General features: G+C 55.7%; 56 protein-coding genes and 1 tRNA gene (2 of these 57 cut by a window edge). 15 read left to right on the top strand and 42 right to left on the bottom strand.

Annotation, left to right across the window (positions count from 1 at the left end; all coding sequences use genetic code 11):
- From R3F50_14230 to R3F50_14170, 13 genes are all read right to left on the bottom strand, one after another.
- Positions 1-209 carry the start of a hypothetical protein gene (locus R3F50_14230; protein MEZ5491460.1) on the bottom strand. 526 nt of this gene lie to the left of the window's left edge, so the window shows 209 of its 735 coding nt (coding positions 1-209); its start codon is at positions 207-209; its stop codon lies beyond the left edge, outside the window.
- Positions 210-573: 364 nt separating this feature from the next.
- Positions 574-1314: a hypothetical protein gene (locus tag R3F50_14225; GenBank protein MEZ5491459.1), complete on the bottom strand. Its 741-nt coding sequence runs from the start codon at positions 1312-1314 to the stop codon at positions 574-576.
- Entirely contained in the window at positions 1315-2286 is a 972-nt protein-coding gene (gene lipA, locus R3F50_14220) for a lipoyl synthase (GenBank protein ID MEZ5491458.1), read from the bottom strand. It lies immediately after the preceding gene.
- The gene (gene lipB / locus R3F50_14215; protein ID MEZ5491457.1) at positions 2286-2936 is read right to left on the bottom strand and encodes a lipoyl(octanoyl) transferase LipB; all 651 of its coding nucleotides are present in this window, start codon (positions 2934-2936) and stop codon (positions 2286-2288) included. The genes lipA and lipB overlap by 1 nt, the downstream gene beginning before the upstream one ends.
- Before the next feature lie 95 nt (positions 2937-3031).
- Positions 3032-3313: a DUF493 domain-containing protein gene (locus R3F50_14210; protein MEZ5491456.1), complete on the bottom strand. Its 282-nt coding sequence runs from the start codon at positions 3311-3313 to the stop codon at positions 3032-3034.
- A 5-nt stretch (positions 3314-3318) separates the two neighbouring features.
- Positions 3319-4509 carry a D-alanyl-D-alanine carboxypeptidase family protein gene (locus tag R3F50_14205; protein ID MEZ5491455.1) on the bottom strand — a complete coding sequence of 397 codons (1191 nt, stop codon included), beginning with the start codon at positions 4507-4509 and terminating at the stop codon, positions 3319-3321.
- Between the two features lie 80 nt (positions 4510-4589).
- On the bottom strand, positions 4590-5492 hold the full coding sequence (locus tag R3F50_14200; GenBank protein MEZ5491454.1) for a septal ring lytic transglycosylase RlpA family protein: 903 nt from the start codon (positions 5490-5492) through the stop codon (positions 4590-4592).
- A 274-nt stretch (positions 5493-5766) separates the two neighbouring features.
- On the bottom strand, positions 5767-6915 hold the full coding sequence (gene rodA / locus R3F50_14195; protein ID MEZ5491453.1) for a rod shape-determining protein RodA: 1149 nt from the start codon (positions 6913-6915) through the stop codon (positions 5767-5769).
- A complete protein-coding gene (gene mrdA, locus R3F50_14190) occupies positions 6908-8908 on the bottom strand; it encodes a penicillin-binding protein 2 (GenBank protein MEZ5491452.1) in 2001 nt (666 codons plus the stop codon). Before mrdA ends, rodA begins: the two co-directional genes overlap by 8 nt.
- Before the next feature lie 283 nt (positions 8909-9191).
- The gene (gene rlmH / locus R3F50_14185) at positions 9192-9665 is read right to left on the bottom strand and encodes a 23S rRNA (pseudouridine(1915)-N(3))-methyltransferase RlmH (protein ID MEZ5491451.1); all 474 of its coding nucleotides are present in this window, start codon (positions 9663-9665) and stop codon (positions 9192-9194) included.
- A complete protein-coding gene (gene rsfS, locus R3F50_14180) occupies positions 9662-10054 on the bottom strand; it encodes a ribosome silencing factor (protein MEZ5491450.1) in 393 nt (130 codons plus the stop codon). Before rsfS ends, rlmH begins: the two co-directional genes overlap by 4 nt.
- Positions 10054-10704 (bottom strand): nicotinate-nucleotide adenylyltransferase, encoded by a 651-nt coding sequence (gene nadD, locus R3F50_14175; protein MEZ5491449.1) that lies wholly within the window; start codon positions 10702-10704, stop codon positions 10054-10056. Before nadD ends, rsfS begins: the two co-directional genes overlap by 1 nt.
- Positions 10701-11957, bottom strand: a complete 1257-nt coding sequence (locus R3F50_14170; protein MEZ5491448.1) for a glutamate-5-semialdehyde dehydrogenase — start codon at positions 11955-11957, stop codon at positions 10701-10703. Before R3F50_14170 ends, nadD begins: the two co-directional genes overlap by 4 nt.
- A gap of 339 nt (positions 11958-12296) precedes the next feature.
- Between R3F50_14170 and nhaC the strand changes: the two genes are divergently transcribed.
- Positions 12297-13799 (top strand): Na+/H+ antiporter NhaC, encoded by a 1503-nt coding sequence (gene nhaC, locus R3F50_14165; GenBank protein MEZ5491447.1) that lies wholly within the window; start codon positions 12297-12299, stop codon positions 13797-13799.
- A 36-nt stretch (positions 13800-13835) separates the two neighbouring features.
- Here the strand turns inward: nhaC and R3F50_14160 are convergent, their stop codons facing one another.
- The 6 genes from R3F50_14160 to R3F50_14135 are packed head-to-tail and all read right to left on the bottom strand — an operon-like array spanning position 13836 to position 17171.
- Complete coding sequence (locus R3F50_14160) at positions 13836-14240, bottom strand: VOC family protein (GenBank protein ID MEZ5491446.1); 405 nt, start codon at positions 14238-14240, stop codon at positions 13836-13838.
- 33 nt (positions 14241-14273) lie between these two features.
- Positions 14274-15227: a DUF523 and DUF1722 domain-containing protein gene (locus tag R3F50_14155; GenBank protein ID MEZ5491445.1), complete on the bottom strand. Its 954-nt coding sequence runs from the start codon at positions 15225-15227 to the stop codon at positions 14274-14276.
- A 17-nt stretch (positions 15228-15244) separates the two neighbouring features.
- The gene (locus tag R3F50_14150; GenBank protein ID MEZ5491444.1) at positions 15245-15742 is read right to left on the bottom strand and encodes a hypothetical protein; all 498 of its coding nucleotides are present in this window, start codon (positions 15740-15742) and stop codon (positions 15245-15247) included.
- A 36-nt stretch (positions 15743-15778) separates the two neighbouring features.
- Positions 15779-16006 carry a hypothetical protein gene (locus R3F50_14145; GenBank protein ID MEZ5491443.1) on the bottom strand — a complete coding sequence of 76 codons (228 nt, stop codon included), beginning with the start codon at positions 16004-16006 and terminating at the stop codon, positions 15779-15781.
- The gene (locus R3F50_14140) at positions 16003-16329 is read right to left on the bottom strand and encodes a GIY-YIG nuclease family protein (protein MEZ5491442.1); all 327 of its coding nucleotides are present in this window, start codon (positions 16327-16329) and stop codon (positions 16003-16005) included. The genes R3F50_14145 and R3F50_14140 overlap by 4 nt, the downstream gene beginning before the upstream one ends.
- Positions 16326-17171, bottom strand: coding sequence for an MBL fold metallo-hydrolase (locus tag R3F50_14135; GenBank protein MEZ5491441.1), 846 nt, complete (start codon positions 17169-17171; stop codon positions 16326-16328). The genes R3F50_14140 and R3F50_14135 overlap by 4 nt, the downstream gene beginning before the upstream one ends.
- Positions 17172-17343: 172 nt before the next feature.
- Between R3F50_14135 and R3F50_14130 the strand changes: the two genes are divergently transcribed.
- Entirely contained in the window at positions 17344-18525 is a 1182-nt protein-coding gene (locus tag R3F50_14130) for a phosphoglycerate dehydrogenase (protein ID MEZ5491440.1), read from the top strand.
- A 49-nt stretch (positions 18526-18574) separates the two neighbouring features.
- Complete coding sequence (gene serC / locus R3F50_14125; protein MEZ5491439.1) at positions 18575-19663, top strand: 3-phosphoserine/phosphohydroxythreonine transaminase; 1089 nt, start codon at positions 18575-18577, stop codon at positions 19661-19663.
- A 253-nt stretch (positions 19664-19916) separates the two neighbouring features.
- Here the strand turns inward: serC and R3F50_14120 are convergent, their stop codons facing one another.
- Positions 19917-22130: an MtrB/PioB family decaheme-associated outer membrane protein gene (locus R3F50_14120; protein MEZ5491438.1), complete on the bottom strand. Its 2214-nt coding sequence runs from the start codon at positions 22128-22130 to the stop codon at positions 19917-19919.
- A gap of 12 nt (positions 22131-22142) precedes the next feature.
- On the bottom strand, positions 22143-23099 hold the full coding sequence (locus R3F50_14115) for a DmsE family decaheme c-type cytochrome (protein ID MEZ5491437.1): 957 nt from the start codon (positions 23097-23099) through the stop codon (positions 22143-22145).
- Between the two features lie 220 nt (positions 23100-23319).
- Between R3F50_14115 and dinB the strand changes: the two genes are divergently transcribed.
- From dinB to R3F50_14100, 3 genes are read left to right on the top strand one after another with little or no spacing between them, the layout of a single operon-like run.
- Positions 23320-24447: a DNA polymerase IV gene (gene dinB, locus R3F50_14110; protein MEZ5491436.1), complete on the top strand. Its 1128-nt coding sequence runs from the start codon at positions 23320-23322 to the stop codon at positions 24445-24447.
- Between the two features lies 1 nt (position 24448).
- Positions 24449-24946, top strand: coding sequence for a transcription elongation factor GreB (greB, locus tag R3F50_14105; protein MEZ5491435.1), 498 nt, complete (start codon positions 24449-24451; stop codon positions 24944-24946).
- Positions 24947-24948: 2 nt separating this feature from the next.
- Positions 24949-25932: a helix-turn-helix domain-containing protein gene (locus R3F50_14100; protein ID MEZ5491434.1), complete on the top strand. Its 984-nt coding sequence runs from the start codon at positions 24949-24951 to the stop codon at positions 25930-25932.
- Between the two features lie 35 nt (positions 25933-25967).
- Here R3F50_14100 and R3F50_14095 read toward each other — a convergent pair whose 3' ends face one another.
- The 4 genes from R3F50_14095 to R3F50_14080 all read right to left on the bottom strand — a co-directional run bounded on the left by R3F50_14095 (position 25968) and on the right by R3F50_14080 (position 28327).
- Positions 25968-26258 (bottom strand): DUF1244 domain-containing protein, encoded by a 291-nt coding sequence (locus R3F50_14095; protein MEZ5491433.1) that lies wholly within the window; start codon positions 26256-26258, stop codon positions 25968-25970.
- A gap of 21 nt (positions 26259-26279) precedes the next feature.
- Entirely contained in the window at positions 26280-26681 is a 402-nt protein-coding gene (raiA, locus tag R3F50_14090; protein ID MEZ5491432.1) for a ribosome-associated translation inhibitor RaiA, read from the bottom strand.
- Between the two features lie 204 nt (positions 26682-26885).
- Positions 26886-27434 carry a M15 family metallopeptidase gene (locus R3F50_14085; GenBank protein MEZ5491431.1) on the bottom strand — a complete coding sequence of 183 codons (549 nt, stop codon included), beginning with the start codon at positions 27432-27434 and terminating at the stop codon, positions 26886-26888.
- Positions 27435-27454: 20 nt separating this feature from the next.
- Entirely contained in the window at positions 27455-28327 is an 873-nt protein-coding gene (locus tag R3F50_14080) for an MBL fold metallo-hydrolase (protein MEZ5491430.1), read from the bottom strand.
- A 246-nt stretch (positions 28328-28573) separates the two neighbouring features.
- Here R3F50_14080 and R3F50_14075 point away from each other — a divergent pair, with 246 nt between their 5' ends.
- Positions 28574-30505 (top strand): beta-ketoacyl synthase, encoded by a 1932-nt coding sequence (locus R3F50_14075; protein MEZ5491429.1) that lies wholly within the window; start codon positions 28574-28576, stop codon positions 30503-30505.
- 46 nt (positions 30506-30551) lie between these two features.
- On the opposite strand, the gene R3F50_14070 is transcribed toward R3F50_14075, so the two are convergent.
- Entirely contained in the window at positions 30552-32075 is a 1524-nt protein-coding gene (locus tag R3F50_14070) for a fumarate hydratase (GenBank protein ID MEZ5491428.1), read from the bottom strand.
- A 325-nt stretch (positions 32076-32400) separates the two neighbouring features.
- Here R3F50_14070 and R3F50_14065 point away from each other — a divergent pair, with 325 nt between their 5' ends.
- Entirely contained in the window at positions 32401-33165 is a 765-nt protein-coding gene (locus R3F50_14065; GenBank protein ID MEZ5491427.1) for an enoyl-CoA hydratase, read from the top strand.
- A gap of 219 nt (positions 33166-33384) precedes the next feature.
- Here R3F50_14065 and R3F50_14060 read toward each other — a convergent pair whose 3' ends face one another.
- The 4 genes from R3F50_14060 to R3F50_14045 form a co-directional block, all read right to left on the bottom strand.
- On the bottom strand, positions 33385-34134 hold the full coding sequence (locus R3F50_14060) for a DnaJ domain-containing protein (GenBank protein MEZ5491426.1): 750 nt from the start codon (positions 34132-34134) through the stop codon (positions 33385-33387).
- A 21-nt stretch (positions 34135-34155) separates the two neighbouring features.
- Positions 34156-34899, bottom strand: a complete 744-nt coding sequence (locus R3F50_14055; protein MEZ5491425.1) for a VWA domain-containing protein — start codon at positions 34897-34899, stop codon at positions 34156-34158.
- 96 nt (positions 34900-34995) lie between these two features.
- A tRNA-Leu gene (locus R3F50_14050) sits at positions 34996-35080 on the bottom strand.
- Between the two features lie 91 nt (positions 35081-35171).
- Positions 35172-35978, bottom strand: coding sequence for a hypothetical protein (locus tag R3F50_14045; GenBank protein MEZ5491424.1), 807 nt, complete (start codon positions 35976-35978; stop codon positions 35172-35174).
- Between the two features lie 733 nt (positions 35979-36711).
- Here R3F50_14045 and R3F50_14040 point away from each other — a divergent pair.
- The gene (locus R3F50_14040; GenBank protein MEZ5491423.1) at positions 36712-37305 is read left to right on the top strand and encodes a superoxide dismutase; all 594 of its coding nucleotides are present in this window, start codon (positions 36712-36714) and stop codon (positions 37303-37305) included.
- 261 nt (positions 37306-37566) lie between these two features.
- On the opposite strand, the gene groL is transcribed toward R3F50_14040, so the two are convergent.
- The 3 genes from groL to R3F50_14025 all read right to left on the bottom strand — a co-directional run bounded on the left by groL (position 37567) and on the right by R3F50_14025 (position 40345).
- Positions 37567-39216 carry a chaperonin GroEL gene (gene groL, locus R3F50_14035; GenBank protein ID MEZ5491422.1) on the bottom strand — a complete coding sequence of 550 codons (1650 nt, stop codon included), beginning with the start codon at positions 39214-39216 and terminating at the stop codon, positions 37567-37569.
- A gap of 58 nt (positions 39217-39274) precedes the next feature.
- Positions 39275-39565, bottom strand: coding sequence for a co-chaperone GroES (locus tag R3F50_14030; protein MEZ5491421.1), 291 nt, complete (start codon positions 39563-39565; stop codon positions 39275-39277).
- A 279-nt stretch (positions 39566-39844) separates the two neighbouring features.
- Positions 39845-40345, bottom strand: coding sequence for an FxsA family protein (locus tag R3F50_14025; GenBank protein MEZ5491420.1), 501 nt, complete (start codon positions 40343-40345; stop codon positions 39845-39847).
- Between the two features lie 302 nt (positions 40346-40647).
- Between R3F50_14025 and R3F50_14020 the strand changes: the two genes are divergently transcribed.
- Positions 40648-40959: an MGMT family protein gene (locus R3F50_14020; GenBank protein ID MEZ5491419.1), complete on the top strand. Its 312-nt coding sequence runs from the start codon at positions 40648-40650 to the stop codon at positions 40957-40959.
- Here the strand turns inward: R3F50_14020 and R3F50_14015 are convergent.
- On the bottom strand, positions 40944-42305 hold the full coding sequence (locus tag R3F50_14015) for an MFS transporter (protein MEZ5491418.1): 1362 nt from the start codon (positions 42303-42305) through the stop codon (positions 40944-40946). The genes R3F50_14020 and R3F50_14015 overlap by 16 nt on opposite strands.
- Positions 42306-42361: 56 nt before the next feature.
- Complete coding sequence (locus R3F50_14010; protein ID MEZ5491417.1) at positions 42362-42844, bottom strand: YajQ family cyclic di-GMP-binding protein; 483 nt, start codon at positions 42842-42844, stop codon at positions 42362-42364.
- Positions 42845-43118: 274 nt separating this feature from the next.
- Between R3F50_14010 and R3F50_14005 the strand changes: the two genes are divergently transcribed.
- Positions 43119-44108, top strand: a complete 990-nt coding sequence (locus R3F50_14005) for an iron ABC transporter permease (GenBank protein MEZ5491416.1) — start codon at positions 43119-43121, stop codon at positions 44106-44108.
- Positions 44108-44875, top strand: coding sequence for an ABC transporter ATP-binding protein (locus R3F50_14000; protein MEZ5491415.1), 768 nt, complete (start codon positions 44108-44110; stop codon positions 44873-44875). Before R3F50_14005 ends, R3F50_14000 begins: the two co-directional genes overlap by 1 nt.
- Before the next feature lie 76 nt (positions 44876-44951).
- On the opposite strand, the gene R3F50_13995 is transcribed toward R3F50_14000, so the two are convergent.
- The 4 genes from R3F50_13995 to R3F50_13980 all read right to left on the bottom strand — a co-directional run bounded on the left by R3F50_13995 (position 44952) and on the right by R3F50_13980 (position 52092).
- Positions 44952-46631, bottom strand: a complete 1680-nt coding sequence (locus tag R3F50_13995) for a dihydrolipoyllysine-residue acetyltransferase (GenBank protein ID MEZ5491414.1) — start codon at positions 46629-46631, stop codon at positions 44952-44954.
- 63 nt (positions 46632-46694) lie between these two features.
- Positions 46695-49388: a pyruvate dehydrogenase (acetyl-transferring), homodimeric type gene (gene aceE, locus R3F50_13990; GenBank protein MEZ5491413.1), complete on the bottom strand. Its 2694-nt coding sequence runs from the start codon at positions 49386-49388 to the stop codon at positions 46695-46697.
- Positions 49389-49787: 399 nt separating this feature from the next.
- Positions 49788-50354, bottom strand: a complete 567-nt coding sequence (ampD, locus tag R3F50_13985; GenBank protein ID MEZ5491412.1) for a 1,6-anhydro-N-acetylmuramyl-L-alanine amidase AmpD — start codon at positions 50352-50354, stop codon at positions 49788-49790.
- A gap of 82 nt (positions 50355-50436) precedes the next feature.
- Positions 50437-52092 carry a DUF1631 family protein gene (locus R3F50_13980; protein ID MEZ5491411.1) on the bottom strand — a complete coding sequence of 552 codons (1656 nt, stop codon included), beginning with the start codon at positions 52090-52092 and terminating at the stop codon, positions 50437-50439.
- Between the two features lie 161 nt (positions 52093-52253).
- On the opposite strand from R3F50_13980, the gene R3F50_13975 reads away from it, so the two are divergent.
- The 3 genes from R3F50_13975 to R3F50_13965 are packed head-to-tail and all read left to right on the top strand — an operon-like array spanning position 52254 to position 54394.
- A complete protein-coding gene (locus R3F50_13975) occupies positions 52254-52793 on the top strand; it encodes a TIGR02281 family clan AA aspartic protease (GenBank protein MEZ5491410.1) in 540 nt (179 codons plus the stop codon).
- Positions 52794-52803: 10 nt separating this feature from the next.
- On the top strand, positions 52804-53637 hold the full coding sequence (gene nadC, locus R3F50_13970; GenBank protein ID MEZ5491409.1) for a carboxylating nicotinate-nucleotide diphosphorylase: 834 nt from the start codon (positions 52804-52806) through the stop codon (positions 53635-53637).
- 55 nt (positions 53638-53692) lie between these two features.
- Positions 53693-54394 (top strand): DUF1524 domain-containing protein, encoded by a 702-nt coding sequence (locus tag R3F50_13965; GenBank protein ID MEZ5491408.1) that lies wholly within the window; start codon positions 53693-53695, stop codon positions 54392-54394.
- Between the two features lie 150 nt (positions 54395-54544).
- Here R3F50_13965 and R3F50_13960 read toward each other — a convergent pair whose 3' ends face one another.
- From R3F50_13960 to R3F50_13950, 3 genes are all read right to left on the bottom strand, one after another.
- On the bottom strand, positions 54545-54940 hold the full coding sequence (locus R3F50_13960) for a cytochrome c (protein ID MEZ5491407.1): 396 nt from the start codon (positions 54938-54940) through the stop codon (positions 54545-54547).
- A gap of 601 nt (positions 54941-55541) precedes the next feature.
- Entirely contained in the window at positions 55542-56411 is an 870-nt protein-coding gene (locus tag R3F50_13955) for a glycosyltransferase family 2 protein (GenBank protein MEZ5491406.1), read from the bottom strand.
- A 14-nt stretch (positions 56412-56425) separates the two neighbouring features.
- A protein-coding gene (locus R3F50_13950) for a hypothetical protein (GenBank protein MEZ5491405.1) crosses the window boundary here: on the bottom strand, positions 56426-57671 show its 3' portion. It continues 704 nt past the right edge of the window; the window shows 1246 of its 1950 coding nt (coding positions 705-1950); the start codon falls outside the window, past its right edge; it ends in the stop codon at positions 56426-56428.

Genomic DNA, 57671 nt, shown 5'->3' with positions numbered 1-57671 from the left:
TCGCCATCGTTATGCATGGTGCGATGCCGGGGTTCCTGCTTGATGTTTACCACCCGCTGTCCGCCCCAGTCGTTTTCCTGGGCTGCCAGGGGTGCCAGCGCACCGCCCGCCAGGGTCAGCAGAGACAGTAAACCCGCGCCACCGATCCGCCTTAAATTGAGGCGAGAAGCCACCTTCCCGGCTGTTGTTTTCCCTGTTGTTATTTTCATACTTACCTCGCAATAGGTGACAAAAAAGTGGATTTGCGCTCAGAGAGTAAACGACGCCCCTGGCGAATTCAACAGAAAACGACACAGCGACTTTAAGGGGCCCAACCGCATCGTTATAGTGTCCGGCCAGGAAGTGGAGCGGCACAAGAGACGCCTCGCTATGCTCCCGACAGGACTCCATAAAACTTTGGGCACGTTATCAGAAGGCCTTCTGCAGGCAACGGGTAAACGTTTTAGAGGCAGACGAGGCAAGACTATAACAGCCGCACCTTCGGGGATTATCAATATAATGTGGCGTTTGAGCCGGATTTAAAAATCGCAGCGCCCCCAGGAAAGCTTAGCGCCGGTCTGTCGGGGCTGGCTGCTAATTATAGCTCATGGGAAAGTCCATCAGCAGCTCGCCGCTATCGGGATCGCGAAGCTGAAATTCAGCGGGGTAACTGCGCCCAAGGGCTTCAGTGAAAGTAGAACCGTCATTAAGATCACTGATAATGAATACAACGCGCCCTTCTACGGCACCCAGGGGCGGAATCGCTATAGGAATGAGCAGGTAGCCAGGACTGTCACTGAGCAGACCGTGTACGCTAGCCTCGACACTCAGTCGGGAATCCGGCAGCTGGGCCCTCACAGCCCTGAACAGGTTGGGTTCGTTATTGCCGTCCAGCACCCGCAGATAAACGTCGACATCGCGGGTGAATAGCTCGTTGTTCTGCAGTCGGACAGTGGGCGTATAAATCGGATAGGCAAACCCTACTTCGACGATACCATTGCTGGTGCTTTCAGTAATCATGCTACTGGCCAGCTGTTCGCCACTCACACCATTGCCCGCTCTGGCCGGCAGGTAGCCAAAGTAATACCAGGGCCCAGCAACAAGGCCCGGAATGCCCAACAGCAGGATGAAAATCAGGGGGGCGCGTGTGCCCCAGGGAGTGAATGGCCTCACACCGACCACCAGTAAAAGCCCTGCCAGCGCGGCGACCCCGGCACGCAGTTCCAGCGGCTGGCGACCTGTTTCAATCGGATTAAGAAGCAGGCCCGCGCCTAACAGCACTGCCACCAGCAGGGCCGCCACCTGGATTAGAACGAGTATTCCATTTTTAGACATTTAAGCGCCCTGCAGGTCCTCACCTCGCGCTTGCTTGTCGGCATGATAGGACGAGCGCACCAGCGGCCCACTGGCAACATGACTGAATCCAAGACTGTCGCCGTACTCCCGCAACGCCTCGAACTCGTCCGGGTGCACAAAGCGCTCGACCTTGAGATGATCCCGGCTGGGCTGCAGGTACTGGCCCAGCGTCACCATGTCCACCTTATGCGCCAACAGATCACGCATCACCTCTTTAACCTCATCGATGGTTTCACCCAGGCCAAGCATCAGCCCGGACTTCGTCACCACACCGGGCACCCGCTCCTTGTATTTCTCCAGCAGATCCAGGGACCATTCGTAGTCGGCACCCGGTCTGGCCTTTCGGTACAGGCGCGGTACAGTCTCCAGGTTGTGATTAAATACATCGGGTGGCGTGTTTTGCAGTATATCGACCGCTATATCCATGCGGCCGCGGAAATCCGGCACCAGCACTTCCACCTGAATCCCAGGGTTGCAGCGCCTGGTTTCACTGATACAGTCGGCAAAATGCTGCGCTCCGCTGTCTTTCAGATCATCGCGATCCACCGAGGTAATCACTACATACTCCAACCCCATTTCGGCGATGGCTTCGGCCAGTTCCCGCGGTTCATTCGAATCCAGGGGCCTCGGCTTGCCATGGGCAACGTCGCAAAATGGGCAGCGTCGTGTGCAGATATCACCCATGATCATAAATGTCGCCGTGCCGTTGTTGAAGCACTCCCCCAAATTCGGACAGGAAGCCTCCTCGCAGACTGAGGCCAGCTTATGGGTGCGGAGTTTTTCCTTGATGTGCTGCACTCTTGGCGACGATGGAACCCGAACCCTGATCCAGTCCGGCTTGCGAGGCAGTTCGTCGGTGGGAATCACTTTGACGGGGATTCTTCTCACCTTGTCAGCTCCCCGCAGCTTTTGTCCTTCGATCAGTACATTACGCCTTTTGGTATCGGCCATTACACAATCCCCGATGATGATGATTCTCGCTCGATCTGCCGGTAGCCCAGCCGGGCTGCCAGCTTGTTGGCCAGCTGAACCGCGCTTTTCTGCATCAGCTGGTCCCGGTCCTGAACCAGGTCCGCCAGTTGGGTGACACGCAAGCCCTTGTAACCGCAGGGATTAATACCCTTAAATGGCTCCAGATCCATATCTACATTCAGACTCAGGCCGTGGTAGCTGCGCCCTTTACGGATGCGCAGTCCCAGGGAGGCAATCTTAGCATCTTCTACGTATACGCCGGGGGCTTCGGATCTGGCTTCGCTCGCGATACCCTGGTCTGCCAGATAATCAATGATCCCTGTCTCCATGAGCCCCACCAGATCCCGCACACCCAATTGCTTCTGGCGCAGGTTTAACAGCAGGTAAATGACCAGTTGCCCGGGTCCATGGTAAGTAACCTGACCACCCCGATCGGTCTGAACTACCGGGATCCCACCGGGGTTCAGCAGGTGTTCTCGACGGCCTGCCTGGCCAAGGGTATAGACCGGTTTGTGGCTCAGCAACCACAGCTCGTCGCCGCGCTCTTTCTCAGGATGGCTGGCTATATACTGCATGGCGCGCCAGATCGGCTCATAACTCTGTAAGCCAAGCCTTCTGACCGTCAGCAGGGAATCCCCGGCCCGTTCGGGGTCGAGATTGCGCAACTGATGGTATTTATACTCGCTGAGCAGCAACTGGGGAACCGCAATGTGGTTGAGACCGACTACAGGACCAGCTTAACACTTTCCTGATCCATCAACTCCTGAAAAATCACCTTAAGCTGCTCTTCGCCCGTTGCCTCGATCACCACGGTGACCGAGACGTAGTTGCCCTTTGCGCTGGCGCGCTCGGTGACCCGGTGCTCGGGCACCGGTCCGGCATGGCGGTGGATGACCGCGAGCACCTCAGTCTGAAAAACCGCACTGGCGATGCCCATTACCTTGATCGGGTAATCGCAGGGAAATTCGATCTTTGGCGGTTCCTGTTCAATATCGCTGATACGCATCGGGACTAGCTGAACAGGTTGGTGAACATCAGGGTCAGCCAGTCGATGAAGCGCTTGACCAGGCCGGCACGCTCCACCGATTGCAGGGCAATCACTTCACCCTGGTACAGCAGGTCGTCTTCCAGCACCACATTGATGGTACCCATCACCTGCCCCTGCTCGAGCGGCGCGGAAATGACCTCCTCCAGTTCCAGCGAGGCACTCATCTCCTCGGCCTGCCCGCGGGGAATCGTAATGTAGACCTCTTCGGTAATACCAAGATCGACGGAATTCTGCTCCCCGGACCAGACCTTGGCATTGCTGACCAGCTGGTTGGCATCATAGAGCTTATGGGTCTCGTAATAGCGGAACCCGTAGGTAAGCAGTTTCTGGGTCTCAACGGCTCGCGCATCCTCGCTGGCGGTCCCCATAACGACGGAAATCAGGCGCATACCATCACGTTCTGCAGACGCCACCAGGCAGTACCCTGCCGCGTCGGTCCAGCCGGTCTTCATGCCGTCGACATTCCGGTCCCGGAATAGCAGGGTATTGCGATTCGGTTGTGTGATCCCGTTGTAGGTGAATTCCCGTTCGGCATACATGGCGTAATGGTCAGGATGATTCACAACCGTGGCCCGGGCCAGAGTAGCCAGATCCCTGGCGGACATGCGGTTATAGTAAACGTCGGTGTCGAGCCCGCTGGCGTTCATGAAGAAGGACTCATTCATACCGAGCACTTCGGCATACTGGTTCATCATGTCCGCAAATGCTTCCTCGCTGCCGGCGATGTGCTCGGCAATGGCCACACTGGCATCGTTGCCGGACTGAATAATGATTCCGCGCATCAGATCATCGACGCTGACCTGGGTATCGACGCCGACAAACATTTTCGACCCTTCCATGCGCCAGGCTTTTTCGCTGATATGGACCATATCGTCCCACGCCAGGTTGCCCAGCTGGATTTCCTCCGCGGCAATGTAGGCGGTCATGATCTTGGTCAGACTCGCAGGGGGCAGTGCCTCGTCGGCGTTCTCTTCGACGATGACATAGCCGGTCTTGGCATCCAGGAGAATGTAACTGCTGGCAGCAATATCGGGCGCTCGGGGAATGATCGCCGGTGCTGCGCAGGCCACCGCCGCAATAGCCCAGAGCAAGAGTCCGGCCAGCGCAGCCGGCGCCGCGCGCAATCCAGCTTCGGTAGAACGTAGGTATGACATAAAGCGTTTATCCATTTCGTTTCAAGTAAATTCAGGCTATCAGAATACCGGTGAAGCTGGCGCAAGCCGAACCGGGAACATTAATCGGTAACAGTGTACGGACTACCCAGATTGGCAGCAACCACGCGGTCCGATATGACCCTGATTTCATCGTTGTCCCGGATGGGGCCCACCCGCACCCGGTAAAGCGCCTGACTGGAGTCGCTGACAACCTCCTGAATGAAGACCGGCAACAAAGTAATTTCCTGTAACCGGCCGCTCAAGCGCTGTGCCGCCCCCAGGTCCTTGAACGCGCCTACCTGCAGGTAGCGCTCGGCACCAGAGCCCGGTCCCGGAAGCGACAAGGCAGAAGCCGAACTGGCCAGATTAATGGTTTCGCCGCTGAATGGGGGCGGGACGATAGCCTCCAGGTGGACTCGTGTGGTGCCCCTCGCTGCGTAGCCAAGTTTGACTGCCGCCGCATAGGAAAGGTCGATCAGGCGATCACCGTGAAACGGGCCTCTGTCGTTTACCCGCACGATAATACTGCGGTTGTTCTCCAGATTCGTCACCCGGGCATAGCTGGGGATCGGCAGGGTCTTGTGGGCTGCGGACACCTTGTACATGTCGAAAATTTCGCCATTGGAAGTCTGGTGGCCATGAAATTTCTCCCCGTACCAGGATGCGACACCCCGCTCCGAGTACCCCTCTTCCGTCGCCATTACACGATAGGTCTTCCCCAGCACTGTGTAGGGGCTTCGATTGCCCGCCATGGTTCGATTGACAGGTTCGGGGATCACGTCCTCAATCGCCGCAATATCCAGGGTTCCGGCGCTGGGCGCGCGGTCCTGATCAATGGTATAGCGACTGCTGGAGGCTGGAGGCTCAGGATTGCTGGAGCAACCAATGAGCAGACCCAGGACCACGAGGCTGGCCAGCCAATGCCTGGGTCCCGCCCCTGCTCCTGAATATCCCGCGATTGTTTTAGTGTTCAACTGGTACATGAGTTGGGTTTCTTCCTGCTCTCAAGGGACTGGCGCACAGTGGCCAGTGAATCTTTGATCAGTGCTTCACTGCTTCAGGGAGCCTCTGATCAGCTTCATAACACATAACGGCGCAAAACCAGGTACTTTTAACGACTTTCAGGCAAATAGCCCGAATTGCCAGATTATCGCCACCATTCTGCTGCCACCGCAGCGCCTTCGTTGCCTCGGCAAAGCCCAGCGCGGCAGTTGCATGGCCATGGATCGGCCTGACCCGGACGGGATGCGGACGCGCTCAGGTTACCGGTCGCCTGCCCCCGGCAGAGATGGACATCAGCATGCCAAATCCAACAAACAGTGTCAGGATCGAGGTACCTCCCCGGCTCATAAGCGGCAGCGGCAGACCAATCACCGGCACCAGACCGGACACCATGGCCATGTTGACAAATACATAGAAAAAGAACGTCAGCGTAATACTGCCCGCCAGTAGACGACTGAACATATCGCTGGCATAGAAGGTAATGTAAAAACCCCGCACCAGAACAAACAGGTACAGCACAATCAGGAACAGAATGCCGAACAGCCCGAACTCCTCCGCCAGCACTGCCAGAATAAAGTCGGTATTACTCTCGGGAATAAAATCCAGCTGTGACTGGGCACCGTTCAGCCAGCCCTTACCAAAGAGGCCACCGGAACCGATGGCTATCTGGGACTGAATGATGTTGTAGCCGGCACCGGTTGGGTCCCGGTAAGGGTCGAAGAAGGTCAGAATCCGATTCTTCTGATGCTCCTGGGCCAGAAACAGGTACCAGGCCGGCGAGGCCAGCAGGGCCCCCAGACCACCCCAGATAACCAGTCGCCAGGAGATGCCTGCCAGCAGCAGAACGAAGATGCCTGACATGGTGATCATAATGGCAGTGCCGGTGTCATTCTGGGTGATGATCAGACCGGCAGGTACCAGAATCATCATGCCGGCCCAGAACAGATGTTTGAAGCCGGGCGGCAAAGGTCTGCTGCCCAGATACCAGGCCAGCAGCATGGGAACCACGAACTTCATGATCTCGGAAGGCTGGAAGCGGGGCAGACCGGGGATATCCAGCCAGCTCCTGGCGCCGTTAACCTCGGCCCCGAAATACAGCACCAGCACCAGCAAGGCCAGCCCCCCGGCGTACATGCTTGGGGCCCAGCGACGAAAGAAATGCGCACTGAACTGCGCCACAACCAGCATGACAAAAAACGCGGCTGCCAGCGCCATGCCCTGGCGGCGGACTTCAGCCACGTTCTCACCACTGGCACTGTAAAGCACCAGCAGACCGAAGCTGCCCAGCAGCATCAGCGCCAGTAACAAAGGCGGATCAATGCGCAGCAGTCGCCAGATGGAAAACCCTTGCCGCTGCGCGCCAACCGGGTCTGACAGCTGGCGGGTGAAATCCTGATTAATCACTGTGGGTAACCAGGGGCAGTACTGCAGGGGTTGCCGGCTCTGCAGGGATTACCGGTAGCGCCGGGACTGTCAGGTCAAGCTGCAGGATATCCAGCAGATAAGCGTCTGTTATCTGTTTGGCAATCGGGCCGGCGACAGAACTGCCGTGCTCGCCATTCTCCACGAACACAGCCAGCGCAATCTTCGGCTTGACCTCCGGGTGCTGAGCCGGGGCGAAGGAAATAAACAAACCGTGGTCTTTATGAATATCAGCCACCTGAATCTCCTCGCTGCTTCTAACGCTCTGGTCGATAGAAACCACCTGGGCGGTACCGGATTTCCCCGCCATCTTATAGGTCATATCAGGATCGGCCCTGGCTATGGCCTCGTAGGCTGTTCCGTAGTCCCGGAATTCCTGACTGTAGGGACGATGCACCACCATGGTCATGGCATCTTCGATGTAGTTCCAGTAATCCGTATCGGCCAGCTCTACCGTGGTCACCGGAGCCGATTCCACCGACTCCACTGTCTCGCCTTCAACGGCTTTAAGCAACCTGGGTCGCACCACACGCCCCTCGTTTGCCACTATCGAAACAGCCGTGGCCAGTTGCAGTGGTGTCACCCACATGTAACCCTGACCGATTGATGAGCTGATCGTGTCGCCCTGGTACCAGGGTTCTCCGCGGCTTGCCATTTTCCACTCACGGGAGGGCAGCACACCGGTGCGGGCGTAGGGTATGTCCAGGGCCAGGTTCTCCCCGAAGCCAAACTGCGACATGAAATCGTGCATGGTATCGATACCCATGCGATTGCCAAGGTCATAGAAAAACGTGTCGCAGGATTGATAGATCGCTTTCTTCAGGTCCGTATGACCATGGCCGCCACCGATAGCAGTGCGCGCCGTGTAGTCATTCCAGCGATAACGGACCCCGGGCAGGCGAAAGTAGCCAGGATCTTCTATGTGGAAATCGTAATCGACGAAGTCGTGTTGCAGGCCACCCAGCCCGATAAACGGTTTCACGGTAGAGCCTGGCGGGTAGGGATTGGTGGTCCGATCAAACAGTGGGGTATTCACCTTGTCGGTAATCAGCTTGTTGAAATCCCGGTTACTGATACCGGTGACAAACAGATTGGGATCGAAGCCAGGTTTGCTGACCATGGCCAGAATTCCACCGGTCTCCGGGTCGATGGCTACCACGGCACCGCGAAAATCCCCCAGGGCCCTCTCGGCGGCGATCTGCAGCCGCGCATCCAGGTGCAACGAGACATTCCTGCCGGCCACCGGATCAGTGCGATCCAGAACCCGCATAACCTGGCCGCGGTTGTTCTTCTCCACAGTTTCGTAACCGACCTGACCGTGCAGCAGGTATTCATAGGTTTTTTCGATACCGGACTTCCCGATGTGATTGGTGCCACCGTAGTTTTCCCGCTCGACCTCATCCATGGAGTCCAGCTCACCACGATTGATTTCCGATACGTAACCCACGGTATGGGCGGTCAGGCTATCCAGTGGGTAATGACGAACCAGCTGCGCCTCAATGGAAAACCCCGGCAGCCGATGCTGTGCCACAGCAATCCGGGCCATTTCCTCCTCGCTCAGCTTGTAGCGCAGCAGCACCGATGAGTGAGGTATGCGCCGGCGACTGAGCCGATCCTTAAACTGCTCTACGTCGTCTTCTGTCAGGTCGATCAGGGACGCCACATAATCCAGGGACGAATCCATACTGCCGGCCAGCTCCCGAATGACAGTCAGATTGAAAATTGGCTGATTATCGGCGAGCAGCTCTCCGTTGCGATCGAAGATCAGACCACGGGTAGGCGGGACATATTGGGAATGGAGGCGATTGTCATCGGAGCGGGCGGAAAAATAGTCGTACCGCAGAATCTGCAAATGCACCAGCTGGACTACCAGCGCCAGGAACAGCAGCCCCACAAAGCAACCGGCAATCACCAGACGTTTATTGACCAGCTGCCGCTCGCTCTCGTGATCCTTAACCTGCCATTTTTCTGCCATATTTCGAATAACTGACCGTTTGTTTTGTTTAACTTCTCATCGGCTGTTGAGTAACAGCGTGCCTGTACTAGTAAATCGGCTGCAAGGGCCTCTACCTGAAGCCGAACCGCTTGCTAATCAGACAACAAAACTGCCGATAAGTTTAGGGGATGATTTTACACGGTATCGAACAGATTTTTAACTTGAAGGCCGTGTAAAAAACCATCCTGCAATTGATGCGCTGAACTCTGATTAACTTCAGCAGCGCCAGGCAGAAATTGATCAAAGGCAGAGACAGGGCGGATCATCCATCACGGTGGTAAGGGTGATTGCTTAGCAGACTCCAGGCCCGATAGAACTGCTCCGCCAGCACAATGCGGACCAGTGGGTGCGGCAGCGTCAGATCCGACAGTGACCAGCGTTCCTCGGCCCGCTGCAGGACCTGATCACCCAGCCCGTCCGGCCCCCCAACTACGATCACCACATCCCGTCCGTTGCCGCGCAGGGTGTCGAGACGGCTGGCGAAAGAACCGGTATCGAAGCGTTTGCCCAGCACATCAAGCACCACCACGTGATCGGCTGGACGCAGCTTCGCCAGGATGGCCTCAGCCTCTTTGTTCCTGAGATGCTCAGAGCTGCTGTTCCTGCCACGGCGGGCCAACGGCAGTTCCTGCAGCGACAGGGCGAAATCCGCCGGCAACCTTTTGCTGTATTCCAGCACCCCGGCGTCAACCCAGCCAGGCATCCTGGTACCGACTGCCAGCAGGCGGAACTTCACTGTTCTGTGGTGCCCTCGGCGCCTCTGGCGCCAGCGGTGTCAGAAGCGAAGTTCCATAGATCTTCCAGGTTATAGAGAGCCCTGACCGGCGCCAGCATGATGTGCACCACCACCCCACCCAAGTCAACCAGGACCCACTCAGCCTGCATGCGGCCCTCAACCCCAGTCACCTGGCCGCCAGATTCCTTGACCTGCATGGTCACCTCATCGGACAAGGCCTTAATGTGGGTAGTCGACGTTCCGGTGACGATTACCATGTAATCGGTGATTTCAGTCAGCTTACTGACGTCAATGCTGACAATGGCCTGCCCCTTCATGTCTTCGAGGGCGCCCACAACCAGGTTTGCCAATTCTTTACTAGTCAATGTCTGTTCTCGTTTCTGGGTCATTAATCGGTAACTGCTTTCTTGTATAGCTGATGCTGGCCCAGGTAGCTGGCGACCCGAGGGTCCAACAGGTCATTCAGGGGCTCATCGTTGGCGATACGCTTGCGCACCTGACTGGAGGAGATCGGACTGTCCAGGCCATCCAGGTCAAAAATCAGGCCGCTTTTTCTGCCCCGGGCGCTGCCTGGCCCGCTGACCCGACGGCTTTGCAGCATGTCGCGCAGGGCGCCACTAGGCTGGACCGGATAGCCGGGCCGTTCGATAACGACAAAATGGCACAGATCAAACAGCTCACGCCAGCGATACCACTTGTCAAGCGAGGCAAAGGCATCCACGCCCAGGATAAAAAACAGTTCCGCCTGCTCGAATTCGGCCCGCAGAGACTGTAAGGTGTCGTAAGTATAAGAGGTCCCGGGTCGATTCAGCTCCCGATCATCAACGATCAGACCCGGGTGCCCACTGGCTGCCAGGCGCAGCATATCGAGGCGCTGCAGTGAGGAACACAGTGCCCGATCCCGGTGGTTCGGGACACCACAGGGCACCAGCCGCAAATGATCCAACTGCAGCATTCTCAATGCCGCCAGTGCCACTCTGATATGCCCCACATGCACGGGGTCGAACATACCGCCCATAATGCCGATACGTTCATTCATGTTCGAATATGGCCGTCCCCCAGCACGATGTATTTTTGCGACGTGAGGCCCTCAAGGCCGACAGGCCCCCGGGCATGCAGCTTATCCGTGGATATCCCGATTTCAGCACCCAGGCCATACTCAAAGCCGTCAGCGAACCGGGTCGACGCATTGACCATGACCGAACTGGAATCCACCTCCCGGAGAAAACGCTGGGCGCTGCCGTAATCTTCGGTGACGATAGCATCGGTATGCTGCGAACTGTAGGTGTTGATATGACTGATCGCGGCATCCAGACCGTCAACCACCTTTACCGCCAGAACAGGCGCCAGGTATTCCTCTTTCCAGTCAGCTTCGCTGGCGACGGACATACCGGGCACTATTTTCCGGGCCGCTTCACAGCCTCGCAATTCCACGTCGAAGCTGGCGAAGCGTTCGGCCAGCCGCGGCAGAACCTGTTCAGCAACAGACTGGTCTACGAGCAGGGATTCCAGGGTGTTGCAGGTTCCGTACCGCTGGGTCTTGGCATTTATCGTGATGCTTATCGCCTTGTCGAGATTTGCATGGGCATCGATGAACACATGACAGTTGCCGTCCAGATGCTTTATTACCGGCACCCTGGCATCCCGACTGATGCGTTCGATGAGGCCCTTGCCGCCACGGGGAACAATTACATCGACGTATTCCGGCATACTGATCAGCTTGCCCACCGCCTGGCGGTCGGTAGTTTCAACCACCTGCACCACGCGGGGGTCCAGACCCGCCTCGGCCAGGCCGATGGCCAGGCACGCCGCGATAGCCTGATTGGAATTAATGGCCTCTGATCCGCCCCGCAGGATGGTCGCATTGCCTGACTTCAGACACAGACTGGCGGCCTCACAGGTCACGTTGGGCCGGGACTCGTAAATGATGCCGATCACACCCAGCGGAACACGCATCCTGCCCACCTGGATTCCACTCGGCCGATACTTGAGCTCGGAAACCGCGCCGACCGGATCATCCAGGCTTGCTACCTGCGTTAACCCTTCAATCATGGCGTCGATCCGCGCCGGAGTCAGCTCCAGGCGATCCAGTAACGGGGCTTCCAGATTCTTGGCGCGCCCGGCCTGCAGATCCAGCCCGTTGGCCGCCATCAGCTCATTGCGCCGGGAATCGATAGCCCGGGCAATAGCCAGCAGCGCAGCATTTTTCTGCGCCGTAGTCGCCCTGGCGATATGGTACGACGCCTGCCTGGCCTGCTGGCCAAGCACGCGCATATAGCCTTCAATATCCAGCGCGCTACTTTCCTGCTGATTCAACATCCTGCTATACCCTGCTCTCTACAATTCGATAATCGATAAGTTCTATAAGGTTTTATACTGCGCCGGCGTCCGCGACTCAGGTCCAGGAAACCTCTGGCGTCAGCCTGGCCCGGGAATTTCACCGAATTCCCTGGCGAGGCCGTTCCATGGGGCGGCCGCAGCAGGAGTTTAGTGAAATTCCCGGGCCAGGTGCCGACAAAAGTCGAATTATAGCGCAAATAAAGCCTGACCCGTTAAACGTGCGATTAGACAGCGACGGCTGAATCGGCTTATTCTTGCAGCACCGCAGTAAAACCACCAAACCCGGCAGCAATGAGCCCCGACAAGACCGTACCCAGAGATCCCCCCCTTGCGGACGGCGCAGCGCCCAGTCTGCTGCAGGCAATCACCCCGGTTCTGGTTCTGGTCGGCCTGCTGGCATTTGCCGTCTATCTTTTCGGCGAAGACTCCAGCTACGGCCCGAATCAGATTGCGCTGTGCGTCGGTGCGACCATCGCGGCATTGATCGGCTGGCGCAACGGTATCTGCTGGACTGACCTCGAAACCAGCATGGTGCAGGGTATCAGCGTAGCGCTGCGCGCAATTCTTATCCTGTTCACTGTAGGCCTGTTAATCGGCAGCTGGATCATGGCCGGCACCGTTCCTACCATGATCTACTACAGTCTGCTGGCCCTGGATCCCGCTTTTTTCTATGCCGCCAGCTGCACCATCTGTGCCGTTGTGGCACTGAGTATAGGCAGTTCCTGGACAGTAGCCGGAACCATCGGGGTAGCACTGATTGGAGCTGCCGCGGGGCTGGGCCTGTCGTTGGAAATAACCGCCGGGGCTATTATTTCGGGGGCCTATTTCGGCGACAAGCTGTCGCCGTTGTCGGACACCACCAACCTGGCGCCGGCCGTCGTGGGCACAGATCTGTTCACCCACATTCACCACATGCTCTGGACCACAGTGCCAAGCATTGTCATCGCCCTGTTCCTGTACCTGGTCATCGGGTTCAATATCGATGCCAGCACTCAGGCTACAGAGCTGCAGGGCACCCTGGATATGCTGCAGGCCAATTTCCGAATCAGCCCGGTGATGCTGCTGCCGGTCCTGGTTCTACTGGTGATGGCCAACAAGAAGCTCCCTCCCCTGCCCACTATACTGACCGGCGCACTGGCAGGAATCCTTTTCGCGTTCGCCTTTCAACAACCCGCTATCCGGACCATGGCCGCCGATATTGACAACGGCACGCTGGCCACGCTGAAGGGTATGTGGCAGACCCTGTTTGACGGCTACAAGATAGACAGTGGCGATGGCGCCATCGACGATCTGTTGTCTCGCGGCGGAATGAGCTCCATGCTTAATACGGTGTGGCTGATATTCTGTGCCATGATATTTGGCGCCCTGATGGATCGCACAGGCCTGATCCAGGTTCTGGTGCGTTACGCCCTTTCCACAGTCAGGGGCACCGGCAGCCTGGTGATTACCACGCTGCTCACCTGTATCGGCGCCAATATAATCGCCTCAGACCAGTACATCGCCATCGTACTCCCTGGTCGCATGTATAAGATGGAGTTTCAGAGACGCGGCCTCGACGTCAAGAACCTGTCCAGAATCCTGGAGGATGGCGGTACCATCACCTCGCCCCTGGTTCCCTGGAATACCTGCGGCGCTTTCATGAGCGGTACTCTCGGCGTGGCGACCCTCGCCTACCTGCCGTTTTGCTTCTTTAACCTGATTAATCCGCTGGTAAGCGCCTTCTACGGAATCGTCAACTTCCAGATCACACCCGCTCATGATCCGGTGGGAATGGCTGAAGACCAGCCGGCATGAGCGGGCAGCCTGCCCGGCGGCCAGGCCTGGACCGGCTCAGGGTTGCAGCTTAAGTTCCACCACGTTGCCTTCCGGATCGTTGATGTACACCGATTTGCTGAAACCGCTGGCGCCATAACGGACCGACGATTCGCTGGTGGCGATACCGTTGTCGTGCAGATAATCCAGCAACTGCTGTTCGGTCATCTCCCCCACGGTCAGACAAAAGTGTTCCATGTTTCGACCATCCTGACTGGGCGGACCGCCACCCAGGCGCCCCAGTTCGCTATTCAGCGGCACGATGTCAATCAGTGAATTCCCGGCGCGCAGCTGCAGCAGGCCGACTTCGGCTGGCAACTCGCGCTCCAGCCGACAACCCAGCAGCCCCTGGTAAAAATCCAGCATGGCCCGGGTCCGGGTGGTCCGCAGGACAATATGATCTATACCAAGCAAGTTAAGCATGGGCGGTGATTGCTGTTGCGTCAGTTCCGCGCATCAGATCTGGTTGGTCAGACTCAGCTCGGAAGGATAGGGCTTCATGTACCAGGACCGTTCGATGTACTCATTGGGGTTTCTGCGAAAGTGATGGTTTAACAAGGTGATAGGAACTATCAGCGGCACCACACCGTTCCTGTAATCCTCAATGCACTGCACCAGCTCCTGCTTGTCATCCCGGTCCAGGTTCTGCTTCAGGTAACCCTGAATGTGCTGCAGCACATTGACATGGTTGCCTAACGAGGCGATTTTCTTGAGAGCTGCCATCAACCCGTGCAGGTAAGCCGGCAGCTGCTCTGACAGATTTTCCTTGCGTATACCGGCCACCAGCTTGCCCAGTGCCCGATAGTCCTGCTGATCATGGCTCATGATAATCAACTTATGACGGGCATGAAAGTCCACCAGCCTGCCGACAGTCACACCGGACTCCAGCAGCTCTTTCCAGCGCCACATGACATAAACACGCTGAATGAAGTTCTCCCGCAGCCGGGAATCGCCCAGCCGCCCCTCCTCCTCCACGGGCAGTTCGGGAAAATTTTTCATCAGGGTAGCCGCGTAGATACCGGCACCGTCGTTAAAAGGCATGCCCTGCTCGCTGTAGACCTTGACCCGCTCCATACCGCAGCTGGGGGATGCGCGTTTGAGAATATAGCCACACAGGTCCCGATGCCAGTGGGCCTGCTGTTCGGCGGCATCGACCAGCGCGTCAGTATAGTCCTTGCTTTCATCCACCGTGGAAACACAGCGGATCTCATCGCTGCCGGCTTTCCTGATCAGGCGAATGGGGCGCCTGGGAATACCCAGGCCTATCGCCACTTCGGGACAGAACGTTCGAAACTCGAAGTACTCCCCAAGCGTCTTCTGGACGTAGGAATGCTGTTTGTGCCCGCCATCGAAGCGGACATTTTCTCCCAGCAGGCAACTGCTTATCCCAACAGGAATTTTCACTGGCATAGTGCTCCCCGAATTCTTCAAGGTTGAACGCGGCCGGTTTCAGTCTGACGCAATCCTGCCTCGATTTCCGCCACGTAGGCATCGACAACGGCGCGAAAACGCGGTGCGTACCACATCCGCGTAACCGACCATTGCGCGCGAGCTGCCGCAGCTTCCATCTGGGAACGCCAGCGCAGCATGCGGGGCTCGAATTCTTCGAGGTCAAACAGCCCGCGCTGATACTGGTAATAGGAGTTTTCCCATTCGCGCCAGACACCGGCCAGGAAATAAACATACATCACGCGATGTTCCGGGCTCATATTCTGCAGTCCATCCCCCGCAGCGACAATGGCGACCGCCATCTCCGGCTCGGTAGTTACCCACTCGGAAAACATCATCTGCTTGTCGGTAATCGCATCCCGGGCCTGGGAGTGCATCATTTCCGTGTTCTGCCTGATTTCGAGGCCCAGGAACAGAATGCCCAGTATCACTCCGATACTGGCCGCGATGTTTACCCAGTTCTCTATTTTTTTCATTACCCTATCCGTGAAACGTTGGGGCTCGTACTTTGTTCAACGCAACCTGATGACTGTGTCGCTGCCCGGACGAGCATACTCGTGATACAAATCATCCAGAAAAGTCGCCAATTCATTCTCTGTCAGCTCGGCCGGAATACCGACATCGGTCACGCGACTGGACTTGCCCTCTTCAGAGATCCTGAAAAGCAGCCAATGCCCCGACTTGCGTTCGATTCCCATGGTCATCCCGAACACATTGTAATAGAAACGTTGCCCGGTCACTTCTGGACTCCCCCGGCTTGTAAAAGCGACTGAATAGTTATATCGCCCGTAACCAGGCGTTCTTTCATAATCCGACTCAACTGCTTGACGCGGTACTCGGCCGCTGAGGCCTGACTGCGATCGACAAATTCGCAACTGAACACCAATTGCAGAGGGGCCCGCCCCCGCAGCGCCTTGGCGCCGCGTCTTCCGCCGGCGCGATGTTCCGTGAGCCGTCGATCCAGATCAGTGGTAATGCCGGTATAGAGCCTGTCGTCTGCGGTTCTGATCAGGTAGAGCATCCAGCCGGAACCACGCACCGGACTGTCAGATATCCCGGTCATTGCACTAACTTCCAGCCGGATGGCGTTTCCAGCACGCGGGATTCCTGCTGCAGTTTTATCAGGTGCGCCTCCAGGGTCAGACGCGCCATGGGCAGTATCTGGGGAGGCACATCGAAATAGACCTGTGGCGTCAACGTTTCCAGGTCTGCCTCGCCCAGCAGGGCCAGGGCCTGGATAATTTTATCCTCTCGCCCGTTGCGATGCGCGATCAGTGCATCGATGGCAGCGGGCGGATCACCTATCACCTCACCGTGACCCGGCGCCAGATACGCCAACTGGCGGGATCGTAAGCGCCGCAGCGAATCCATGTAATCGGACATATTACCGTCCGGCGGCAGAATAACCGACGTGGTGCCCTGCAGAATATGGTCACCGGTGAACAACAGGTTCTCTTCCAGCAGCAGATAGCAAAGGTGGTTGGAAACATGCCCGGGCGTATGGATCAACTCGATACTGAATTCATCGCAGGACAGTGTTTCGCCATGCCGGAAAACCCTGCCAGGTTGAAAACTGAGGTCATGGTGACCGGACTCCGGTGCCGCCAGCCCAACCAGCTCGGCACCCGTGGCCCGGGCAATGCCGCTTGCGGCAGGGGAATGATCGGCATGGGTGTGGGTGATCAGTATCCAGCGCAGCGGTCGCCCGCCGATGGCCTTCAGAATACTGCTTACATGGCCTTCATCGGCAGGCCCGGGATCCACCAGAGCCAGCTCGTGTTTACCAATCAGATAGGAGTTGGTACCAGGCCCTGTCATCGGCCCTGCATTGGGCGCCAGCAACCTGACTACGCTGACCGATTCACCAGCAACAACGACCGGCTCACCCACTCTGAATTCAGCCATGGTATTTATTCTCCCTTGCGGCAAGTACAGCCGGAATCCGAAATTCGACTGGTTTTTAGCGCCGTTTCGCGTTATAAATGCCGCCCTAAAAAATGGACCCCGGTTGCCGACGGCAACCCTGCTCACCCTGATGTCCAACTGAAACTTACCTGTCAACGCCCGGACGTGTGCAATGTTTAAAATCCGTACTTACAACGCTATCTCTGATAAAGGCCTGAGTCGCTTTAAAACAGACACCTACTCGGTTTCTCCGCAAAATGAAGCTGCCGATGCCATACTTCTGCGCAGTGAAAAACTCAGTGCCGATATTATCACGCCGAGCCTGAAAGCGGTGGCCAGAGCGGGCGCCGGGGTCAACAATGTCCCGGTCAACGAATGCTCTATTGCCGGCGTGGTGGTATTCAACACTCCGGGCGCTAACGCCAACGCGGTAAAAGAACTGGTGTTGTGTGGGCTGCTACTGGGTTCCAGGGGTATCCTGCCGGGAATCGAGTTCGTCAACTCCCTGACCGGCATGGACGACTATCAGGCCATGTCAAAATTACTCGAAGCCGAGAAAAAGCGCTTTAAAGGCAACGAAATCGCCGGCAAGACCCTGGGTGTCATAGGGCTGGGCGCAATCGGCTCGATGGTGGCGGAAATGGCTATCAGCCTGGGCATGAAAGTTCAGGGTTACGACCCTGCGCTGTCTGTGGAAGCAGCCTGGCGCTTGCCGAGTCAGGTTCAGAGATTCGAAAATGTCTCGGCGCTGATCGGCAGCTCTGATTTTATCAGCCTGCATCTTCCGGTCCTGGATTCAACCCGCGGACTGATCAACACGGACATGTTTGCTGCCATGCGGCCCGGCACCTGCCTGCTGAATTTTTCCCGTGACGAGATTGTCGATACCGGCGCCCTGCTGGCCGCTCTGGAAAGTGGTCAGCTGGCAAGGTACATCAGTGATTTCCCACGCCCCGAACTCATCGGCAGAGAAAACGTTATTTCCATGCCGCATATCGGCGCCAGCACTCGGGAGGCGGAGGAAAACTGCGCCGTGATGGCTGCCGACCAGCTCATGGAGTTTCTGGAGAACGGCAATATTCGCAATTCGGTCAACTTCCCGGCTCTGTCACTGGATCGTTCACCGGCAGCCATCAAAGGGACCCGCCTGGCGATTACCAACAGAAACGTTCCAAAAATGCTCGGCCAGATTACTGCCGTGCTCGCAGATCAGAATATCAACGTCATCGATATGCTGAACAAGAGCCGGGGTGACATTGCCTACAATTTGATTGACATGGAATCGGAACCTTCTGCCGACGCCCTGAATGCCATCGCCGCAATTGAAGATGTTATCAAGGTGACCCTGCTGTAACCCAGAACGCCGCAACCTTATTCAAGATTTTTTCTACAGGAATCACATCATGACTCGCATTTACAATTTTGGCGCCGGACCCGCCATGCTACCTGTTCCCGTCATGGAAAAGGCACAGGCTGAATTTCTGAACTACAAAAACCTGGGCGCGGGACTGATCGAGATCAGCCATCGGTCAAAGGAGTTTGATGCCATACTGGACACCTGTGACAGCCTGCTGACCGAATTGGCCGGCATCCCTTCAAACTACAGGATTCTTTACGTGCACGGCGGTGCGCAAATGCAGTTTTCTGCCGTCCCCCTGAACCTGATGGCCAGAAAAGAAGCCATGAAGGCCACTTACATAGAAACGGGCACCTGGGCAGTCAAAGCCAGAAAAGAGGCGGCCCGATACGGCACAGCACTCAGCGGCGCTTCCAGTGAGGCAAGTAATTTTGATCGCATTCCTGACTTCGATCCAGCATCGCTTGAATCTGACAACTCCTATGCCTACATCACCAGCAACAACACTCTGTACGGGACCCGCTGGCAGACATTCCCCGATACCGGTGACATTCCTTTAGTTGCGGACATGACCTCCGAATTTCTGTCCCGGCAACTGGATATTTCCAAGTTTGGTGTGATATTCGCCGGCCTGCAGAAGAATCTCGGCCCAGCCGGCCTGGCAGTGGTTATCATCCGCGAAGATCTGCTGGGGCATGCATTGCCGTTCACCCCATCCTTGCTGGATTACAAGGTGTATGCCGACAACCACTCACTCACCAATACGACTAATACCTTCGCCATCTACATGACCTCACTGGTACTGGAATGGCTGAAAGGAGAAGGTGGTGTGAGCGCCATGGAAGTGCGCAACGAAGCCAAAGCCGGATTGATTTATGATGCAATTGACGCCAGCGACTTCTACTACGGTACAGCTCACCCTGACCATCGCTCCATCATGAATGTCACGTTCAATCTGAGCGATGAAAGTCTACTGGATGATTTTCTGGACGAAGCACTGAAAAACGGCCTGTACGCCCTGAAAGGCCATCGCGCGGTCGGCGGCGCCCGTGCGTCGATCTACAACGCCATGCCCGTTGAGGGCTGCCAGGCACTGGTCGATTTCATGGCAGAGTTCGAGCGTTCCAGAACCTGAAAGGACAGGGCCAGATACCGCAGAGGTCCGGCCCAGATTCAGGAAAACCCTGCTTAGCAGCTCGGATACTCAGGACTTCAGGCGCACCCGCCGGCCTGCGTCAGCCTGTCAGGGCACTGTAACAGAACCAGCCGGTCGTCGAAGAATACACTGCCGGCACAGGCCGGCAGCAGCGGGACGCGGGGACGACAGCCAACCCCGCTGACCGACCCCTTCGCTGAATCCCGCCTGGGTCAAAAAAGAACCGCAGGTGTCAGTTCAAATCAATCAGCAGCGATACGACGACCAGGTGGCCTGAGTAATTAAAACTCTGGGTGCCCGGCAACAGGACATTTGCCACCGAGTCAACCCTGATGTCATCCAGTGCCCAGTCGGCTGAATTGAAGTCTTCGTAGTAATAGCGTACCGACAGTTCTCTGCCCGCCTGCAACTGATAATCCCCACGCACCGAGAAACTGGCTATTTCAGTGGTCACATCGGGAAAGGGCTGGTCCGCAGTAACGCCGGGAATCGGCAGAAATCCGTTACCACTGTCCGGGCTGGTTTGAGTCTCTGCATCCGTGTATGAGGCGTCGAGGGACAACTTCAAACGGCCCTGCAACATCTCCCAGTCGACCCCGCCACCAAGGCTGTGAACCCTGTCCCGGGTTTTCACCTGCCAGTTCAATTCCGGGTTCCGAACCGATTGCGGGAAGAACGGCGTATTGAATGGGAAGCCCAGGCGGGTATAACCCCGGTTGGTATTGTAAAACTGATCAAAATTGTAATAAACGGAGGCAGTCCAGCCTGCCTGGGGTGTCACAGACAGGTCGGCAGCAAAGTTGCCGTTTTCGGATTCCGAGATTCCCACCAGCGTATCCGGAAACCGGTTTTCAGACAACTTGCCCAGAAAACTGATACCGATCAGTTCGGAAGGGTAAAAACTCAGACTGCCGCTGACTTCGTCTCGGTCCCGGTCCGTCAAATGGTAACGGCGCAGAAAAGGATCGTTCTCAAACAGCTGGTCGCCAACCAGAGTAGCCACGTAGTCCGGATTATGCCCCGTCACAAAAGGTACCGTGCTGTCGTAGCTGGAGGCGTCCCGCTCGGCGCGGCTGACTTTCAGCCACCCGCTGCTTATTGACGACGGGGTGAAATCCAGTTTCAGATAAGCACTGGTTTCGTCAGTGGTCGCAACATCCACCATACTTCGGTCGGTGTTCTCCCACTCCAGACCACCTGACAGCCGGTTGCCGCCACCGAGGCGATAGGTGATATCTGCACTGTAGCGATGTCGCTCGAGATCATAAATCCGATTCACTCGCGTACTTTCGCTGACCAGGGGATGTTGGGGCTCGGCATCACCGGCAATACGCTGGTAGTTGTCGCGGGGCGAACGATTATCCCGCTCCCTGTAGTTATAGCGCAGCCTCAGATTGGTCTGGCGGCCGAGTCGGGCTGAAAAACTGAGGCTGCCGTTCAGACTGTCCACCCGGCCGTCCAGATTCTGTCGTGGCAATGGGTAGTTGGACTCCAGGACATTGCTGTAAGGCAGGAAGCTGTCATCCTGTTCCAGGCGCGTAGCCACCAGGCTGCCGCTTAGCCGCGTCGAGGCTCCCAGGGAATGGACTCCGGACAGCGCCAGCTGGTGAGATTTGTTATCCGGCTCCAGCGCAATTTCCCCAACAGCGCCCGCTTCAAAGTTTGCAGCCGCTGCCCATTCTTCATTGTTGAACGGATTGGCAAACCGCAGCGCTTTGTCCCGATTACTGAACAGCATGGCACTGTAGCTGAGATTGATCTGACTGCCCTGACTGGCGAAGCTCAGCCCCAGGGTCACCTCATCGGTCTGGTAGTCCACTGGCCTGGCGACTACTGACCCGCGGGGGTTGCCACCGGTGGAACCGAAAATGGCACCGAGCGTTTCGTTGCCCTGTTTGGTCTCGTGACGGAACTCACTCATCAGCTGCCAGCCTCGACTGAACTGCCACTCAAATCCGCCAGTGTAACGCTCCCGCCGGGTATCGATATTGACCTGCCTGAGGTTGTCCTCGAGAACTGCGAATCCGGACGTCGTGCCTGCGCCTTCCCAGTTCAACGGCAAGGTCTGGGTGGATGTGCCACTGCCAATGAACGGGGTCCGCCCGTCGTTGAAACGGTAGCGGGGTAATTGCTCAACATCCAGAAACAGTGAGTAGCTGCCTCTCTGCCCGTAGGCGGCGGACAGCGAACCGGTCTCCAGCCCCAGGTCCTGGCCCGATACCCGCCAGTAATCGGCACTTTCCGGATCCGGCACACCGGTCAGGCTGAAGCCTCCAATGCCGAAGCCGCCGCGACTGGTAATGCCGGAATACTGACCAAACCGGTAGGAATCTTCACTGCTGAAACCGGCACCAAGCTGGACAGTGCCGGTTTGCGCGGTTGTTGTTGCCGCGGCAGCGCCCAGCAGACCACCGATGAGAAGATTGTTGTATCGAATCCTGTGCATGCCGGCGCCCCCTTAGCGTGTCAATCTCGCCCCGGACGGATGGTTGGAACCATGGATAACAGAATGACAGTTGGTACATGACGAGCCCACCACGGACTGCCCGGCGAAGGCAGGGTTGATGTCGTCACCGCTGTAGAGAAAACTGGGGTGAAACGTCTCGGAATGGCACCCCTGACAAAGAAATGGCTGTCGCACCGACAGCATTCTGTCCTGCGTCGAGCCGTGGGGATTATGACAGCTTGTGCAGTCCTCAGTGACTGGCTGATGTTCCCACAGAAACGGCCCGCGTTTTTCTGCATGGCAGGTCGTGCACGTCTCATTGACGGTGCTGCGGGACAGCATCCCGGCGGCTGCCGAACCGTGGGGGTTATGGCAGTCGTTGCAGGTCATCAGGCCTTCGGCTACGGGGTGGTGGCTGCGCCGATTAAGCTGCGACCTTTGTTCCAGATGACAGGTCAGACAAAGTGCCTCGTCGCTCAACTCATTCAGCACCGTGGCCTGACTGGCATGCATTGTGTGACAGGTGACGCAAGTCAGATCCGAGGCCTGGTGCTCACTCGCTGACCAGTGCACGGTTTCCCCCGCCTGGTGACAGTTCAGGCACATCTGGTTCTGCACTTCGGCATCACTGGCAGGAAACCTGTCGCTGCCTTCAAAAACCACGGCTGGCGGCTGCAGAGCACTGACGTGATCGGGACTGGCCCCATGACAGCTTTCACAGGCCTGGTTGGCGAACGGTGAACCGGCAATGCTGCTGTTACCATGACCGGTCTCGAGGATCGATGTCACCGCGGGGTTGTTATGACAGGTCAGACAGGTCTGCGCTCCCTGGGAAGCGAACCTTGGCTCCTGCTGCTCAGTGGGGGACTGCGCATGGGCGGTATTAAATGAACCCGGACTCACCACTACCAGCAACAACAGGCACAATACCGCGCCACCGGTCAGGAATACAAAACCGCGCCTACTCATTTTCTCCTCCTCTGCCGCAGGTCGAAAGCATTCCCTGTGAAAGTCGACACGTCCCGACGCCGACTCTCCGAGATCGAAAATCCTGTAATGTGGTGTTTCAGGAAACCTGAGGCCCGGACCAGGAACTCACACCCGGCTTCGCTCAGAATTTACTTGCCTGTTGGCATACTGTACATTGACTGATTACCAATGCAAGCCGGGTTCAGCCTCTATTTGCGCCATGTCAATTGACAGAAAAATAGTGCATGTCGATTGTGACAGTTTCTATGCATCCATTGAAATGCGCGACAATCCCACCCTGGCGGAACTGCCGGTCGCCGTCGGCGGCGCGCCAGAGCGCCGGGGCGTGATCGCCACCTGCAACTACCGCGCCCGACAGTACGGTGTGCATTCGGCAATGGCGTCCTCCACGGCGCGTCGACTGTGCCCCGACCTGGTGATCATCAGGCCTGACATGAATCGCTATCGGGAAGTCTCACGGCAGATACATGCCATTTTCCGCGACTACACGGCACTGATCGAACCGCTGTCCCTGGACGAAGCCTATCTCGACCTGACCGAGAACTCACGCCATAACGGCAGCGCCAGCCTGACCGCTGCGGAGATTCGCGCCAGGGTAGCAGCCGAAATTGGCATCACGGTCTCGGCTGGTATCGCGCCGAATAAATTCCTGGCCAAAATTGCCAGTGACTGGAACAAACCCGACGGGCAGTTTGTCATCGAGCCGGAAGAGCTGGACAGCTTTGTCCGCCGGTTACCGGTGCAGAAACTGTTCGGCGTCGGAAAGGTTACGGCCCGGAAATTGGCTGACCTGGGGATTCACACCTGTGACGATTTAAGATTGTTGAGTCAAGTCGGGCTGGAGCGGCAATTCGGCAGTTTCGGCGCACGCCTCCATGCCCTTTGCCGCGGCATCGATCGGCGTGAAGTTGAACCCAGCCGGATACGGAAATCCGTAAGCGTTGAGAATACTTTTGCTGCAGACCTGCCCGATCTCGACGCCTGTCTGAATGCGCTGCCCGAACTGCACCGGCAACTGGGAATGCGCCTGCAGAACTTGAGTGGCCGCTACTGGATTACCAAGCAGGTGGTCAAAATAAAATTTAACGACTTCGTCTCAACCACCATTGAATCCCGGTCCCAGGGCAGCGACGAAGCACTGTACCGGGAACTGCTGAAGGAAGGCTTCCAGCGCGGTAATCGGCCGGTGCGCCTGCTCGGCATAGGCGTCGGCCTTGCCCCGCACGCAGACCAGCCCGCGCCGGTGCCGTCCCTCCGCTCGACAGACTCCGTTCCTGCCGGGTCAGACAACCTGCAGCTGGCGCTTTTCTCAGAGCAGGTCAACTGACATGAGTCGCTACAGACCACCGCAGAAACCCAGCTCCCGCTACATAAGCCCGGCAGGTGAGAAAAAACTCAAGGAAGAGCTGCACTACCTCTGGAAAGTGGAACGCCCTCAGGTAACACAATCGGTTTCCGAGGCAGCCGCACTCGGAGACCGCTCGGAAAATGCCGAATACATTTACGGTAAGAAACGCCTGCGGGAAATTGATCGCAGGGTTCGCTACCTCAACAAGCGCCTCGATGAGGTCACCGTCGTTGACCGACAACCCGACGACTTGTCGAAAGTCTATTTCGGCGCCCATGTGGAACTGGAAGATGCCAATGGCAACCTGTTCGCATACCGACTGCTTGGCGCCGACGAGATAGATCCTAAGACCGGCACCATCAGTATTGACTCGCCCATGGGCAGGGCGTTGCTCGGCAAACAGGTGGACAGCGAAATCATTCTCGATACGCCGGCCGGCGAGCAAACCTATTTTCTGATCGGCATCAGGTACAGCTGACCATGCGGGTCTGCCTGATAGCCCTGGAAAGGGCCCTCGCGAGCAGCCTCACTATTCCCATGGAGATGCTTTACGCGGCCCGCACCATCAGCCAGGTAAGCGGCGGCATCAACAGGGATCTGCAGCTGGACATCATCGGCCCGGATACCGGACCGGTCAACATGGCGGGCGGCCTCAATATTATGCCATCCGGCACCTTTAATGACCTCGCCGGCGCCGATCTGGTATTCGTGCCAGGTCTTTGGGGGGGGCCAGTAAAAACTGTAAGGAAATCGCCGGATCTACTGGAGACCCTGCGCCAATGCCATCAGTCCGGAAGCGTACTGGTCAGCCTGGTTACGGGCAGTTATTTCCTGGCGGAAGCCGGCCTGCTGGACGGTCACACTGCCACCACCCACTGGTATTATTTTGACGATTTCGAATCCCGCTACCCGGCGGTCAGACTGAATCGCAAACGCTTCATCACCCTGGACAATAATCTGTATTGCACGGGCAGTGTCAATGCGGCCCGGGATGTTACCTCACACCTGGTAGAGGAGATATTTGGCGAGGCGATTGCGGGTGAGATTGCCAAGCATTTCACCCATGAATTGAAGCAATCCTATGAATCCATGCTGTTATCCTACCGCCAGCAGGATACTCATCACGATGAGAGTGTTATAAAAATTCAGGAATGGTTGCAGAGCCATTATCCGGAGGAAGTCCGACTGGATGCCGTGGCCGCCGCTTTCAAGATGAGTATTCGGTCTTTTAACCGGCGCTTCAAGGCGGCTACCCGCCTGACACCTCTTCAATACCTGCAGGAAATCCGCGTTAACCAGGCGAAACAGCTGTTGAAGCAGAGCAATCTGTCAATTGCCGAAATCAGCTTTGCGGTGGGTTACCAGGACAGCAGCCATTTCGGCAGCCTGTTCAGAAAAATGACGGGGATCACCCCGGTGGAATACCGCGCACTGGTGAGAAGCAAACTCTTTACCGTCGAGTAATCCCTGCGCCCGGCGGGAAAAATCTTTGCAGCGGGTCAGCCCGTGACTTCCTTGAACTTTGCCAACTGCTCAGCACTGGCTTCCTGCTGATACCTGGCTTTCCATTCGGCATAGGGGATGCCATAAACCATCTCCCTGGCTTCCTCGTAATTGACGTCAAGTCCCCTGGACTGCCCCTCTGCACTGAACCATTTGGACAGGCAGTTGCGGCAGAATCCCGCCAGATTCATCAGGTCGATATTCTGCACATCCTTGTGCTCGTCCAGATGCTTGAGAAGGCGGCGAAAAGTCGCCGCCTCCAGCTCCATTTGCTGTTGTTCTGTCAAATTCATGATGCTGATACGGCCTCACACGCCAGTACGCTGTTCCAGGTCTTCGTTGATGACATCCGTGAGGACCTCATTTTCAACAAACTCCTGGGGGTTGGCACGGTGCTTCTTATCGATGGATTTTAATTGTCGCTCTGCCGCGTTGAATGCATCACGTATCGCCACGTAGAGATCTTCGTGCGCATGATTGTCGTGCTGTTCCTGATTAACGATGACTTCTTTCTGGGGAGTATGAAATTCCACACCTACCGAATAAACCCTGCCTTTATGGTGATTGTTGTGAGGAGAGTCCAGCACAACGCGACCGGTAATGATCTGATCACAATATCTTTCCAGTTTGGCGATTCGCTTGTTAACCGCATCCATAACGGCATCGGATTGATCGATATTGTGAAAGACTACCTGGAATTCATTACTCATAGATTTTTCTCCGTTGATTCATGGTTATGGTGTTAAAACCATTGTGCGCGGGTAAATTATTGTCTCCTCTCTCGATTCTGTGTGTGGTTGATCAACATGTTTTCAATAGCATGTCAGTTTTGTCACAGTCGTATCAAAGATACCTGCTAAAAACAGCTTTGTCTAAGGAACATCCAAGGAACTGCTGATTATTTACCAGCTTGTTTAATCCTGATCATGAAAGCACCAATGCCAGGGTTCGTAAGCGATGCCAAAGGGGTTGTGGCGGGGGTAACTAAGAGTGAATCCAAATTCACAGGATTCTCTTTCAAGCCATTGAAATGCAATTGTTTTCTCAAACCTTTCTTCCAGGTCAATGCACTCACTACTGGCCAGATCCAAGGCTCTCCCCGTGTGGTGTTCACTGAAACCCGGGGCAGCGATTACCCGGAGAATGTCATCCAGCTGACGGCCTGCCTCCAGGTGCCTGCGAATCAGATCCCGCTGGTAGTCTATACCTCGAAAGGCGGAAATCAGTAGCAGTTCCACGCCATCACGGCGGGCAGCCCCGCGCATGGCCAGCCAGGCTTCATGGGCTGCCGGCACCAGTTTCTGAGGCCGCTGGTAGTAGTCAGGCTCGGTGTCAATCAGCAGCCCGGGCTCGACGCACAGGGGCAGCCGGGGTGCATCAATATACTCATCCGGAATCCCCAGCTCGCGATGTATTTTCCGCAACCGCTGAAAAAAATCTTCAGTCGATTTCCGCCTTCTCATCGAGACACCCACCTCGACGCCTAGCGGTGGTAGCTGTCATACACTGTTTCAATCCAGCGGGCTTCGCTGATAAAACCTGCGCCCCAGGATTCCAGACTGGGATCCAGGCCCTCGGCAGTAATTTCATCCTTGCTTTTTCCCAACGATTTCATGACTCGGATTTCAATCGAAGTATCTTTAATGACATTGTAAAAGGCCAGCAGGTCAGCTTTACTGCCCAGTGGGCCATGTCCTGGGATGACCCGGGTATCGTCCGCAATCCATGACAGGGCTTTCTCCAGGTTGAACAGGTAACCCTGCACCGTGCCGCCGTTGGCGAGGTCAATGAAGGGGAAAGCGCCGTTAAAAAAATGATCGCCCATGTGAATGACATTGGACTCGGCAAACAATACGACGCTATCCGTATCAGTATGGCCAGCCGGCACGTGAATGAGAGTGATATCTTCGCCGTTGAAATGCAGTGTCACATCATCGTCGTAGGTAATAACCGGCAGCGCAACCGCAGCTGTCTCCATCGACTGCAGGCGACTACGTACATTTTCATGGGCTACGATGATACCAGTCGCACCAAAGTCTGCATTGCTGCCAGTGTGATCGCCATGAAAGTGAGTATTCAGAACAAATTCAGGCGCATCGGAACCCAACGCCGTCAATGCCTGCCTGATACGACCCGCCAGTGGCGCGTACTGATCATCGACAATCAGGATGCCATCCTCTCCGGCAGAGACACCGATGTTGCCTCCGGACCCCGATAACATGGAGATGTTTCCGGCCACCGGAATGGTTTCGATGGTGACATTGGCAAAGCGATCGTCCTGGGCCACTGCCACAGAGGTCAGCAGAGCAAGAGTAAGCACGGCAGCAGTTGCGCCCAATTTATAGAGTAATTCCATGAACCCTCCAGGAGCCCGTTTATATTCGGTGAGCAAACCGGCTCAGAGTATCACATCTGCTCCGACTGACCAGCGACACACTACTGGAATGGGGTTATACCGCGTTCTGAAATCCGTGCGACACAGCATGTTCCACCGCACCACAACTGGCCTATCTGGCCTTTTTGTTGGCCAGAATGCCATATCTTACGCCCGATCAACCCAGTATAGTGCTCCCCAGCCCGTCCAGGCATCGGAGATACAGCAATGGCCCGACTTCCCGTTATAACCGGCTTCGGAGGCATCAATCCAGCCGGCCGCAGTTCCTTCCACCATGGGTACCGTCGCCTGGTTCTCAACCGGCTTGCTGCTACAGATGCCAGAGAAACCCACCAAAGCCTCGCAGCACTCATGGGGCTGCTCAAGAAAAACGCTGACACCTGGACGGACGGCAAGGGTGCCAAGGTAGATCTGGAAAAGTATCTGGCTGCTGTTGCCAGCCAATTGCTTGATGGGACGCTGATACGCAGGCTGGAAGACAACCTCTTCGATCCAGCTGCCCTCCCCTTTCACAAAGCCGTGGCGTTGACAGGCAAGGATCAGCAGCCGGTGGAATTTCTGCTGAGCAACAGACACCTGCCCGAGCCGCTTCCAGCCAGTTGGCAGGTCCGCGAGGACAGCAGCCAACCGGGCAAAGTTCACGTGCGGGTAACTGACAATCTGGAAGTCATGCTCAAGTGCTATCGGGGGTCAGAAGTGAATACCGCCGGGCAATTACCCAGCGGCTTTGATCCCGAGGCCTTGTATCCTGCGCGCAGTCATCCCCGCGGGCTGCAGCTGACCGTGTTTGCCGCTTCCGATGCGGTGCACTCACTGGGCATCGACTGGCAGACCATCACCAGTCACGTCGCACCCGACCAGATCAGCGTGTATGCCGGCAGTGGCATGAGCCAACTGGACTACAACGGCTTTGGAGGTCTGTTACAGGCCAGGCTCAGCGGCAGAAAGGTTACGTCCAAGCAGCTTCCACTGGGCTATGCGGAAATGCCGGCAGATTTCGTGAACGCCTATGTGCTGGGTAATCTGGGCACTACAGGCACCAACGTGGCTGCCTGTGCCACGTTCCTCTACAATCTCCGTCAGGGCATTCGCGATATTCAGCTGGGCACCCATCGCGTGGTCATCGTTGGTACCAGCGAAGCTCCCTTATTGCCGGAAGTGTTTGATGGCTTCGTCACCATGGGTGCACTGGCCGACGACAATAAACTGCGCGAACTGGATGGACTCTCAGCCAATGACCGGCCGCTGCATCAGCGGGCCTGCAGACCATTTGGCAACAACGTGGGCTTCACCCTGGCGGAATCCGCTCAGTTCATCGTCCTTTTCGATGACGAACTGGCATTAGAGTTGGGCGCCACTATCTATGGCGCCGTCAACGATGTCTTCGTGAATGCCGACGGGTTCAAAAAGTCCATTGCCGGCCCGGGTGTGGGGAACTACCTGACCATGGCAAAAGCGACCGCGGCCACGCGCAACCTGCTGGGCGACAAAGCCCTGCGGGAACGCACCTACGTGCAGGCCCATGGCACGGGCACCCCGCAGAATCGCATCACGGAGTCCCGAATCCTTAGCCGCGTGGCAGAAACTTTCGGCATCCAGAACTGGCCGGTCACCGCGGTCAAAGCCTTTCTGGGTCACTCGCTGGCCAGTGCCGCCGGCGACCAGCTGATTGCCAGCCTGGGCGTCTGGCGCTACGGATTAATTCCAGGGATCACCACAATCGATGAACTGGCTGAAGATGTAAGCACCGCTGGGCTGGATATTCTTCGGCAGCATCGGGAAGTTGATCCAGACAAGCTGGAAGCAGTGATCATCAACTCCAAGGGGTTCGGAGGCAACAACGCCTCCGCCTCCCTGCTGTCGCCGGGCAAGACCCGACAGATGCTGGCACATCGGCACGGCCTGGCGGCAATGACAGAATACCGACGCCGTCAGGAAAACACCCTGGCCAGAATGCTTGAATACGACACGGCGGCCAGCTCCGGTAACTTCAACGCCACCTACCAGTTTGGTGAAAATGTCCTGGACGATAAAGACATCGACCTGGATACGCAGACTCTGAAAATCCGTGGCCAGGATAAGTCCGTCAGTCTCCGGGTTCCAAATCATTACCAGGAGTTTTGCGATACACAGGACTGATCGGCGGCGTCAGCGACGCCCACCGATACTGCCTGGGGTGGGGAGATCACTTCACTTCGACGGTACGCTCCTCGATGCGCTTGCGCCATTCCGCCGGGCCAGTCTGATGTACCGAAATGCCGTTGACGTCCACGGCAACAGTCACCGGCATATCTTCCACTTCAAACTCATGAATCGCTTCCATACCCAACTCCTCAAAGGCTATAACCCGGGCCTTGCGAATCGCCTTGGAGACCAGGTAAGCAGCCCCGCCAACGGCCATCAGATAAACAGCGCGGTGCTTTTTAATCGCCTCGATAGCCACCGGCCCCCGTTCCGCCTTGCCTATCATGCCCAATAGACCGGTAGCCTCAAGCAGTGGCTCGGTAAACTTGTCCATTCGGGTAGCAGTAGTCGGGCCCGCCGGACCTATCACCTCGTCCCGCACTGGGTCGACTGGACCCACGTAATAAATAAAACGGCCTTTCAGGTCGACACCTGCCGGCAACGGTTCACCTTTCGCCAGCAACTCCATAATACGTTTGTGCGCTGCATCGCGTCCGGTCAACATTCTACCGGATAACAAAAGTGTGTCACCGGGCTCCCAGCTGGCCACCTCGTCCCTGGTTACAGTATCGAGATTGACCCGCCGGGCCCTAGGCCCCACGTCCCAGGTGATCTCGGGCCACTCGGCAAGACTCGGTGGTTTGAGTTCAGCGGCACCGCTGCCGGTCAGTGTGAAGTGCGCATGACGCGTAGCCGCGCAATTGGGAATCATGGCCACCGGTAGAGAAGCAGCATGGGTTGGATAATCTAGAATCTTAACATCCAGCACCGTGGTCAACCCACCCAGCCCCTGGGCGCCGATCCCCAGAGAATTAGCCGCATCCATGATCTCCAGGCGCAACTCTTCCACCCGGTTGGCCGGCCCCCTTTCCCGCAACTCATGAATATCGATGGGATCCATCAATGACTCCTTGGCCAACACCGCCGCTTTCTCGGCCGTCCCGCCAATACCGATTCCCAGCATACCCGGAGGGCACCAGCCTGCGCCCATGGTCGGCAAGGTTTTCTTAACCCATTCAACGATACTGTCGCTGGGATTCAGCATTACCATTTTGGCCTTGTTTTCAGAACCACCACCCTTCGCAGCCAGCTTCACTTCCAGGCTGTCGCCGGGAACAATTTCCGTATGAATCACTGCCGGAGTGTTGTCACGGGTGTTTTTCCGGGCGCCGGCCGGATCGGAAAGAATTGACGCCCGCAAGACGTTGTCCGGGTGCAGATAAGCTCGGCGCACCCCCTCATTGATCATCTCTGTCAGACTTAACTGTGCATCCCAGCGCACATCCATACCTACTTTCAGAAAGACCGTCACGATACCGGTGTCCTGGCAGATCGGCCGTCGGCCTTCGGCGCACAGTCGGGAATTAATCAGGATCTGTGCCATGGCATCCTTGGCCGCCGGTGACTCCTCCCTTAAATAGGCCTCATGTACGGCCTTGATAAAATCCAGCGGATGATAGTATGAGATGTACTGCAGAGCATCGGCAACGCTCTGAACCAGATCTTCCTGACGAATTACAGACATAAGAAAATTCCTGCGGGCGCTGATTATTTGGGAGCAGGGAACCTCTGGCTGATTACCACAATGCTCTGGCGGAAATTACCCAGAGGCTCCCCGGGCAAATTCTAGCACGATGTACCTGCTTCATTGTGCTTGCCAGTGCTGGTCAATTTAGGTTCAATTACGTCAAGTATCCGGCAGTCAGGATTGAAAGCGCTTCATCAGACTGCTCTATCGTGCAGACCGCCTGCCTTATCTGGCAGTAACCGGTTCTGCAACCCAATCGAACAGTAACGGCCCCCAGCCCCGATACGCTCAAGTCCTACGGGAAAACCAAGGCAGACCTACTATGGCCCTAACATCAGCTGACCCAAATATTCACTACCAGACCGACGGCCCGCTTTTCGTCCTGCAGATAAACCGCCCGGATAAGAAAAATGCCCTGACCCCGGGCATGTATCAGGCCCTCGGCGACGGTATTCGACACGCAGACAGCAACGATGCCGTGAATGTTCTGGTCATCAGGGGAACCGATGACTGCTTTACCAGTGGTAACGATGTCAGCAGTTTTCTGAGTGGCGCAGGTGATACCGGTGACAGGCCTTCGCTGGGTTTCATGACGGCGATCAGCCAGGCGCAAAAACCAATCGTTGCAGCAGTCAGCGGTCCGGCCATAGGCATCGGCACCACGATGCTGCTGCACTGTGATCTGGTCTATGCCTCCGAGCAGTGCTATCTGCAGCTGCCCTTTTCGCGCCTGGGCTTGTGTCCGGAACTCGGCTCCAGCCTGCTTCTGCCTTACTTCCTGGGACATCAACGAGCCGCCGAACTGCTACTCCTGGGGGATCGCATCAGCGCCGAGACAGCCCGGGAGTACGGCCTGATCAACGCCGTGTTGCCCCAGGAGGACTATGTCGCTTTTGCCATGAATAAGGCCAGGGAGCTTGCCAGCCTTCCAGCCCACGCCCTGCAGGTGAGCAAGAGACTGATGAAGCGCAACCTGGAAAAAGAGCTACCTGACACGATTAAACTGGAGATGAAAGAATTTGGCAGACTGCTTCAATCACCAGAGGCCCAGGCCATCGTTCAGGCTTTCCTGAATCGTAAAAAATAAGGCCCATCTGTCCAGACAGTAAGACTTCTTTCGCTCAACGCTTTTCTTCTTGAGTGACCGACAAATCCCGGCGAACTGCTGCAGAAATACCAGGCAGTTGAAAAACGTTACAGGTGCAATCAATGAGAGGTGAAAACTGGCTCAGAAGCGCCCTGGTATTTTTAAAAGCCTGCTAATCACAGAGCCCGAAATCAGTGTGAACAGGCCCTAAGACAGAAACTACAGCCGCTCCAACAGATAGTCGCGTGCTGCATTGATCTTTTTTGCCAGGTATTCGGTACCACCACGGTCGGGATGCATTTTCTGCATCAATTTCCTGTGGGCTCGAGTAACCTCTTCCGAAGTTGCGTCGCCGTCAAGGCCGAGAATTTCCAGCGCCAGTTCCGTATTCATTGCCGGCTCGCCCGTGATCTCTCCTCCCTCGTTCTGCTGATTTACTTTACTGCGCCAATCCTCGTGCATCCTGTCCAGATAGGCTTCCAGCACCTGGATGGAATCCTGATCGTGACGACACTCTTTGACCAGTTGTGCCAGTTCCTGCGGTGTCAGCCGGGACAGCTGCTGCCCTTCAAACTGTCCTTTGAGCACCTGCCCGTCCATATCGCCACTGCCGTGCAATAATTCCATGGCCAGGTATTCCGTTCGAATCACTGAACTGCTGCCGCTGTTACCACCGGAATGGCCGGGAAAGGGGATTTTGCTCTTGACCATTTGCCAGAATGGGAGCAGGCGCAGGACCGCCGGTAATGCCCGTAAAACGAACGTCGCTGCCACACCAAGCGGAGCAAGAATAAACTGAACCGGGATTCGCCCCATAGCGATAAGCACGACTATCACCGTCATAGCCATACTCAGCACCAGAAGCCAACGGGCCTGGTTTCTGGTCAATCGGTAGCGGCGGGACAGGGAGTTCATTCCCCAGTAGATCAGAAACAGAAACGCCAGCAGCGCCAGAAGTCTGAAGACCATTACTTGTCGCTTCCAGTTTTATTACTTGAGTTGCTGCCCGAGCAGTTTGACCGATTGGTGAGATTTCCTGCTGAAATCTTCCAGAGCCTGTAACCCCCCAGTGGCATACAGGGCTACCGCTTTCAGGAGATCCTTGAGCTGCTCGGCGCTGGCAGAGTCGAAATGACAATATGCCCCTCCGGACAACCTCGCCATCTCGACAAAAGCCCGTTGAGCGGCCGGGTCCTGACGCTCCTGGAAAATAAATAAAGGAACATTCAATATTCCAAGTTGTCCGGCCAGCTGACAGAGAACATCGACGTTCTCTTCCATGGCATCGCCTATAAAAATAACTCCACGCAGTTTCTGCCGGCTATTCTGCTCGATTGCATGACGCAACAGGCGCTCAATCTGAGTCATTCCTGCCTGACAGCGAAGCCCGGCCATCTGCTGCAGCAGATTGTCCGCGTCGTTGTGCCAGTCACTGCGGTAAAACTCCCCAAGCCCGCGGAAATAGCACAGCTGAATCTGCAAACCACCTGTGGCCTGGGTGCTGACAAACATTTCGCTCTGCAACTGCGTCGCCCGATCCCAGGTAGCCTGGCGGCTGGCGGTCGCATCTAACGCAAAGACAAGATGAGCCGTGGCCCCTTTTGCACCCTGCGGCCTGGGCATGGCGTTAACTTTTTGCAGAAAATCCTGAACGTCGCCAGACCCTGAAACCACTGACTTACCGGCCTGGCTGGTGGCAAGCTGTCTGGCGGCTTTTTTAATCAGGTCTTTCATTGCCTGCCAGCATAGCCCAACGACTCCCGTGCGAGCAACAATCACTCACGCCAATGGCAACCGGGGCGCAGGTTAGTGGAATAAAAAGGAAAGTGCTGGTGCGGATGGGGAGACTTGAACTCCCACACCTTTCGATACTAGAACCTAAATCTAGCGCGTCTACCAATTCCGCCACATCCGCATAGAGCCGGCAAACAGGTATGTCCTGCTGGCCGGTCGCGTATTATACCCGATGAATTGGCGCTAACAAGGCGTGGCGTGATGGAGCCGGGTCACAGGCCGGCCGGCCCTGCCTGGCGCTGCAATACCTCAACCCGTTCCTGGAGCCGGAAAAGCGTTTCGTTGATCTGCAGCCGGTGTGCATTTACCGATTCCATGGACTCTTCGAGATAATCGACCCGCCCGGCCACCCCAAGCAGGGTACTGTCACCGCTATTCAGCGACGTCTGAACCGCCTGCAGCTCGTTACGAAGTGCGGCGAGACTTGCCATTGACGCATCCATCTCCGCTAGTTGGCTGGCCAGACCATTGAGCTCTCCCGATAAGGCGTTGAAACGGGTTTCGTTGGCAGTAGCCCGACCGGCTGTGGTTTCCTGCTGAGCAGTCAACTGCGCCACAATTTCGTCCTGACCTTCATTGACCAGCGCCAGCTTTGCCAGTTCGGAGCGAAGGTCCGTGGCCTCGGTTCGCAATGTGTTGCGGGCCGCCCACAGCTTGTCAATCTCGGAAAAGTGAAAGTCCAGCGTCTCCTGGATATTGATGACGGTATCTTCGGATTCTTCCCCCACCAGGGCCAGCCGACGTTCGAGCTCCACGATTCTCAGGTCTGCCTGCCGCATGGCGTCCTGGTACTCGCCGTAAAAGTAATTAGCCCCGGCCGCCGCGCCTATGACAGCGAGAGTCAACACTGCCAGCATGATCCGGACAGGCCAGGTACTGCTGACGCGCAGCTTTTCCACGCTGTGCGGAGGCCTGACGATATCGCGGGACTGCCCTCGACGGGCCTGCTGGTGGGTTGCCACGTCATCCCGGCTGGGAACTATGGGTGGAATGTTTTTCAAATCATCTGAATCACGCATTGGCGCATTATCCTAGAAAAGGCACTTTTATGTCATCTACTGTTGCTGTTTTGCGATGAATTGCCGGGGTGCTGCTGATTAATCACACGACGCACTTTGGCAGACTCCCTGAGCGAACACAATCGGTTGCTTAAGGAACCTCTCATTAATCCAGCGTCCGACTGTTGCCAGCAGCAGGACACCACTGTTGCAAATTCTAACTGCCGGAGCGAGCCTGCGACAACCGGGTGCCGGCTGCAATCAGCAACAGACCTGTGCCTGCCCGCAGCCATACAGTTTCCAACGTAATGCCAGGAACACTGATTCGGCCGGTCAGCCAGAACAGCGCGCCGCTGAGGGATTCGAAGCATGGCGGCTTACTTCTAATCGTCCAGTATTCACTGTAGACTTAGCCGGCGTGGAGGTGGAATGATCGGGGTCTGTGTCCGGCACCCATCAGGTCAGTCCGACGCTTTCCGGCACCAGGGCTGAAAGATGGAGCCGACCTGCCACCACGGATTTAATACCTGGCCCAGGGCCGTTGCGACTCGCTGCAAGCTCAGCATCCGGACCCGATGCCACTCCCCACAGTCGCACCAGCTGCGAAAATTGTGGGTGATGCGATAGACGCGAGCGATGTGAGTCAGTCAGGCACCGTGCAAGCACCACAGTGGCAACGGTTGCAATCAAAGCCCCGCAGCCCTGGCCCTGCGTCAACACAAACCACTAATGGACTAACCAACACGAGGTTACTATGGCTTTAGAACTACCTGCACTTCCTTTTGAGAAGAATGCTCTGGAACCACATATGTCAGCGAATACCCTGGATTTCCACCATGGCAAGCACCACAACGCGTACGTGGTCAAAGGCAATGAGCTGCTTGCGGAGGCCGGAATAGAGGGTGATGATCTGGAAGCGCTGGTAAAAACTACGGTCAATCACAAGGGCCCGCTGTTCAATAACGTGGCCCAGTGTTACAACCACACGTTCTTCTGGCACAGCCTGAGCCCGACCGGCGGCGGCCAGCCCACTGGCGCTATCGCCGACAAGATCAATGCAGACTTTGGCAGTTACGACGCGTTCAGGACCGAGTTTGTCAATAATGGCGTTGGCCAGTTCGGCAGCGGCTGGGTCTGGCTGGTAGCCGATGGCGGAACCTTGAAAATAGTCAAATCAGCCAACGCTGAAACGCCGCTCACCGATGGTGTAACGCCAATACTGGTCTGCGACGTCTGGGAGCACGCCTATTACCTGGATTTTCAGAATCGCCGCCCGGACTTCCTCGGTTCCTTTCTGGACAATCTCGTCAATTGGGATTTTGCCAACCAGAACCTGTCAAACGCCTGATTAATCAGGCTATTGCCAGATCCAATCGAAAGGGCCTGTAATCACTGCAGGCCCTTTTTCTTTGTCCCACAAAAAAGGGCCTGAATCAGATTCAGGCCCTTTGGCTTGTCGGCTTGGAAATCGCCGATCAGGGCGAGGATAAATTCTTACTGGCGAGGCGGGCTGGAAACCCGAAGCGCAGCGTAGTGAAAACTACGTGAGCATCGGAAGTTCCAGGCCAACGAAGTCAGAAAGGATTTAGACCGTCCTGAACGGTGATTTTTACATCATGCCGCCCATGCCGCCCATACCACCCATTCCGCCCATATCAGGCATACCACCACCGGCAGACTTCTCTTCCGGAATATCCGACACCATGGCCTCGGTGGTGATCATCAGACCTGCAACGGAACCAGCCGCCTGCAGAGCCGTACGTGTCACCTTGGCCGGGTCCAGAATACCCATTTCGATCATGTCACCGTATTCACCGGTTGCGGCGTTGAAGCCGTAGTTGCCTTTACCGTTCTTCACGTTGTCCAGCACGACCGACGCTTCTTCACCGGCATTCTGAACAATCTGACGCAGCGGCGCAGTGACTGCGCGGAGCAGCAGGCTGATGCCGACGTCCTGATCGTGGTTATCGCCTTTCAGGCCCTCTACGGCCTGCAAGGCCCGCACCAGGGCAACACCGCCGCCGGGGACAACCCCTTCTTCAACGGCTGCTCGAGTCGAATGCAGCGCATCTTCTACGCGAGCCTTCTTCTCTTTCATTTCAATTTCAGTGCCTGCGCCAACCTTGATCACAGCGACACCGCCGGCCAGCTTCGCGACCCGCTCCTGCAGTTTCTCCCGATCATAATCCGAGCTGGTTTCTTCGATCTGAGCCCGAATCTGGCTAACCCGTCCGGAAATTTTGCCGGCATCGCCAGCACCATCAATAATGGTGGTATTTTCCTTGGTGACCTGTACGCGCTTGGCGGAACCCAGATCATCGGCCGTAGCCCCTTCCAGATTCAGACCAACTTCTTCGGAAATCACGGTACCACCGGTCAGGATAGCGATGTCTTCCAGCATGGCCTTGCGACGATCCCCAAAACCCGGAGCCTTCACGGCAGCCACTTTAACGATTCCGCGCATGTTGTTTACTACCAGTGTAGCCAGCGCCTCACCTTCCACGTCCTCTGCGATTACCAGGAGCGGCCTGCCGGACTTGGCAACGCTCTCCAGTAACGGCAGCATTTCGCGAATATTGGAAATTTTCTTGTCGACCAGCAGAATCAGCGGATCTTCAAGGTCAATACTCATACTGTCCTGGTTGTTGATGAAATAGGCCGACAGGTACCCGCGATCAAACTGCATACCCTCGACTACTTCCAACTCGTTTTCCAGGCCGGAGCCGTCTTCTACGGTGATAACCCCTTCCTTACCCACTTTTTCCATGGCCTCGGCAATGATTGCACCAACCTGGGTATCGGAGTTGGCGGAAATTGTGCCAACCTGGGCGATAGCCTTGGAGTCAGTGCAGGGAGTAGAGAGTTTGCCGACTTCCTCCACCAGCGCCAGCACGGCCTTGTCGACACCACGCTTGAGATCCATGGGGTTCATGCCGGCTGCCACAGACTTCAGACCCTCGTTAAGAATTGCCTGGGCCAGCACGGTTGCTGTAGTCGTGCCATCACCTGCCACATCAGACGTCTGGGAAGCGACTTCCTTGACCATCTGTGCGCCCATATTTTCGAACTTGTCCGCCAGTTCAATTTCCTTGGCAACTGAAACGCCATCCTTGGTTACGGTGGGGGCACCGAAAGATTTATCCAGTACAACATTCCGGCCTTTGGGGCCCAGTGTAACCTTGACCGCATCTGCCAGGACATTGACGCCTGCCAGCAGTTTTTTGCGCGCGGCATCGCCGAATTTTACTTCTTTAGCCATTTTCAATCTTCCTATCTAGTGATCGTTAAGTCTGTATTCCAATCTCGAGCCCTGCTTACTAGCTTTCAACAACGCCGTAAATTTCGCTCTCGCTGAGAATCAGCAGCTCTTCGCCGTCAATTTTGACTGTATTACTGGCATACTTACCGAATACGACCGTGTCGCCCTCCTTGAGGTCAACCGGACGAACATCGCCATTATCCAGCAGTCGGCCAGGGCCTACCGCCAGTACTTCACCCTGAGCCGGCTTTTCGGTTGCGCTATCTGGCAACACGATACCCCCAGCTGTTTTTTGTTCCTCTTCAGTACGCCGAACCACGACGCGATCTTGCAAAGGCCGGATCTTCATTGGATTTATTCTCCTAAATCGATTTACCTAACTAGTCTAGTTTCCCGCGATTAAGCCGCTGTCAGTGCTGGACTTAACCGGCAAAAATCATCAATCCCTGTGCCGAGGCATAGCCGAGACAAAGATAGGGCCACAGGTCTGCCCTGTGACGCTCCTAAATGGGGATATTCGGCTGAAATTCAATAGCAATCGGGTAAAAGTTCGTTATTTTTTTCAGGTAAACACCTGAATAGCCCGAATTTTCACTGCGACCAGGGATCCAAGCGGCGTTAAAGCTGCTCAGAAGTCTGGTTTGTCGTCATTTGAACGGGAAAGCCTGTCTTTCTCTTCGTAGAATTCGCCCTCGAAGGTAGACGACCCGTCATGAGGGTTATCGCCACGCTGTGAGCTCCAGAAAAAACCTCGTGAAGAGCCGGAGCTCACTGTCGTCAGAACGCCTGCGTCGATTAGCCTGCGCGCCAGGGCACGACGCAGCGGTGGGGTCAGGCACAGGAAACCCAGGGTATCGGTTATAAACCCCGGGGTCAGCAGCAGGGCGCCGGCAAAGGCCAGGAAAAAACCTTCAACCATCTCCTGGGCTGGTATCTGCCCCTGATCGAGCCGCTGATTAGCCCGTAACAAGGTCGAAAACCCCTGCCGTTTCAAGACCTGAACACCGATGACCGCAGTCAGCACCACCATGAAGATAGTCCACAAGCCACCGATCAGGTCGGCCACCTCAAAAAGCAGCAACATTTCGATCAATGGTATCGCGATAAAAAAAAGCAGCACCCAACGCATTACGTTTCCTTCACTTGCCTGTTTCGAATCCAGAGACTTTATCATCAACACCGCCACCCGGCAGGGATTAATTGCCGGTCGGTGCTGCTCTGACCGGTACTCTCCGGCCAGGAAAACGCTTACTACGGTTATCCTGCCCACCACCCTGACAACAGCATACGAATGGAAATGGTGCCTATGGCGGGTATTACAATGCCCGGATAGTTCTATATTCTATGACCACTCCAGGTTTCGGGATAATGCGAAGCGCCCGCAACAGTATTAGAGGCTACGGGTCGAAGTCGGCATTCAGGAGCAGCACGGTGAAAAATGAAGAAAGAATCTGGCAGGCAGTGCACAGCATCCCCCCCGGCCGGGTCGCCACCTACGGCCAGGTCGCCAGGCTGGCCGGCCTGCCAGGTTATGCACGATACGTGGGGACAGTGCTGAAGAATCTCCCACGGGGAAGTCGTCTGCCCTGGCACAGGGTCGTGAATGCCCGCGGCTGTCTGTCGTTTCCAAGTCACAGCAGCAAGCATCAACAGCAACAGCAACTGCTGGAAGCAGAAGGCATCCTTTTTATAGATGGCCGCCTGTCATTATCACAGTACGGCGTCGATCAATCGGATGCATAACCGTTACGCCGGGCATGATAGGGTTTCAGCAAACGGCTGACCCACAATAGCAGGCAAAGTCCTGGTATTACCATCAGGGTAGTGAGGATGAAAAAGAATGCCCAGTCGCCGTTTAAGAAATCGACCACCGCACCACTCCCGGCCGCCAGCGTGGTACGACCAAAATTTGAAATGGAGGCCATCAGCGCGTATTGGGTTCCCGTGTAGGTTCGACTGGTAAAGTAGGAGATGAATGAGATAAACGCCACGGTAGCAAAGGCCTGAAAAAAGTTGTCGATCAGCAGGGTCAGCATCAACAGATTACCGTTGGCCCCGACGACCGCCAGCAGCGCGTAAAGCAGATTGGCAGCCGCCATGGCGACGCCGGCAAAAAACAGCCCTTTGATAACACCAAACCGGGTGTTCAGCGCGGCTGCCAGCAGAGAGAAAACGGCGGTCACCAGGCCGCCGAAAAACTTTGAGTAAAAACTGATCTGGTCCGTGCTGAAGCCGATCTCCACGTAAAAAACCAGGGACATTCGCCCCAGCATCCCCTCCCCCAGTCGAAACACCAGTAGCAGTAACAGAACGGACAGCGCCAGTTGCACACCGCAGCGATTGAAAAAATCGCGGAACGGTTCCATAAGATAGGATTGCACCCAGGGCATCAGCTGAAATCTGACCCCACCAACATCTGTCGGCGAATCCCTGTCGTCTGGCGCAGTCTCCGGCTCTGGCACGTAAAGGATCATGCCGATCAGGAGCAGGTATAAAAAGGCCAACGTCAGGTAAACCTCAGACCAGGCCATCCCTATCGACTCGCCACCCAGAGCGACTGCCACGGCCCCGCCGATAAAACCGTAGCCGGCCCACCAGCCGGTGGTGCTGACAGCTGCCGCGTAGGGCATTTTTTCATCCATCTCTTCGCGGCTGAAAATCGTGATTCGATAGGCGTCGACAGAAATATCCAGCGTCGCCGAGCTGATCGCGACCAGCAGCGCCATCATACTGACCAGGCCCAGATTGGTGGCGGGATCGGTCTTGCTCAACACCGCTATCGCCACCATGATAACAAGCTGGCAAAGCACCATCCACGAACGGCGCTGCCCGAGCCGCGAGAACAGCAAGGGTAATCTGATGCGGTCCACAAAGGGTGCCCACACCCAGTTAATAGCGTAAACCGTTGCTATAGCGCCTACAAAACCGATTGCTGACCTGGAAAGGCCGGACTGTTGCAGCCACAGGGTCAATACCGAGCCATGGAGGACCCAGGGAAACCCGCTGCAGAAGCCAAGCAGGAGAATATTCAGGTAGCGAATATCTTTCAGCTGAAGCAGTGCGTCTGAAAAAGATCTGACATGTTGCAATTCAGTATCCCGCTACGAGGTGCGAACGATATAGACTGGCACCGGGCCCAGTAACATCAGTCCCGAAAATTATTGTATTGCAGGGGAATTCCCAGCTTGGCGTCTTTCAGCAGGGCTATGACCTGTTGCAGATCGTCGCGCTTTTTGCCCGAAACTCTCAGCTTGTCTCCCTGTATGGCAGTCTGAACCTTGATCTTGGATTCCTTGATCAGCTTGATGATCTTCCGCGCCAGCTCCGACTCAACCCCCTGCTGCACTGTAACCGGCAGGATCGCCCGCTGCCCGGTAATCGCTGTTTCCCCCTCATCCAGACAGGCAATGTCGATACCTCGTTTGATCAGCTTACCCTGGAGGATCTCCAGCATCTGCTGTAACTGAAAATCGACTTCCGCGTTGAGAGTAATCACCGAATCCGCAAAGCTGAATCTGGCATCGACACCCTTGAAATCGAAGCGGTTACCCACCTCGCGATTAGCCTGGTCTATGGCATTGTTCATTTCGTGCAGATCCACTTCCGATACGATGTCAAAGGATGGCATGATGACAAACTCCGAATAGTAGGATTTCGGGTGAGTTGCTCTACCCACCACTACAATCGCGCAGTTTAGCATCGCTGCTCCCGCGAATACACGACCGAAACCGTCTCCCTTGCGTTTCCCGACTTCCCCGGCACACCCGCCCTATTCCGGCGCCCCTGATCACACAGCCCTGCACCACTGCAGATGTTGTCGATGAATTTTTCCAGTAGACTGCAACCCCACACGCACCGCTAACCGGATCATGCAGCAAAGCAGCTCCTGAAAACTCTTGATAATGCCAAAAACTGTCGGTAAATCGCTGCTCCTCCTGTGTCTGCTGACCTTGGTCTGTCTTTCCGCCGTTGCCGTGTCTTTGGCAGCCGGCAGCGTTGATTTAACCATAGCCGAGGTATGGGGAGCTCTGTTCTCCCCGGAATCCACTTTACAGCGGCAGGTGGTCCTGGAACTTCGTTTGCCACGAACACTGGCAGCATTGGTAACCGGAGGGCTGCTGGGGCTGTCTGGCGTAATCATGCAGGTGCTGCTCAGAAACCCCCTTGCAGACCCCTATATTCTGGGAGTCTCGGGAGGCGCATCGACAGCGGCCCTGGCTCTGTTGCTGTCGGGCGCCAGTGCCGTCTGGCTGCCGCAGGCTGCTTTTGCGGGAGCGCTTTTTTCCATCCTGCTGGTTTTTGGTCTGGCGACTGCAGGAGGACGCTGGTCGGTTACCCGGCTCCTGCTGACCGGCGTGGTGGTTTCAGCAGGCTGGGGGGCGGCTATCAATCTACTGCTCGCCTCATCCGCCACCAACACGGTCCAGAGTATGCTTTTCTGGTTGATGGGAGATCTTAGTCAGAGCCGCATTGCCGCCTGGCAGATTGTGATACTGGTCGGCGGCCTGATGACCGGCCTCTACCTGGCCCGGTCATTGAATGTGCTGGTTCGTGGCGAGTTGCCAGCCCTGTCACTGGGAGTTAACGTCGCCGGTATGCGCATTGCTCTCTACCTGGTAGCCTCGGTACTGACGGCGACCGCCGTCACCATTTCCGGATCGATTGGTTTTGTAGGACTCATCATTCCCCACATGCTGCGTTTACTGGGCGCCAGGGATCACAGGTTATTGGTTCCTCTGGCAGCATTGCTCGGGGGCAGCTTCCTGGTCTTTGCCGACAGCCTGGCACGCACTGTCATTGCCCCCCAGCAGCTGCCCACTGGCGTTGTCACTGCCATCATCGGCGTGCCGGTATTTCTGATCATTCTTCGCAGCACCATAAGACACTACTGATGGACTTGCTCAAATTCTCCGCATTGCAGATTACCATCGGCGAGCACCTGGTCTGTCGCGACCTCGACATGTGCCTTGGGGTCGGCGAGAGGCTGGGAATGCTGGGTCGCAACGGAGTGGGTAAAACAACGCTGCTCCACACCGTCATGGGCTTTCATAAACAGGACGCGGGGTCAATCTGGCTGGACGGCAACCCGCTTGGATCCAGATCCCGACGGCAACTGGCTCGCCTGGTGGGCCTGCTGTTCCAAGAAAACGAGAACAACATGCCAGCAACGGTTTTAGAAACTGTTTTGCTTGGTCGGCATCCCTACGCGGAAAATCTTTTTTGGGACTCAGCGGAAGATCTGTCGATGGCCTTCGACGCGCTGAAGCAGGTCGGGCTCGGAGATCTGGCAGAGCGTCAGGTGGGCACCCTGTCCGGGGGAGAGAAACAGCGCCTTGCTATAGCCCTGCTTCTCCTGCAAAACCCGCGACTGTTGCTGCTCGATGAACCCAGCAACCACCTGGATATCGATAACCAGATTCAGATTCTGAATCTGCTCGCGGAAAGAACCAGTCGGGAACGGGGTGCCCTGTTGATGGCCAGCCACGACATCAATCTGGTGGCTCGTTTCTGTGATCGAGTGCTTTTGCTGATGGGCGAAGGAGAAGTGGTCGAGGGCCCGGCACAGCTCGTACTCACCCCTGAAAATCTGGAACGAGCCTTCCACTGCAGAATAACCATGATCGAACACAGCGGAAGGCGTTATTTCGTTCCTGCCTGAGACGGGACAGCCCCGAATCAGGCAATCCCCTATTTCCTACAGAGATGCTCTGCGGGAGCCAGAGACTCCCCCAGGCTCACAACAGCAGCAGCCGGATATCACCCAACAACCCGACCAGGAAGGTGGAGAACAGCCCGCCATCAACACCATTGACCGCCCGATGATCGTAGGAAAGAGTCAATGGCAACATGCTGCGGGGCACGAACTGCCCCCCCTGGTATACCGGTTTAATGTCCGTCTTACCAACCCCGAGTATCGCCACTTCGGGTGCATTGATAATGGGTATAAAACCAGTTCCACCAATAGCGCCGAGGCTGGAGATGGTAAAGCAGGCTCCCTGCATGTCTTCCTTGCTCAGCCTGCGCTGCTTTGCTTTCTCGCTGATTTCCGCCAGCTCCGCAGCCAGCTCCCACAGGGATTTCTTATCCACGTCGCGAATGACCGGAACCATCAAACCGGCTTCCGTCGCCACGGCCACGCCTATATGAAAGTATTTTTTCTGGACATAGTATTCCCCACTGGAATGCAGTGAGACATTGAATTGCGGATATTCCTGCAATGTCCTGACGCAGGCCTTGAGCAGGAACGGCAGGAAAGTCAGTTTAACACCCCGCTTTTCTGACTCACCCTTCTGCTGCTTGCGAAATTCCTCCAGCTCGGTGACATCGGCCTCATTGAACTGCGCAACATGAGGAACCGAAGACCAGTTGCGCTGCATATTGACAGCAGTCACCCTGTGCAGCTTGCTCATGGAAACCTGTTCCACTTCGCCAAACTGGCTGAAATCGATATCGGGAACCTGAGAGACCGGCATGCCGCCGGAAGCGGCTGTAGTCGCCTGGGACAGGCGGGACTTGACGAACTCGTGCAGGTCTTCCTTGATTATTCTGCCCTTGGCACCTGAACCCTGGACCTGACCCAGGTCTACACCCAGCTCTCTGGCCAGTTTTCTTACGGCGGGCCCAGCGTATATGCTGGCACCGCTGCTGACTGCTGCGTCATTGGTGGTGGCTGCCGGAGCTGCGGTAGTCCTGGGCTCGGGTCGAGATTCAACGGCTTGAGCCTCTTGCTTTGCCGCAGCGGGTGCTGTACCTGCTGGCTTATCCGGCATGGCCGCATCTGCCGCCGGCGCAGTATCCGCAGCCAGCAGGACGAGAATTGCCGCTCCCTTGGAGACCTTGTCACCGACCTTAACCTTCAGCTCTTTGACTTCCCCGGCCAGCCTCGCGGGCACATCCATCGCTGCCTTGTCCGACTCAAGGGTAATTAGCGGGTCGTCGATAGCTATCGAGTCGCCTGGCGCCACATGTATCTCGATGATTTCCACATCGCTCTCGCCCCCCAGATCCGGCACCTCGACGGTTTTAAGGATCTGCTCTGCCGGGGTTTCTGCCTCTTCAGCGGCAGAATCCACCACTTCATCGACTTCAACATCCGCCTGTTCCGCTCCCCCTTCGTCACCGGAATCGTCTGCAGCTGGTTGCTGCCCTTTTTCCTCCCCACCACCGGCCGCCTCACCCTCAATTTCCAGGGTAAGAATTTCCGTGCCGGTGGTCACCTGATCACCCAGATTGACGGCTATGCTCTTCACCACGCCGCTGGTCGGAGCCGGTATTTCCATGGCAGCCTTGTCGCTTTCCAGAACCAGGAGTGAATCATTCTCTGCGACCGATTGACCCACTTTAACCAGTAATTCAATCACTTCGACTTCACTTGAATCTCCCAGATCGGGAACTTTAATCGTTTCAGTTGCCACTGATTGTTACTCCTAACTTATCCGGCTTCCACCGGATGCATGGTTACCCTGCGCAATTTCCTGTTATTTCGTGACCGGATTGACTTTCGCCGGGTCAATGCCACTTTCCTTCATGTACTTGCTTATAACGTCGGCCTTGATCGCCCCTTCAGCCTGAAGCTCGTGGAGGGCCGCCAGAACGACGAACTTGCGGTCAACTTCGAAAAAGTGGCGCAGCTTTTCGCGACTGTCACTGCGCCCGAAGCCATCAGTACCCAACACCTGGTAGCTTGCCGGGACGAACTCCCGTATCTGATCCGCGTAAAGCTTCATGTAGTCGGTAGACGCCACCACCGGCCCCTTCCTTGTGGCAAGACATTCGGTAACAAAAGGCGTTTTTTTCTTCTTGCGGGCCGGGTTCATTCTGTTTTCACGGGTTACAGCCAGCCCTTCCTTCCGCAGCTCATTGAAGCTGGTAACACTCCACACATCCACCGGCACCTTGAACTGCTCCCGAAGAATGACCGCCGCTTCTCGAACCTCCCGCAGGATCGTACCAGAACCTAGCAAACGCATCCGGGATTCGGTGACTGGTTTGCCGGAGACCTTGTATTCCTTGCTGTCCCCATCCTCCAGCATGTACATCCCCTTGATGATGGCCTCTTCTGCGCCCTTGGGAAGCTCGGGATGCGTGTAGTTCTCGTTCATCGTGGTGATGTAGTAAAACACCGACTCCTGCTCCTTATACATACGACGCAGGCCATCCTGAATAATCACAGCCAGTTCATAGGAGTAGGTCGGATCGTAGGACACACAATTCGGGATAGTGGAAAACAGGATGTGGCTGTGGCCATCCTGGTGCTGCAGACCCTCGCCGTTCAGCGTGGTTCTGCCGGCAGTCGCGCCGATCAGAAAGCCACGCGCCTGGCTGTCACCCGCGGCCCAGCACAGATCGCCGACTCTCTGGTACCCAAACATCGAGTAATAGATGTAAAACGGGATCAGCGGGTAGTTGTTGACGCTGTAAGAAGTCGCCGCGGCGAGCCAGGTTGACAGGGCGCCGGGTTCAGAAATTCCTTCCTCCAGCATCTGCCCCTTCGTGTCTTCACGGTAGTAGGCCACCTGATGGGAATCCGAAGGATCGTAGAGTTGCCCGACCGAGGAGTAAATCCCCAGTTGTCGGAACATGCCTTCCATACCAAAAGTGCGCGCCTCATCCGGGACGATAGGAACCACTCGCTGTCCAATTTCTTTGTCCTTACACAGGCTTGAAAGCATTCTGACAAACGCCATGGTTGTGGAGAAATCCCGTGTACCGCTGCTCTTAAGCTGGGTTTCGAACAGGGAAAGCTCAGGCACCTTGAGGGAGTAGCTGGCCGAACGCCGTTGTGGAACAGGGCCTCCCAGCCGTTCACGCTGCTTGCGCATATAACGCAGCTCAAGGCTGTTCTCCGGTGGCCGGTAGTAAGGTACCTGTTCGAGATTCTCGTCCTTTATTGGAATACCGAATCGATCCCGGAAACGTTTGAGGCTCTCAATATCAAGCTTCTTGACCTGGTGACTGGTGTTCTGCGCTTCGGCGCTGGATCCGAATGCGTAGCCTTTGACAGTCTTGGCCAGAATCACTGTGGGACGACCATTTGCTTTCACGGCTTTCGCATAGGCAGCGTAGACCTTGTAAGGGTCGTGCCCCCCGCGATTCAAAGCCATGATGTCGTCGTCTGAAAGGTGCTCGACCATCTTGGCAAGTTCAGGATGCTTACCGAAAAAATTCTCACGTGTGTAGGCGCCGCCACGGGCCACGTAGTTCTGGTATTCGCCATCCACCACTTCATCCATACGAGCCTGCAGAACCCCATCTTCGTCGGCCTGCAGCAGGGGATCCCAATGCCTTCCCCACACCACCTTGATCACGTTCCAGCCCGCGCCACGGAATATGCCTTCGAGTTCCTGAATGATTTTTCCATTACCCCGTACCGGACCATCCAGCCGCTGCAGATTACAATTGATCACAAAGATCAGATTATCCAGTTGTTCCCGACCTGCCTTACCGATTGCACCAAGAGTCTCGGGCTCATCTGTTTCGCCGTCGCCGATAAAACACCAGACTTTACGCTCAGAGTTGTCCATCAGCCCACGCTTACTGAGGTATTTCATCAGGTGGGCCTGATAGATGGACTGCAGGGGACCCAGCCCCATGGACACGGTAGGAAACTGCCAGTAGTCCGGCATCAACCAGGGGTGGGGGTAGGAGGACAGGCCTTCTCCTCCGGATTCCTGGCGGAAATTGTCCAGCTGTTCTTCTGTGATACGCCCTTCCAGAAAGGAGCGTGCATAGATACCTGGCGACGAATGACCCTGAAAATAAATCACATCCCCTTCACGTTCATCAGACGGTCCGTGAAAGAAATAATTAAAGCCCACATCGTACAGGGTGGCGGCAGACGAGAAGGAGGAAATGTGCCCGCCCAGGTTGGGGTTCTTTTTGTTGGCGCGCATCACCATAGCCAGCGCATTCCAACGGATGATCCCGCGAATCTGACGTTCCATGAACATATCGCCGGGCATACGCTCCTCGTTCAGGTGCGATATCGAGTTACGATACGGAGTATTCACCGAGATGTAAGGCGAATGCTCCCCTGACCTGGTCGCACGCTCACCCAATCTGCCCAGTAAATAATAGGCCCGTTCTTCGCCCTCATTGTCGATTACGGCTTCCAGGGCGTCCAACCACTCCTGGGTTTCCTGCGGATTATTGTCCTGTTCCTGTTGGCTCATCGAATGCGCTCTCAGTTTATTAAAGTAAATACTTTCCTATTTGAAGATCGAAGCTATTTTAGCTCAATTTTGCCCCGTCGATCCATGTAAAATTGATCCATTTTTCCCGGAGTCTATCCCAGGTCACAGCTTTTTCCCATTGAGTATTAATAAGTTATATGACTTAACTACGATTCGATGGAGCTGAACAGCCTCACGAGGGGGAATTCTTTTTCTATTTATTTCAGACAGTTAATGCATTCCTTGTGAAGCGAAAGATGCGCTGAAACCAATCAATGCCTATGGCTCGAACTGAAAAAAGCGACAAATAACAAACCCCAAAGCCTGGCTTGCAGGGGATTTATTGTTTTACAACTGTACGACCTAAAGAATTGCCAACAGTGAGCACAACCGCCTGTGTCAACCCCTGGAAGGCGGCAGGGAAGCGAGATAACGTTCCCAGTCAAAGCATTCGCCAGGGTCGGTCTTCCGCCCCGGGGCAATATCGCTATGCCCTACTATCCGCTCTGGCGTAATGGCCGGATAGTGTTGCATCAGGAGACCGGACACCTCGGCGAGAGCCTGGTACTGGGCGTCGGTAAAACTGCTTTCATCGGTGCCCTCCAGCTCTATGCCGATGGAAAATTCATTGCAATTTTCCCGCCCTTCGAAGCAGGACTGCCCGGCATGCCAGGCTTTCTGATCAAACGGCACATACTGGGTTACATCTCCCGCCCGGTCGATCAGGAGGTGAGCGGAAACCCGCAACGGGGCGATCTCGGCAAAGTAAGGATGGCAGTTAGGATCCAGGCTATTGCAGAACAGCTCATCAACATGATTACCACCAAACTCACCAGGCGGGAGACTGATATTGTGAATAACCAGCAGGCTTATTTCACTTTTCGGTGACCTGGAACTCTGATTAGGGGAAGGGATCTGACGTGCCTGTACCAGCACGTGGCCCTGTATAGCGGATGGGGATTGCAAGCCGGTTTCCTGCCTTGGTTGAGCTGGCCAAAAATGGTACCACATCAACCATTCGGGCAGGCATTAATCAATTTACCGGCTGCTAATTGATCGTCGTCGCCTGTCGGGTCGCTAAGACAACGTCCAGGGAGGGCGGACTGACCGAGGGTGCGGGATTGAAATCCTCCTGTCCCTCCAGCCTGATTTCGCCTGCCCGCAGCGAGACAGCCAGCCCCACACGCCCACGGGTCAGCAACACCCGGCCATTTTTATCCAGTACCTGATAACTGTTCTCAATATTGTTGGACTTCCTGATCCGGCACTTGCCCATTTCGTCAGCATGTCTGAGTTCGGCCGCTGCGCCGTCTGCCATCGAATCCACCATAGTGAGATAGTAGTCCATGGAAATGGCTTCTTCCTCCACCTCCGCGATTGCCTGCTCCTGGTCATCACTCAACAGCGCTATAAAATCATCCAGGTCAGCACTGTCGAGAATTTTCCTGCCAGCTTCACTGACAGCAGCAAAGTTGTTGGATGCACCCCTGCCAGCGTTAGCTGACGGTTGGGAGCTGCCCGCTGCGGCAGCGTCCCCGGCACGTCTGCCAGCAACATTGAGGCGCTCTCCCAGGGCGTTAAAAAATGCTTCCTGATCCGCGGCATCCTTATGCACAAAATCAAAGCCCTGCCGCAACAGTGCCTGGACCTGGGTGACAGTCCACTCTTTCTCACTGTCGCCGGCAGGTTTCTGGGTCGCTGTTTCACCCGACAACAGTTGCACCAGCCTGTCGATAGCCTGTCTGGCTTCATGCCATTCCTGCGCTTCTACACCTTTATTCAAGCCCAGGAGAAATAGCACGTTCTGCCAGTCCTGGCGCAGCATTGTTACAACAAACTCCGGTAGCTTGGGGTTCTTACACCACTCGTCCAGCATGCCTTCAATTCTGGCGCTGATGAGATTTGATACCGGGAAGAGTTCCCGACTGCGACTACCTTGGGCACCCTGGCGATTTTCCACCAGCTGGCTTCTGGAGCGCCGTTTGTGAATTGACGTCGAGGAAGCATAAAGTCGCTCAACGAATTTCTGATTGTCTTTGTTGTTTATTATGCTGATGACATCCTGATAAAGTTTGTCCATTTTCAACAGAAAATGCTGTTCGAACAGCTTGAGAAAAACCAGGCGGCTTTCCAACGGCACCCGGAATACCGGCTGTGCGAAGGCCAGTGCACGCAACGTATTCTTGATGAGGATGTCCCTGTTTTCCGGAATCACCCTGTTTTCGCCATTCTCCTCAGCATGTTCGGAATCAGTACCGGAGCTGCCCAGTTCCCGAATGCGCGACGCATAGAACTTGAACGCCTTGCGCTGCATGCGCTCCAGCGCAAGATCCGCTTCCATTTTTTCGTAGGCCGAACTGCCAGTTGAATCCACACCAATGGCGGCAGGCAGCTTCCGATCCTGCACCTCCGGCACCAGGGTGGACTGTAATGCACCATCAATGGAAACCAGAAACTTTTCCTCGAAGAGCTGCTTTTTATTGCGAAACTCCCGGATCAGCTTGAGTTGTGGACTGGCCTCGGACAGCTCATCAGGCTGCACGCTGCAGAAAAGAAAATCATCCAGCTCATCAAACAGGTCTGAATTCAGGCGACGCATGTGTTCACAGAGGCGCTGCCTGAGCGACCAGCGAATCTTTTCCAGGGTATCGAGATCCTGTAAATCAGCAGGCTTTTCGAGCGCGCTTGGTGTGCGTTTATTCATAATATCAAGGTCTTGGGAGCCGTATATGATTTATAACATTACTGCTGAACGGTGTTGTTGAATCAGTTCACACTATCCCCCCGGTAATTAATCAGAGGTTTCTTTATTATTGCCGCGGGGTTGGGGATAATCCGCTACTTGATTCACACTTGTGAGCAGGCATGCAAAACAGCCAACAACCACATAAGACAACCAGAACTATGGGCCGGGGTATGATGGTTGCCGCCTGTGTTCTGGCCCTGGGATTCATGACGCTGTTTTTTAACGGGATACTGGAGCGCCAGGTTAATCCCAACAGCAATCCCGCCAGCCGTATCGACACCAATGGGGTTCGGGAAGTCGTGCTGCAGCAGAACCGCCAGGGCCACTACGTAACCAGCGGGTCCATCAATGGCACGCCTGTCCAGTTCCTGCTTGATACCGGTGCGACGGATGTGGCTATTCCGATGGAACTGGCCAGAGCGTCAGGTCTGTCCCAGGGGTACGCGGGCCGGGCGGCCACCGCCAATGGTGCCACGGTGGTTTACGACACGCAGATCGATGAGTTGCAACTGGGGCAGATCACGCTGCTGGATATCGACGCGAGCATCGTACCCAACATGCCCGGTGAAACGATATTACTCGGCATGAGCGCGCTGAGGCAGATTGAGTTCAGCCAGCAAGGGCAGTCACTTACTCTGCGCCAATATCCGGTCTATTAAATCGAATCTCATGCAGCTTACTCTCCCCGATGATATTTCCACGACTGTTGCACGGGCGCTGCGGGAAGATATTGGTAGCGGTGACATCACTGCCGCGCTGATACCGTCGGAAAAACAGGCCAAGGCAAAGCTGATCACCCGGGAGGCAGCCATTTTATGCGGGGTTCCCTGGGCAGTGGAGGTTATCTCCCAGCTGGACCCAGCGATCCGGGTAGACTGGTACGCCAGGGACGGTGACAGCCTGGCAATCGGTGAGACAGTAGCACAATTCGCCGGCCCGGCCAGAAGCCTCCTCAGTGCCGAGCGCAGCATACTGAATTTTCTGCAGACTCTGTCGGGCACAGCAACCTTTGCCCGCCGACTTCGAAGTCTGGTCGCTCATACCCACGTTACCTTGCTGGATACTCGAAAAACACTGCCCGGTTTACGCAGTGCTCAGAAGTATGCCGTTCGCGTCGGGGGATGCTCTAATCATCGCATGGGCCTTTATGATGCTTTCCTGATCAAGGAAAATCATATCACCGCCTGTGGCACGATCGCGCTAGCGATTGCGGCAGCCAGAAATCTGGATCCAGACAAGCAGGTTGAGATCGAAGTCGAATCACTTGACCAGCTGCACCAGGCGATTGCTGCGGGCGCGGACACGGTCATGCTGGATAATTTTGCCATCGCAGAGATGCGCCAGGCAGTGAAAGTAAATGCCGGCCGGGTTAAACTCGAGGCATCTGGCGGCATTGATGACGAAACACTGGTCGAAATCGCTGAAACAGGAGTCGATTTCATCTCGGTTGGCGCCTTGACTAAAAACTGTCGAGCCACTGACCTGTCAATGCGCTTTGATTGACCCGAACCCGGCCTCAATCCTGGCCCGGACTTAGAAATCGCTATGAGGTGCCCCCATGACTGGACGCTCTACTGGTTGTATGATTCTTTTCTTTGTGCTGGGATCTGCAGCCTTGCACACAAACGCTCACCCCGGCAACCTCGACCTTAACGGCGGGCATTACATGGGCAGTTCGTATCACTGCCATATGCCCAGCTGCGAATCCCCCGATACCTTTAATCGGGGGAGCCGGGACAGCTTTTTTACTGACTACCGGGACAGAGAGAAATTCTTTAACGAAGACGACTGGTCGTTCGAGGAAGACTTCGACGCTGATTGCCAGACAACCCGGCAGGAGATGCTGGTGCTCACCACCCGGGCGACGCCGCGCTTCACCAATCCCCGCAACTGCGTAGTCAGGACCGGTGAATGGTTCGACGAATACACTGGCAAGACTTTCACAGTAGCCACTCAAATCGACCTGGACCATATTATCCCGCGTTTGTACGCCCAAACCCACGGCGGTGATCAATGGCCGCCCGGCAAGAAACTCCAATTCGCTAACGATCCCCTGAATCTGATGCTGGTGGAGAAACGGGAAATCCGCAGGAAAAATGATCGCGGTCCGGACCGCTACCTGCCGCCCCGGGAAGAATACCATTGCCAATATGCCAGTGCCTGGGAAGCTATAGCAGAGAAATACGATCTGCAGTTGGAGACCCGGGACAACAATGCCATCGCACGGATATTGCGCGAGTGTTCTGAACTACCGGAGTAGGTGACTGCGCCCAGGCAGCAATTAAACTGCTGGCCCAGCACGGCCACGCTGACAGGAAATTTCCTGACCTCATTAGATGAGCGAATGACTGGATCAAAAAAAAACGGGCGCCTGTGGCGCCCGCTTATTACTACCATTGATCCTGAATACTTACGGCCTTACGATGCTTATCGCATCCATGCCATCGTCCGGATTGAGAGGTGTGTCGCCGGCTGGAAAACCAGTCTCTGAGAGAATGTACGCCAGCACGTCTGTGTATTCCTCAAACATCATGGAACCCGGGTTATCTGCCGGCATGGTCCCCATGATAGTCTCCCACAGGTAAACCAGCGGTTGTGAATTCCAGGATCGCAGGGTGTTCTCGTAAAACTTCATATCATGGCAAGTCTTACAGTTGGAATCATAGACCATTGCCCCTGCCTTGGCCTGCGCTTCAGTGTACACACCGTCCTTGAGCGTCTTGCCTTCGGCGAACGCTAACGGCCCGCTCACCAGACTCGAAGTTACGGCCATCATGCCCAAAACTCGTGTGATTGATCTGTTCATTTCCTACTCCTTAAGCAGAGGGCTTGTCTCCCCTCAATACTGGTTCATACTCACAACTTAACTCGGTTCCTGAAACGTTTCGATAATCGACTCATTCAGCGTTCGTTTGGTGATTTAACCGCTGGAGTCCGTTCAATCACCTGCTTCTCTATTAATAACCTTAACCTGTTCCCCGCCCTTCGGATTCCCAGAAGTTCAGTGTGACCTTTTCTACCATCTCTACCATCTCTACCACCTTACCACCTCACCACCTCTACTGCCGGATCACCTTCCTGCCTGTATCAGCGGATCACCAGGATCCCTAAAGGTTGGTCTCTGCGCTTTAAGAATTCAGTACGTAAGCCTCACGTGCATGGACCAGCATGGCATTTTTGAGGCCAATAACCTTAAACCACATCTGCGAGCTAATCAAGTCAGCCCCGCGCCTTCACACACTTTGTTACAGATAGTTTTCCCCTTTATTTCAGGCAGTTAATTGAAACATTAGGGGGCAGTCTACAGGTTCAATAGTGAATGCCGGCTGAATATTCACTCACCGTCGAGTCCCGGGATACCAGCTATCGGGAAAAATAAGCGCTTTATCCCGGGCAACAGGACCAGGCTAGTGGTCGCTCCCCTTGTACATAAGGGTAGTCACCTGCTCTGACACAAGGCCTATGAGAAAAACCAGCACAGCGGTCATGAACAGCACCGCGCTCATGTTGGTGAATCTACCCTCGGTAAAGAACGTGTACAGGTAGTAACAAAACCCGGTAAAGAAGAAACCCGCGGAAACCGGGAAGAATATTTTTAACGGAGAATACAGGGTCCCGACTTTAAATATTATGATCAGGAATCGAATGCCGTCCTTGAGCAGATGTATGTGACTGTCACCAAGGCGGGGCAATGTTTCTATCGGCACATAACCGATCGAATAACCGGAGCGGAAAAACGCCATGGTACTGGTAGTCGGATAAGAAAACCCGTTCGGGAGCAAATACAGAAACTCGCGAAACTTGTCCGCACGCACGGCACGAAAGCCAGAGGTCAGATCATCCACCTTCTGTCCCGTCATCCAGCTGGCGAGCCGGTTATAAACACCATTACCCATAGCCCGATAGGAGTCGGCCTGGGATTTGCGTCCGCGGGCACCTATCACCATATCGTAACCTTCATCGAGTTTGGCTAACAGAAGCCTGATATCTTCCGGGCGATGCTGTCCATCGCCGTCCAGGAAGACGATAACATCGCCCCTGGCCGCCTTAGCGCCTGTTTTGATCGCCGCCCCATTTCCCTTGCTGTAGGGATTCGATATGACCAGGACACCGTGCTCTTCACACACCTTGACGGTGTCATCGCTGGAGCCATCATCGACAACGATGCATTCAAAAAAATCACCCGTTGCCTTGAGGTTTGGCAGCAGCAGTGCCAGATTCTGTGCCTCGTTCTTGGCCGGAATCACTATCGATACTTTCATTTCATCCAGAGCCATTCGTCTCTCCGCGTCTAGTTAGAGTCAATTCGGGCCCTGAGGTCCTGCTCCATCTCTGTAATCTCTCCCAGCCGGGACGGCGTAAAGGAGCCTCTATTTTCATCTGCTTCTCTGGCTCTCTGCAAGAACAGCAGGCTGTCCTGGTAGTTGCCTGCCGACGCTGAAAGGATCGCCTGCCGAATCGGAAATCCTGAATCCGGCCGCAGATCAAAGGCATTGCGCAATTGGATGAGCGCTGGATTGAGTTCGCGATAATAAATATAGAGATCGGAAAACAAGACATAAAACCCACTCTTCTCAAAGGTTCGCATCGGGACCGCTTCGAGACGGACCAATAACGCCTCGATATCCTGCCTTGCGGGGTAGGAGCACTGTCCGGCAAACAGGTTCTCCAGCAGGGTTTTTACTTCGGTTGTCAAGTCTGCCCGGTAGTAAACCTGTCGCGCTGACGCAGCGATTTCCGTAACCGGGTAAGGTGCCGGTAACTCGTAACTGCAGGCGAAATTCCAAAGCTTGAGCTGCAAGGCAACCTCATCAGGGAAGCGTTGCTGCAGCGCCGAGAGCCTGGAATATCCAGACTCCGCTGCGCCTGACTCCGCCTGGATATAGGCAAACTCTACCTGGGCGCGGTAGGACGCAGGATGGCGCTCAGCCCACTGGGCGGCCAGTGCCAGGTTATTGCCCCATAACAACGTGAGCTGCAGGGTGAGCCCCGCCATGGCAATAACAGCCACCACCCCGGCCATTGGCACAATTCGCGCGTAACCTTTCGCCGCCAGGTGATCTGCCAGCCTGGCCAGGTAAAATACAACTGCGATCAGGGGGCCAATCATAGGCAGATAGTTGCGATGTTCGAAATAGAGCTCCAACGGAATAAACGTGGACTCAAGCAGATGCCAGCCGAAAAACCACAACACCGCGAAACTGAAGACCGGCTGACTCCGACGCAGCACAAAAGCGGCGATCAGTATTGCCACGATGGTGAGCACAGCGCTCAGGGTCGATAATGGTTCAAGCAGGCTTCTGGAAATAATGTAGTCATCATGTTGCAGGGTAAAATCCCGAATTCCTGGCAACAGAATATTGAACAGGTAATCAATTATAATGCGGCCTTCGGTCAGCAGCCTCTCGCCGAGGCTGAATTCCCGAAACCCGTAAGCTGCCGTGAGACGTGTGAAATTCAAAATCAGGTAGCCGGACACCACCACGAGGGGCAGCAGGACACCTGCCGCCAGCCAGAGCCTGAGCAGCACCCCTCGG

The sequence above is a fragment of the Gammaproteobacteria bacterium genome, from assembly GCA_041395725.1.
In the GTDB taxonomy this organism is placed as follows: domain Bacteria; phylum Pseudomonadota; class Gammaproteobacteria; order Pseudomonadales; family Pseudohongiellaceae; genus NORP240.
Note: the sequence above shows the minus strand (reverse complement) of the source record. Positions and strands in the feature narration are given on the sequence as shown.

What these genes read in the sequence shown, in the direction of transcription:
- R3F50_13965 (MEZ5491408.1), top strand. Translation starts at nt 53,693, where the DNA reads ATGACTGGACGCTCTACTGGTTGTATGATTCTTTTCTTTGTGCTGGGA.
- R3F50_14155 (MEZ5491445.1), bottom strand. Translation starts at nt 15,227, where the DNA reads ATGCCAGTGAAAATTCCTGTTGGGATAAGCAGTTGCCTGCTGGGAGAA.
- R3F50_14040 (MEZ5491423.1), top strand. Translation starts at nt 36,712, where the DNA reads ATGGCTTTAGAACTACCTGCACTTCCTTTTGAGAAGAATGCTCTGGAA.
- nhaC (MEZ5491447.1), top strand. Translation starts at nt 12,297, where the DNA reads ATGAGCCCCGACAAGACCGTACCCAGAGATCCCCCCCTTGCGGACGGC.
- aceE (MEZ5491413.1), bottom strand. Translation starts at nt 49,388, where the DNA reads ATGAGCCAACAGGAACAGGACAATAATCCGCAGGAAACCCAGGAGTGG.
- mrdA (MEZ5491452.1), bottom strand. Translation starts at nt 8,908, where the DNA reads ATGGCAGAAAAATGGCAGGTTAAGGATCACGAGAGCGAGCGGCAGCTG.
- nadC (MEZ5491409.1), top strand. Translation starts at nt 52,804, where the DNA reads ATGCAGCTTACTCTCCCCGATGATATTTCCACGACTGTTGCACGGGCG.
- R3F50_14205 (MEZ5491455.1), bottom strand. Translation starts at nt 4,509, where the DNA reads ATGTCATACCTACGTTCTACCGAAGCTGGATTGCGCGCGGCGCCGGCT.
- R3F50_14005 (MEZ5491416.1), top strand. Translation starts at nt 43,119, where the DNA reads ATGCCAAAAACTGTCGGTAAATCGCTGCTCCTCCTGTGTCTGCTGACC.
- greB (MEZ5491435.1), top strand. Translation starts at nt 24,449, where the DNA reads ATGAGTCGCTACAGACCACCGCAGAAACCCAGCTCCCGCTACATAAGC.
- R3F50_14115 (MEZ5491437.1), bottom strand. Translation starts at nt 23,099, where the DNA reads ATGAGTAGGCGCGGTTTTGTATTCCTGACCGGTGGCGCGGTATTGTGC.
- R3F50_14045 (MEZ5491424.1), bottom strand. Translation starts at nt 35,978, where the DNA reads ATGCGTGATTCAGATGATTTGAAAAACATTCCACCCATAGTTCCCAGC.
- groL (MEZ5491422.1), bottom strand. Translation starts at nt 39,216, where the DNA reads ATGGCTAAAGAAGTAAAATTCGGCGATGCCGCGCGCAAAAAACTGCTG.
- R3F50_14025 (MEZ5491420.1), bottom strand. Translation starts at nt 40,345, where the DNA reads ATGCGTTGGGTGCTGCTTTTTTTTATCGCGATACCATTGATCGAAATG.
- R3F50_14080 (MEZ5491430.1), bottom strand. Translation starts at nt 28,327, where the DNA reads ATGGAATTACTCTATAAATTGGGCGCAACTGCTGCCGTGCTTACTCTT.
- R3F50_13975 (MEZ5491410.1), top strand. Translation starts at nt 52,254, where the DNA reads ATGCAAAACAGCCAACAACCACATAAGACAACCAGAACTATGGGCCGG.
- R3F50_14065 (MEZ5491427.1), top strand. Translation starts at nt 32,401, where the DNA reads ATGGCCCTAACATCAGCTGACCCAAATATTCACTACCAGACCGACGGC.
- R3F50_14030 (MEZ5491421.1), bottom strand. Translation starts at nt 39,565, where the DNA reads ATGAAGATCCGGCCTTTGCAAGATCGCGTCGTGGTTCGGCGTACTGAA.
- R3F50_13955 (MEZ5491406.1), bottom strand. Translation starts at nt 56,411, where the DNA reads ATGGCTCTGGATGAAATGAAAGTATCGATAGTGATTCCGGCCAAGAAC.
- raiA (MEZ5491432.1), bottom strand. Translation starts at nt 26,681, where the DNA reads ATGAGTAATGAATTCCAGGTAGTCTTTCACAATATCGATCAATCCGAT.
- R3F50_14160 (MEZ5491446.1), bottom strand. Translation starts at nt 14,240, where the DNA reads ATGCTTAACTTGCTTGGTATAGATCATATTGTCCTGCGGACCACCCGG.
- R3F50_14055 (MEZ5491425.1), bottom strand. Translation starts at nt 34,899, where the DNA reads ATGAAAGACCTGATTAAAAAAGCCGCCAGACAGCTTGCCACCAGCCAG.
- R3F50_14140 (MEZ5491442.1), bottom strand. Translation starts at nt 16,329, where the DNA reads ATGACCGGGATATCTGACAGTCCGGTGCGTGGTTCCGGCTGGATGCTC.
- R3F50_14000 (MEZ5491415.1), top strand. Translation starts at nt 44,108, where the DNA reads ATGGACTTGCTCAAATTCTCCGCATTGCAGATTACCATCGGCGAGCAC.
- serC (MEZ5491439.1), top strand. Translation starts at nt 18,575, where the DNA reads ATGACTCGCATTTACAATTTTGGCGCCGGACCCGCCATGCTACCTGTT.
- R3F50_14010 (MEZ5491417.1), bottom strand. Translation starts at nt 42,844, where the DNA reads ATGCCATCCTTTGACATCGTATCGGAAGTGGATCTGCACGAAATGAAC.
- R3F50_14210 (MEZ5491456.1), bottom strand. Translation starts at nt 3,313, where the DNA reads ATGCGTATCAGCGATATTGAACAGGAACCGCCAAAGATCGAATTTCCC.
- R3F50_14130 (MEZ5491440.1), top strand. Translation starts at nt 17,344, where the DNA reads ATGTTTAAAATCCGTACTTACAACGCTATCTCTGATAAAGGCCTGAGT.
- R3F50_14070 (MEZ5491428.1), bottom strand. Translation starts at nt 32,075, where the DNA reads ATGTCTGTAATTCGTCAGGAAGATCTGGTTCAGAGCGTTGCCGATGCT.
- R3F50_13980 (MEZ5491411.1), bottom strand. Translation starts at nt 52,092, where the DNA reads ATGAATAAACGCACACCAAGCGCGCTCGAAAAGCCTGCTGATTTACAG.
- R3F50_14100 (MEZ5491434.1), top strand. Translation starts at nt 24,949, where the DNA reads ATGCGGGTCTGCCTGATAGCCCTGGAAAGGGCCCTCGCGAGCAGCCTC.
- R3F50_14060 (MEZ5491426.1), bottom strand. Translation starts at nt 34,134, where the DNA reads ATGGTCTTCAGACTTCTGGCGCTGCTGGCGTTTCTGTTTCTGATCTAC.
- R3F50_14225 (MEZ5491459.1), bottom strand. Translation starts at nt 1,314, where the DNA reads ATGTCTAAAAATGGAATACTCGTTCTAATCCAGGTGGCGGCCCTGCTG.
- R3F50_14085 (MEZ5491431.1), bottom strand. Translation starts at nt 27,434, where the DNA reads ATGAGAAGGCGGAAATCGACTGAAGATTTTTTTCAGCGGTTGCGGAAA.
- R3F50_14150 (MEZ5491444.1), bottom strand. Translation starts at nt 15,742, where the DNA reads ATGAAAAAAATAGAGAACTGGGTAAACATCGCGGCCAGTATCGGAGTG.
- dinB (MEZ5491436.1), top strand. Translation starts at nt 23,320, where the DNA reads ATGTCAATTGACAGAAAAATAGTGCATGTCGATTGTGACAGTTTCTAT.
- R3F50_13960 (MEZ5491407.1), bottom strand. Translation starts at nt 54,940, where the DNA reads ATGAACAGATCAATCACACGAGTTTTGGGCATGATGGCCGTAACTTCG.
- rsfS (MEZ5491450.1), bottom strand. Translation starts at nt 10,054, where the DNA reads ATGACCCAGAAACGAGAACAGACATTGACTAGTAAAGAATTGGCAAAC.
- R3F50_14075 (MEZ5491429.1), top strand. Translation starts at nt 28,574, where the DNA reads ATGGCCCGACTTCCCGTTATAACCGGCTTCGGAGGCATCAATCCAGCC.
- R3F50_14120 (MEZ5491438.1), bottom strand. Translation starts at nt 22,130, where the DNA reads ATGCACAGGATTCGATACAACAATCTTCTCATCGGTGGTCTGCTGGGC.
- lipA (MEZ5491458.1), bottom strand. Translation starts at nt 2,286, where the DNA reads ATGGCCGATACCAAAAGGCGTAATGTACTGATCGAAGGACAAAAGCTG.
- R3F50_14200 (MEZ5491454.1), bottom strand. Translation starts at nt 5,492, where the DNA reads ATGTACCAGTTGAACACTAAAACAATCGCGGGATATTCAGGAGCAGGG.
- R3F50_14135 (MEZ5491441.1), bottom strand. Translation starts at nt 17,171, where the DNA reads ATGGCTGAATTCAGAGTGGGTGAGCCGGTCGTTGTTGCTGGTGAATCG.
- nadD (MEZ5491449.1), bottom strand. Translation starts at nt 10,704, where the DNA reads ATGAATGAACGTATCGGCATTATGGGCGGTATGTTCGACCCCGTGCAT.